We start from the raw sequence: 54,378 nt of genomic DNA on the forward strand, positions 1-54,378 counted from the left end.
CGCTGTAGGTGATTTCTTGTTGTTGGCGCAATGGGTTGCGCGTCAGTTCGCGTCAGGCGACGGCAGCGCAAGTTTCGATTTCAGCCATTCCAGCACGTAGACCCGTAGCGCCGAGGAAAGGTTGCTATCGGGCGTGCGCTGGTCGTCGATTTCGGCGATGAGTTGCGCGAGCGGCATCGCCCTTGTCTCGGCGATCGCCTTCAGTTCCTGCCAGAACGCGTCTTCGAGCGAGAAGCTGGTGCGGTGGCCGTGCAGGGTCGCGGAGTGCTTACGGATCATTGTCCGGTCTCTGGATCAAAATGACTTTGGGGCGGATCGCCCCGTAAACGGGATCGATTGTAATAAGTTGGAGCGTGCTGCGGCGGAAAGTTGCCGCACGCGGGCTGCGGGATCGATTCAACTGCTTGGCAATTCGATTCGAAAAGCGGTCGCAAGTCCTTGCTCCGGAAGCCTTTTCTTCGGGAAGGGCGGCTCAGTCCTTGCTGTCGCCGCCTTCGTCCTTGGCCGGCCGCTCGATGCGGCCCTGGTCAAGGCGGGTCTCCGCCTTGTCGTTCAGCGCCTTTGTCAGGGATTTTTCAGCCTTGGTGCGGCCGAAGGAGATGCGGTTCTGTTCGGCCTGTTTTTCCTTTTCCGTGCGCTGCTGGCGCTTGCGGAACTGGCGCAGATTGACGACGTCGCCGGTCATGATCCGATGCTCCTTCAGCGCTGCGCGTCCTCAACGCGCAAAGGTCGCTGTAGCACTTCGCGTGGCTGCATGATCCTGGCCGCCCAATCGGCTGCGACTGGAGGCGGCTTGCAGCCGGTGGTGATCAGTTCTTCTTGCGGAAGGAATCGAGCGAAACGACGGAGCCGCCGCCGTTCTTCGGTTCGGTAGGCTTGTCTTCCTTGGCCGTGGCTTCGCCGTTTTCTTCCGGGACCGGATAGGCGGTGATTTCGGCCGATTCCACTTCCTCTTCCTCGCCGGCGGCGACATCGAACTCCAGCTCGAAATTGACCGAGGGGTCGTAGAAGCCGCGGATGGCGTTGAACGGGATCACCAGGCGTTCCGGCGTGTCGGAGAAGGAAAGCCCGATCTCGAAGCCGACGTCAGTGACCTTCAGTTCCCAGAACTGGTGCTGGACGACGATGGTCATCTGCTCGGGATACTTCGCCTTGAGGTGCTGCGAGATGCGCACGCCCGGCGCGCCGGTCAGGAAGGTGATGAAAAAGTGGTGTTCGCCGGGAAGATGGCCTGTCGTGGCGACTTCGGTCAGGACCTTGCGGATGACGCTGCGGAGCGCGTCCTGTGCCAGAATGTCGTAGCGGATGTGGTCCTGGCCCATGAGTGTCCCGTCTTTCCTCGAACTCAATCTTACTGCTTGCTGCCGGCTAGCCGCCGTCACGCTTCATTGCCCATCCACAAGGGACGAGTCAATTATTTGAGCATCTATAGACCATTTCGAGGCGGGGGAGAAGGTGAAGGCTTCTGTTGCCAGGTGCCTTCGGACCCCGCCTTACGGTGCTACCCGGAAGGACTTGATTTGAAGTGTCGCACCGCGATTAAGCAGCGAGACGTGCTTCAGCATAGTTGTCGTTTGCAACTATAAGTTTAGCCCGATAACGGTGGTACAATGCCGAGCAAAAAGTCGATCTTTACGCCCTTGTCGATCCTATTTCGCCCCCATCAAAAGCCGACCCTCAGGAGATCGGTTTTTGGTGGAGGCGCCGGGTACCGCCCCCGGGTCCAATGGGTTTATTTCATCGCCCGTTTATTGCCATAGCCGCCCGAAGACGGCACCGTTCATATAGGTCTTTCCTGTCTCCAAGAAAAGGGGGATGTGTCGGATATATGACTTTGTCCCGGACTGTGCCGGCCCCGAACCGCCTTGACTTGACCGGCATCCATGAAAAACTCCCGCTGCTGCATGCGGCAGGCATTGTCCGGCCGCAGTTTCGAGAAACAAAGCAACCTGGAGGCCTCATGACGGACTACCTCGCAGATGTGCAGAAATACGACGGCGGCGCCGACGAGGCGATCGTGAACAAGATCGTGCGTCACCTTGGGATTGCGCTTCGCAACAAGGATTCTTCGCTCGTGTCGGCGACCGATCCGAAGGAGCTCGAGCGGGTCAAGGAGAAATGGTGCGAGAAGAAGCTCGGCATCAGCGGCGGCGATGCGGATACGGCGATCGCCGCCACGGTCAAGGAGATGTCTGCCGATCGCTCCAAGTCGCGCGTTACCTTCTATTACCTGGTGGCGAAGAACCTCGGGAAGCTGCAAGCGCTGTAGATCACGATGGTTTTGGGTCGATTGACCCAAAACCATAAACGTGATCGCCTCTCATAGTTAGAGCGGGATGAGGAAAAGCGCGTGCACTTTTCCTCATCCCGCTCTAGGGCAGCCGAATTATCCGGGATAATCGTCCCTTGGTCATTGGTTCGCCGCCGGCTTCGTCCTAAATTCAGGGCAATACGAATCGGCGGCGCCAGACCATGCAGCAATATCTCGACCTTCTCGACCATGTGATGACCAACGGAACCGATCGGGGCGACCGGACGGGTACGGGCACGCGCTCGGTCTTCGGCCACCAGATGCGCTTCGACCTCGCCGAAGGTTTCCCGGTTCTGACGACCAAGAAGCTGCACCTGCGCTCGATCATCCATGAACTGCTCTGGTTCCTGAAGGGCGATACCAACATTGCCTACCTCAAGGAAAACGGCGTCACCATCTGGGACGAATGGGCCGACGAAAACGGCGATCTCGGCCCGGTCTACGGCTATCAGTGGCGCTCCTGGCCGGCGCCGGATGGGCGTCACATCGACCAGATCGAAGGCCTCGTCGAAAGCCTCAAGACCAACCCGAATTCGCGCCGCCACATCGTTTCGGCCTGGAACCCGGCGCTGGTGGACGAAATGGCGCTACCGCCCTGCCACTGCCTGTTCCAGTTCTACGTGGCGGACGGCAAGCTCTCCTGCCAGCTCTATCAGCGCTCCGCCGACATCTTCCTCGGCGTGCCGTTCAACATCGCGTCCTACGCGCTTTTGACGATGATGGTGGCGCAGGTGACCGGCCTGAAGCTCGGCGATTTCGTGCACACGCTCGGCGATGCGCATATCTACCACAACCATTTCGAACAGGCCCGGCTGCAGCTGACCCGCACGCCGAAGGCGTTGCCGCGGATGGAAATCAATCCTGACGTGAAGGACCTGTTTTCTTTCTGCTTCGAAGACTTTACGCTCGTCGGCTACGAAGCTGATTCAACGATCAAGGCGCCGATCGCGGTCTAAGGCATCTGGGCGGGGCGGACCCGCCTGCGCGCCAGCGACGACCCGGCGTGTGCGGGTGGGCCTCGCTGCCATGCCTGACAATACGGGCGTGGCCATGGAGCCGATTGGCGAGGGCTGCAGCGGAGAGTGGCCGGGGAGGGCTGGCCCTCAAGGGAGGTATGATGCTCACACTGATCCATGCGCCCTTGTCGCGGTCGTCGCGCATCGTCTGGCTGCTTGAGGAACTGGGTGCCGAATACGAGATCCGCTACGTCTCGATCCGCCGCTGGGATGGCTCCGGCGCGCCGGACGATAACAATCCGCATCCGCACAAGCAGGTGCCGGCGCTCATTCACAACGGCGCAGTGATCTGGGAATCGGCGGCGGTCGTGCAATATCTGACCGACCTCCATCCCGATTGCAGCCTCGGTCGGCCGCCCGGTCACAAGGAGCGCGGCGCCTATCTCTCCTGGCTCGCCTATTATGCCGGGGTGATCGAGCCGACGGCGCTCGCCCATATCTCCGGTGCGACCATCAACAATCCGGCGCAGGCGCGGCTCTACAACGAAATGTGCGCTCATGTGATCGACGTGCTCACCCGCCGGACCTATCTGCTCGGCGAAACGATGAGTGCGGCCGACCTGCTGCTCGCAAGCGCGCTGCAATGGATGCGCAAGATCCTGCCGGAAAGCACGGTGGTCGACCGCTACATCCGCGTGGTGACGGACCGGGCGGCCTACGACCGGGCAAGGGAAATCGACAGCAAACCGAACGGGTTCCATGACTGAAACGAAGAGCATCCATCCGAAGATATCGATCGTCGTCGCCGTTGCCGCCAACGGCGTCATCGGGCGAGACGGCGATCTGCCCTGGCGGCTTTCGACTGACCTCAAGCGCTTCAAGGCGCTGACGATCGGCAAGCCGGTGATCATGGGGCGCAAGACCTGGGCTTCGCTGAACCGTCCGCTGCCTGGCCGAGCCAATATTGTCATCACCCGCAACACGGATTTTGTCGCCGAAGGCGCTGATGTCGTGCCATCGCTCGATGCCGCGATCGCGGTCGCGAACCGCGAGGCTCAGGCGGCGGGCGTCGATGAGATTTGCGTTATCGGCGGCGGCGAGATCTATCGCCAGTCGATCGGCATGGCGGATATCCTGCATGTGACCGAGGTCCAGGCCGAGGTCGACGGTGACACGCGCTTTCCTGATATCGACGCGCAAGTCTTCGAGAAGGTGTTCGAAGAGGACCTGCCGCAGGGCGAAAAGGACAGTCATGCCATGCATTTCGTTACCTGGAAGCGGCGTGCGACAGCCTGACGCGCCGGATCGTCAACTATTTTGAACCATTTACGGTGAACTCGGGCCTATCGCGTTGAAAGCGGTGCGGGTGATACCTATAACGGTTTCACATCGTAAACGACCGCGCGGTGGCGCGGCCGTTTGGCGTGGGAAGTGTCAATAGAGAGGTTTTGATGCCCTGGAGCAATCAGAATGGCGGCGGCGGCCCATGGGGCGGCGGCGGCGGCGGCAATCAGGGCCCATGGGGCCAGGGGCCCAATCGGCCGCGTGGCGGCAAGGGTGGCCCGCCGGATCTGGAAGAGATCATTCGCCGTGGTCAGGACCAGCTTAAGAATGTCGTTCCCGGCGGTTTCAACGGCGGTGTCTTCGCCATCGTCGGCCTGCTGATCGTCGGCTTCATCCTGATCAATTCGATCTACACGGTGCAGCCAGACGAGCGCGGCGTCGAAATGCGCTTCGGCAAGCCGAAGGAAGAAATTTCGATGCCGGGCCTGCACTATCACTTCTGGCCGCTCGAAACGGTCGAGATCGTCAAGGTGACGGAGCAGCAGCAAAACATTGGCGGGCGCACTGGTGGTCAGTCCAATTCGGGCCTGATGCTCTCCGGCGACCAGAACATCGTCAACGTGCAGTTCTCGGTGCTCTACTCGGTCACCGACCCGAAGGCCTATCTGTTCAACGTCGAGAACCCGTCCGACACGCTGCAGCGGGTCGCAGAAAGCGCCATGCGCGAAGTCGTCGGCCGCCGTCCGGCCCAGGACATCTTCCGCGACAACCGTCAGGCAATCGCCGCCGACGTGAAGAGCACGATCCAGGCGACGATGGACACCTATGGTGCCGGCGTCTCCGTCAACACCGTCGCGATCGAGGATGCGGCGCCGCCGCGCGAAGTGGCCGACGCCTTCGACGAAGTGCAGCGTGCCGAACAGGACGAAGACCGCTTCGTCGAAGAAGCCAACCAGTACGCCAACCAGGTGCTCGGCAAGGCCCGCGGTCAGGGCGCGCAGATCCGTGAAGAGGCGGCCGCCTACAAGGACCGCGTCGTCAAGGAATCACAGGGTGAGGCGCAACGCTTTATCTCGGTCTATGACGAATATTCCAAGGCGCCCGAAGTCACCCGCAAACGTCTCTATCTCGAAACGATGCAGGGCGTTCTCGGCAAGTCGAAGAAGGTCATCATCGACGAGAAGAACGGGCAGGGCGTTCTGCCCTATCTGCCGCTGAATGAAATTGGCCGGCCTGCCCAGTCGGGTGCAGCAGCAGCAGCGGGAGCAGCACAGTGATCAACAATCGTACCTCAGTCATCCTGATCCTGCTCGCCGTCGTCTTCGTCGGTCTCTATTCGTCGATCTTCGTGGTCAACGAACGCCAGCAGGCGATCGTCGTCCGCTTCGGTCAGATCCAGGACGTCAAGGCCGAGCCGGGCCTCTACTTCAAGCTGCCCTTCGCCTTCATGGATGCCGACCGCGTGCAATATGTCGAAGACCAGGCGCTGCGCTTCGACCTCGACAACATCCGCGTCCAGGTCTCGGGCGGCAAGTTCTATGAAGTCGATGCCTTCGTCGTCTACAAGATCGCCGATCCCCGCCGCTTCCGCGAAACCGTTTCGGGCGACCGCGATTCGGCCGAGGCACGTCTGCGCACCCGTCTCGACGCATCGCTGCGCCGCGTCTACGGTCTGCGTGGCTTCGAAGCGGCACTGTCGGACGAGCGTGCATCGATGATGCGCGAAGTTCGCGCCGACCTCAAAACCGATGCCGAATCGCTCGGCCTCAACATCGAGGACGTTCGCATCCGTCGCACCGACCTGACGCAGGAAGTCTCGCAGCAGACCTTCGACCGCATGAAGGCCGAGCGCCTGGCCGAAGCCGAACTGATCCGCGCCCGCGGTAACGAAGCCGGCCAGCGTCGTCGCGCCATCGCCGACCGTCAGGTCGTCGAGATCGTCGCCGAGGCGCAGCGCGATTCGGAAATTCTGCGCGGTGAGGGCGAAGCCGAACGGACGAGGACCTTTGCCGACGCCTTTGCGCGCGATCCGAAGTTCTTCGAATTCTACCGCTCGATGGCGGCCTATACCCAGTCGATCGGTAGCCCGGACACGACGCTTGTGCTTTCGCCGCATTCGGAATTCTTCCGTTACTTCAACGACTCCGAAGGCACTGCACCGGCTGCCGCGGCGCCGCCAGCAACCACCGGGAACTAGGCGGGCGATGTCAGATTTCCTGACGGGAATCGCTTTCTTCCTGATCATCGAGGGGCTGGTGTACGCACTGGCCCCTTTGGTTTTGGTGGAAATGGCGAAGCGTTTGCCGTATGTCCCCGAACATCAGCTTCGACTGGCGGGGCTCTTTTCCGTGGCTGCCGGGGTCGGACTTGTATGGTTGCTTCGAGGATAATGCGAAATGCCACATAAACTGCTGATCCGGCTGGTCGATGCCGAATACGCGATCACCCGCCTCACTATCGGCTCCAGCATACCGGAATGGTTGCCGGGGCCGGGCTTCTGGACGGTGTCGAGCTCCCGCGAGGAGATGACGCTGGTCTGCCGAGCCGCCCGCGTGCCTTCCAGCGTCCAGAGCTCGCTCGGCTGGCGCTGCTTCCGCGTCGAACAGCACTTTGCCTTTGACGTTCCCGGCGTGCTCTCGTCCGTGCTCAGGCCGCTTTCGGCCGCCGGCGTCGGCGTCTTCGCCAATTCGACCTTCAGCACCGACTATGTCTTCGTCGCCGGTTCCGATCTCGACAAGGCGGTGCAGGCCCTGAAAGACCACGGGCACGACCTGACGACCTGACACGTCGCGCCTCCTTCCAAGAAGACGCAGCCGGTACCCTCCAGCCTTTCGCAGTCCTCTGCGCGGGGATCAGGAAATCGTGTGTGGACGCTTCCGAATTCCGCCTTATCTTCAGGTGAAAATCGAAAGTCGCGCGGTTTGCGGATTGCGTCGACGGTTCCTACCGCATAGGCGCTCTTGCCGGTTCCGGTCGACACAAAATTGTGCGAAGAATCAAAGTGCTATGGCGCCCGGCGCCGTAGGCAGGAGAGGTGGCGGCCAAGAGAAGCGGTCGACCATCGAACAGCCAGAGGAGCTTAAGCGACTTGTCCACGCGAACGAAATTCCGAGCTCACTCGCTTGGCGCCACCTTGGGCGTTCTGGCGCTGACAAGCGCGCTTGCCTTCAGCAGCACGGCGCTCGCCCAGAACACGGCCATTCGCCCGCCGACCAACGGTCCCGCTTCCGTTGCCGATCTCGCCGCCGGGCTGCTGGACGCGGTCGTCAACATCGCGACCTCCCAGAAGGTCAAGAACGACGACGATGCGCCGGCACCGCAGGTGCCGGAGGGCTCGCCCTACCAGCCCTATTTCGACGAGTTCTTCAAAGGGCAGGGTGGCCAGGGCGGTAACCGCCAGCGCACCGTTGATTCGCTCGGCTCCGGCTTCGTCATTGATCCCACCGGCTTCATCGTCACCAACAACCACGTTATCGAAGGCGCCGACGATATCGAGATCAACTTTGCCAATGGCAGCAAGCTCAAGGCCAAGCTCGTCGGCAAGGACACCAAGACCGATCTCGCGGTCTTGAAGGTGGAGCCGAAGACGCCGCTGAAGGCGGTGCCTTTCGGTGATTCCCGCAAGATGCGCATCGGTGACTGGGTGATGGCGATCGGCAATCCGTTCGGCCTCGGCGGCTCGGTTTCCGTCGGCATCATCTCGGCGCGCGGCCGCAACATCAATGCCGGTCCCTACGACAACTTCATCCAGACGGACGCGGCGATCAACCGCGGCAACTCCGGCGGGCCGCTCTTCAACATGGCCGGCGAAGTGATCGGCATCAACACCGCGATCATCTCGCCGTCGGGTGGCTCGATCGGCATCGGCTTCTCGGTACCGACGGAGCTTGCCGCCAACGTCGTGCTGCAGCTCAAGGATTTCGGCGAGACCCGGCGCGGCTGGCTCGGCGTCCGTATCCAGCCGGTGACCGACGATATCGCCGAGAGCCTGAAGATGGCGACGCCGCATGGCGCGCTCGTCTCCGGCATCATCGAGGGCGGGCCGATTGCCCATGGCGAGATCAAGGCCGGCGACGTCATCGTCAAGTTCGACGGCCGTGACGTCACGGAGATGCGCGATCTGCCGCGTGCCGTTGCCGAAAGCCCTGTCGGCAAGGCGGTCGACGTGGTGGTCGTCCGTGACGGCAAGGAGCAGACGGTCAAGGTGACGCTCGGTCGCCTCGAAGATGGCGATGAGGTCGCTGCCGCGCCGGCGGCGACAACCAACGACGAGACGCAAAAGCCGGACAAGCCCGAAGCAGCCCCGCTGCCCGCGACCGATGTCGTGCTCGGCATGAAGCTTGCGACGCTGAACGAGGAGACGCGGAAGAAATACGGCATTGCCGAAGACGTGGACGGCGTTGTCATCACCGAGGTCTCGCCGAATTCGGCGGCGGCGGAACGCCGTGTCGAGCCAGGCGACGTGATCGTCGAGGTCGGCCAGGAGGCGATGGATACGCCCGGCGACGTTGCCGATCGCGTCGAGGAGCTGAAGTCGAACGGCCGCCGCAACGCGCTCTTGATGCTCTCCAGCAAGACCGGCGAACTGCGCTTCGTCACGGTGCGGGTGGAGTAAGGCGAGCCCGCCACGATGGCCAGCCGCCGCCGCGTGTTTTGCTGCAGTCCTGCCGCCGATTGTCGAGTCTTTTCAGTGCGATCGGCGGACAGGCTTGAGGATAGAATCCACCTGTTCAGTTTTTGATTCAGATCTCTTCCGGTCGTGGTTTGCGGGCGCCCCTCATCCTGCGTCCGCGACCAGAAAGGGGCGTACGGTTGTCCGCGTTTCCTTCAGAGTTGCATGCGATTATGGCGACGAAGCGGCTGGCGCGGGTAGGGCAGGTATTGATTTCCCCGCAAGGTTGTCCTTACACCTAGCGAACTGGGGTCGAACAGATCCCATTGCGCCGGGGGAATCTGATGACGGACAGCGTTGAGAATGTCGTATCGCGCGCAGGCTTCTGGCGACGAGCCATAGCATTCCTCATAGACTTTATGCTTGTCGCCCTGCCGATGCAGGCTGTGGTCGTCGTTCTGTTCATGCTAACCGGCGGAGCCGTGCAGGCCAGTTTTGGTTTCCATAGTACGGTTTGCGAAGATATCGGTGATCTTCTGATAGCGCCTACGCCACCGCCACCAGCCGATTACAATAGCGTCGTTGAATGCCGGGTTACGTTGGCTGGGTTCGACCTGAAAAGAACTTTGACGGTCAGCAAGATTACCGTTGAAGCTGGGACCACGACCCGGATTTCGCAAACCTATTATCTGGGACCAGACGGGAAACAACGCGACGTCTGGCCCGTCGATTTCTTCGGCTTTATTGTATTCCTGGCGTATCTCGTGGTGCTGGAAAGCCGCCGCGGCGCGACGCTCGGTAAGCAGTTGCTTTCCATCAGAACGGCGAGCCATCGGGATGCCTTCGCCGTTGGCGTACCTGTCCGTTCGGCTTTGCTGCGTTACGCCGTGATGTTTGCTGCGGTCGTTCCCGGCATGCTGGTGACGTTGGGATTTGAACTCGCTGTGGCACATGGGGCCTGGGACCCGTTTGTTCTGCTCACCCACCCTTTCTTCGTCGGCGCCAACATTCTCGCAGGGCTCATATTCGTCGGATGGTTTGCTTGGATTACCGTGAGTGTCATCCGAAAGCGGGACCCCGTTTACGATCGTGCTGCCGGAACCTCGGTCTGGGTGAGGCGTTGAGGCGCCGCAGACTAACAGTCGCCACTCTCTGCCGCTCGAGGGTGCATGCAGGACTTCCTGCGGGCCGGCTGGAAGGTCATCAGCCGCAGGGCTTCGAACAGGATGTCGATGATCGCGAGCATGACCGCACCTCCTTTCTGACCTTTATTTCACCGCACTTGCCCCTGTCCCTCAAACGAGTTTACTGTCGGCTTCGGATAACTTGAGGTTATGCATGAAGCGCGGACGATTGCCCCTGACGGCGCTGCGGAGTTTCGAGGCGGCGGGACGGCTGGAGAGCTTCACGCTGGCCGCCGCCGAGCTTTTCGTTTCGCAGGCCGCGATCAGCCGGCAGGTGCGCGAGCTCGAGGACCTGATCGACCGGCCGCTGTTCGAACGGGATCATCGCAGCGTCCGGCTGACGGCTGATGGCCGCGTGCTGCTTGGCGTGCTGACGTCGGCATTCGACATGGTCGGAGAGAGCCTGGATGTGCTTTCGGGGCGGCGGCTCTCGCAGACGCTGAAGGTCAGCGCCGAGCCTTCCTTTGCCGGGTGCTGGCTGGTGCCGCATCTGCAGGAGTTTCAGGAGGCGCACCCGGAGATTGACCTGGTGATCGATGCCGATCCGCGGCTTTCCGAGTTTCGCAGCGGCGAGGCCGACATCGCCATCCGCCACAGCTTGACCGCCGTTTCATGGCCGCGGGTGGAGGCGCGGCTGCTGGCGCGCGTGCAGATGATCCCGGTGATCGCACCGGCGCTGGCCGCCTCGGGGCGGCCGCTTGTTCACCCCGAGGACCTGATGCAGCACGCGCTTCTGCACGAGGATAACCGTGCGCTCTGGGAGCAATGGTTCGCGGCTGCGGGTGCCGCACCCGTCAAGCTGGAACGCGGCGCTATCTTCGCCGATGGCTCGATGGTGCTGCAGGCGACCGTGCGGGGCAGCGGCGTCGGTCTGATCGACCGTGACCATGCGCTCGATGACCTTGCGGCCGGACGGTTGATGCGGCCCTTCGATGTCTCGGTGCCCTATGGGGCGTTCTTCCTCGTGACGCGGCGTTTCGAGGCGCTTTCCAATGCCGCGCGGGCGTTTGTCGACTGGATCGAGCGGAGCTATCCGGGGTGTGTGCGGTAGCGGTGACGTGTGCTTTGCAAATTGCAGCGTGCCCCTCACTGTCCTGCCGGACATCTCTCCCCGCAAGCGGGGAGAGAGACGCCAGTCGCGAAATGGCTGCCTCAATCAATGTCGACGAATGCCGAGTTTGCCAATTCCATTCGCCTTGTCGAGGGAAACAGCAGAGCCCCTCGACATGCTCTAGCCTAGCAGTTGCGGGCTGCGTGCTGGCTACTAGCCACTCTCTCCCCGTCTCACGGGGAGAGATGTCCGGCAGGACAGTGAGGGGCTGCCTTCGATGGGGCTACTTCCTCGGCTTCAAACACTCTTCTCGCCATTCCCCAGCGCTGATGGCGTAGAGCACGTGGGGGACGAGCGCCGGCTGGTCGGCGGGGACGCGGGGGTGGTCGAAGTCGCGGGTGGCGTCGCGGTGCAAGCCGAGCCGTTGCATGACCGCCGTCGAGCGGCTGTTGGCGGCGATCGCGAAGGAGACCACCTCGTCGAGCCCCTTTTCCTCGAAGGCGTAGCGCAGGAGCTCTGAGGCGGCTTCCGTGACAAAGCCCTTGCCCCAATAGGATGGCGCCAGTCGCCAGCCGATCTCGACCGTTCCCTTGGGCAGGTGTGGCTCCAGGTCGGTCAAGGCGAGGCCGCAGAAGCCGATCGGCCGGTCGTCGGCCTTCAGCGCTATCGCGAAGAAACCCAGACCGGTCTCGGCAATGCCGCGGCCGACACGATCGAACAGCGCGTCGGCCTCCGCGCGGTTGCGGCGGAAGGGGAAGAACTCCATGACCTTCGGATCGCTGTTGATCGCGAAGAAGAGATCGCGGTCGCTTTCCTTCCAGGCGCGAATCCGCAGCCGCTCGGTCTCGGAGATGATCATCCGACGAAATCCGTCTTGCGATAGCCCTGCAGATAGAGAAGGGCGGTCAGGTCGCCGTGGTCGATGCGGACCTTGGCCTGTTCGGCGACCACAGGCTTGGCATGCAGCGCCACGCCGGTGCCCGCAAGCTGGATCATGCCGAGATCGTTGGCACCGTCACCAACGGCAAGGGCCTCGTCCGTCGAGATAGCGAGGCGGTCGGCGATGTCGATGAGGGCATCGACCTTGGCCTGCTTGCCGAGGATGGGATTGGCGACCTCGCCGGTGAGGAGGCCCTCTTCGGCGATCAGCGTGTTGGCGCGGTTCTCGTCGAAGCCGAGCATCTCGGCGATCGGTCCGGTGAAGACGGTGAAGCCGCCGGAGACGAGCGCGGTGTAATGCCCCTTGCTCTTCATCGTCGCGATCAGGGTGCGTCCGCCTGGCGTCAACGTAATGCGCTTGGCAATCACCTCGCCGACGACGCTGAGTGGCAGGCCCTTCAGAAGCGCGACGCGCTCGATCAGCGCCGGCTCGAAGGCGATCTCGCCGTTCATGGCGCGGGCGGTGATGGCCGCCACCTTGTCCTTGAGGCCGACTTCAGCGGCGAGCTCGTCGATACATTCCTGGCCGATCATGGTCGAATCCATGTCGGCGATCAAAAGCCGCTTGCGGCGGCTTTCGGCGTCCTGCACGGCGACGTCGATCGGCGCGCCGCCGATTGCACCGCGCAGCAGGGTTTCGGCCGCATCCGGATCGGTGCCGTCGGCAAGCGCGATATCGCAGGCGACGCCATCGGCCAGCCAATAGAGGCCGGACGCCTTGACGGCATCGGCGGCGGCTTCCGCGAGTGCTGGCGTCAGAACAGGATTTGACGGATTGGCGATAAGCGTGGCAACGAGAGCCATGGACAATAACCTTGAAACCGAGAGCGACGCGATCCTGATAACCGGGCCGACCGCCAGCGGCAAGTCTGCGCTTGCGGTCGAACTGGCGCGCCGGCATGGCGGCGTGGTCGTCAATGCCGACAGCATGCAGGTCTATGACACGCTGCGATTGTTGACGGCCCGGCCGGATGATCAGGATATGGGCGGCGTGGAGCACTGTCTCTATGGCCATGTACCGGCCGCCGCAGCCTATTCCACCGGCGCCTGGGTGCGCGAGGCGCAGGCGCTGGTCGCCAGGCTCAAGCAGGAGGGGCGGATGCCGGTCTTCGTCGGCGGCACCGGGCTCTATTTCAAGGCGCTGACCGGCGGTCTCTCGGACATGCCCGAGATCCCGACCGCGATCCGCGAGCGGCTGCGCGAACGGCTGAAGGCTGAAGGGCCCGAAGCCCTGCATCGCGTGCTCGAGGCCAAGGACCCGGAGACGGCGGCGACCTTGAACGTCGGCGACGGCCAGCGGATCGTCCGGGCGCTCGAAGTGGTGGAGGCGACCGGCAAACCGATCCGCTTCTTCCAAAAGCAGAACGGCCCGATGATCGTCGATCCGGACCGGGCGGAAAAATACGTGGTGCTGCCGGAGCGAAAGCTCCTGCACGACCGCATCAATCGCCGTTTCGAGCTGATGCTTTCGGGAGGCGCGATCGACGAAGTGCGGACGCTGCTTTCGCTCGACCTGCCGCCGGAAATGCCCCTCATGAAGGCGATCGGCGTCAGCCAGATTGCGGCACTCTTGAGGGGCGAACTCGACGAGGCCGAGGTGATCGAGATGGGGGCTGCGGCAACGCGGCAATATGCCAAGCGCCAGATGACCTGGTTCCGCAACCAGCTCGACGAGAGCTGGCGGCGCATCGAGCGCGCCGAGGCCGTGTTGTCGAGCGGAGGGGCCAACTCCCGACCATGAAAAACGAGCAGAAATCACTTCCCGACAGCGCGGAAATCCGCCTTTCTCCGGATGAAGCCCTCGTACTTTTCGACCTTCTTTCCCGTTGGTGCGAGGAGAATGATGCTCCCACGCCGGGCGCGGAATGCTTCGAAAGCACCGCTGAATGCGCTGTGCTGCACGGGCTGCTTGCGGATCTGGAAAAGCAACTGGTCGCACCTTTTCGGGCAGACTACGCCGACGTCGTCAATGAGGCCCGTCTCCGGCTTGAGGCATCGTGGGACTATGCCGATTTGAGGGGCTGACCGTCAGTCTCGCTCGGCAGAGTTGCGCTCAGGCCGCCAAATTCAGCTGCCAGGAAACGCCGAAGCGGTCGTTGATCCAGGTAAAGCGCTGGCTGAAACCGTAGTTGTCGAGCGGCATCAGCACGGCGCCGTCCTCGACCAGCATGGTCGCGAGCGTGATGATCTCGTCCTCGCTCTGGCATTCGACGAAGAAGGAGAAGGACGGGGTGAAATCGAAGGCGTGCTTGACCGGGCTGTCGATGCACTTGACCCTCTGTGCGCCGAGCCGGAAGAGCGCGACCTTGATGCTGCCTTCAGGACCCTGCTCGCCCGGGCCATAGTGTTCGATCTCCAGCACCTCGGCATTCGGGAAGAGCGAGATGTAGAAGGCCATGGCTGCCTCTGCCACGCCATCCTGGAACATCAAGAAAGGGGTTACGCTTGCGACCATGGCGGCCTCCTGACGTCGTTTTCGTTGAGTGCGTGAAGATCTGCCGGCCGTTCGCGCCACAGGATTGCGCAGACCAACGACGGCGCGCTGCAAAGGTTCCGTGGCATTCCAGAAGTCTTGCGGCCGCACCTTTGGATGAGCGCCCGGATCACGAGGCAATCATGACCCGTACTCTATCAGTGGCCCAATTTCCCTGGCAAGGCGGGGTGTCGCGCAAGGGGCGACAGGAATTTGCGCTAGGTCTTGCGGATGATGCTGCCGAGCGGCCGTTTCAGCAGGCTTTCCCGGAGCGACCCTGCGCGCGGTCGATCGCCCGCGGCGGGCGGCGAATCGTGTGCCGTCGGCGGCGGCGCCCCGAAGCGAGGCGCGGGCTGCTCGGCCGCGGGCTTTTCGTTCAGAAGCTGTTGGCGGATCTGGTTGAAGCGCTCCAGCTCGGGATTGGCGGAAATGGTGCTGCGTGGAAGCATGTCCGGGCGGTAGGGCTCGGCAGAGAGGGCCTCGTCGGCGAAGCCATGCTCCGCCTCGCTTGCGGATGTGGAGCCGAGTTCGCTGTCCCAGCGCTGCTCTTCGCTGCCGGTCGTTGCCGCAATGTAGCTCTGCTGGAAGCCGGAAATATCCGGCCCGTTGATCGCCCGCATGCGGCTGACGATCGAACGCAGGTCGACGGTTGGCGGTGCGTCCTCGTCGATCCGGTCGACGATGCCGTGGGCGCGCGGCAGGCGCTCTTCCGCGATACGGTTGAAACGCATGCGCATCGGCACCGCGACGGCCTCGCCGAAGGCGATCGCTTCGCCGTTGCCGATCGAGGAGATGAAACTGGTGGTCGAGGTCGAGGAGTTCGGAATGGCCGAACGGATGATCTCCTGGTCGCGGTCGTTGGCAAGCCGCATGGCAAAGACCGTCGAGCACTGAGAAAGGATCGTCGGGTCGAGCTCGCCGGGGCGCTGGGTAATGACGCCGAGCGAGACGCCGTATTTGCGGCCTTCCTTGGCGATGCGGGCAATCGCCTGGCGGGTCGGCAGGAAGCCGAGCGAGGGATCGGCCGGCACGTAGCGGTGCGCCTCTTCGCACACGACAAGCATGTGAATGCCGCCATTGCTCCACAGGCCGATTTCGAAGGCCATGCGGCAGAGCACCGAAGCGACGGAATTGACGACTTCCGAGGGAATGCCGGCAAGTTCGAAGGTGGCGATCGGCTTTCCATCGCCGGGAATGCGGAAGATCTTGGCGATCGTGTCCTGGATCGTGTCGGTGATGGTGTTCGAGGAGAACATGAAATGGTAGCGCGGATCGTTGATTGCCGAGACGATCTTGACCTTCAGCGAGCGCAGATGCGGCTTGTCGTTGCGCCCCTCGAGCCGGCCGATGCGCTCGTCGATCAGCGCCAAGAGGTCTGCGATGCGGTAGGGCACCGGCGTATCCGCGGTGATCGAGCTTTTCTCGGTCTGGCGCCGCATGAGGCCGGATTCGCCACCCCGGAAAGCCTTCTTCGCTTCGGGAATGATGTCGCGCAGCATGTCGAGCTCGTCCGGTGGCGCGGGGCGGCCGCGGAAGATCACCTCGGCGAATTCCTCGAGGCGGAAGAACCAGAAGGGCAGGTCGAGCGTGTCGGTGTCGATGACGACCGCAAGCTCCGGGAAGGCGGCGGCGAACTCGTTGTGCGGGTCGAGGATCAGCACGCGCAGCTTCGGATCCGAGGCGATCGCCTTGTTGAGCAGCAGCGTGACTGCGGTCGATTTACCGACGCCGGTCGTGCCGACGATGGCGAAGTGCTTGGCCAGCATCGAGGGAACGTGGATCGTCGCGTCGAGGCTTTCATCCTGGGTGAGCTTGCCGATGATGCAGCTGTCGCTGCGGCCGGAATCGTAGATGCGGGCAAGGTCGGCCGCGCGAATGCGGTGCACGATGGCGCCGAGATAGGGATATTGGCTGATGCCGGCGGAAAACGCCTCGCGCCCATCGGCCCCCCTGTGGACCTCGCCCATCAGTTCGACTTCGATGCGGAAGGTGTTGTTGGCTTCCTCGCCCCATTCGGCAGAGGCGGTCTGCATGGAATAGACCAGCGCCACGACACGGTTTCTGCCGACGGAGATCGAGATCAGCCGCCCGACCGACCAGAGTTCGGTCAGCGACGTTTCGCCGTTTTCGGCGACGGCAGCGATCGTGGCGCGCGCGCCGCTGCACGCGACGACACGCCCCAGGAACCGGTTGCCGGGCTTCAGGCCGTCACGGCGATCCTGCTCTCCTGCGCGGATTGAGGAATGAAGATCATTGTTCAGCAACGCAAAAACCCCGGCATCACGGTCGCTCATGTTAGCCGGGGGGATTTAACAAGTGGTTTCGCGGATTTGCGCGACGGTCAGCCCAGGACGTGGCGCAGGATGCCGGCCGAGGCGACACCGATCAGCACGGTCGGCAGCAGCGACAACCGGGTGGCGGCCACAAGCGTGACCGCCAGCGCGATCAGGCTTGCCGGTTTGTCGGAGACGAAGTCCGGAGCGATGACCGAGATCAGCACGCAGCCCGGTGCAGCCTCCATTACGGCGGTTGCCCGATAGCCGAGCGTGCGGCCGCGCAGCGCCAGATAGCCAAGCGCGCGGGTCATGTATGTGACCGACGCCATCAGCAGGATGGTGAGAAGAGTCGATGTGTCGATCATGGCTGCTTCGCAAGGAGATAGCTGGAGATGAGGCCGGAGAGCGCACCGGCTGCCACATCCAGGCGCCGGGGACAAACAGGTAGACGAGGGCGGCGGTCACGAGACTGACGAGCCAGGGGCGGGCGGTGCGCAGCCCGGTCCACATGCCCTTGAGCAGCACAAGGAACACCGCGGGGAAGGCCATGTCGAACCCATAGACCTCGACGTCGCCGATCATCGGGCCGATTGCCGCACCGACAGCGGTGAAGGCCATCCAGCAGGCCCAGAGCGCGATGCCGGCGCCGAGGAAGTAGGGCATGCTAAAGACAGACCGGGCACGCGCATCGGCAAGCCCCATCGCCCAGCTTTCATCACACATGAAAAACAGCGCCGGCAAAACCTTCCGTTTCGGTAAGGCGCCGAGAAAGGGTGCCAGCGCGGCCCCCATCAAAAGGTGCCGGCTGTTGATCAGGAAGGTGATGGCGACGATCAGCGCGATATGCGGCGGCGAGGTCCACAGATCGATGGCGGCGAATTCCGAGCCGCCGCCGAAATTGAAGCCGGTCATCAACGGGACCTCCGCCGGACTCAGGCCCTTCTGCGCGGCCTGTGCCCCAAGCACCAGCGCGAAGGGAACAAAGCCGATCTGGACCGGCACGGCTGCGGTCAGCCCCCGGAGGAATTCGCTGGCCCCGACAGGTTTTGCGACCTCGCCGAGGGTATCCAATTCTATGCTGCTCATGGCGTCTCCTTTGGTGGCGGAGACTAGCCATGCGGCCGCGCAATCGGGTTGCTTTTATGCTTCGCAATTGCGAAAATTTGGCATCTGTATGTAAAATGAGAGAGAAAAGAGGCATCCGATGCCAATCGAACTTGACGCCATCGATCGGCGGATTCTTGCCGCCCTGCAGCGAAACGGCCGCCTGCAGAACGTGGAGCTTGCCAGGGAGGTGGGGCTTTCGCCTTCACCCTGTCTCCGGCGCGTGAAGCTCCTGGAAGACGCCGGCGTAATCAGCCGTTACGTCGCGCTGCTCGACGCTTCCAAAGTCGGCATGGGCCTCACGGTCTTTGCCCGGGTGTGGCTGAAGGGGCAGGACGCCAAGTCGGTCGACGACTTCAACGAGGCGGTGAAGCGTCTGCCGGAGATCGTCGAATGCCACCTTATGGCCGGCGAATGCGACTTCCTGCTCCGGATCGTCGCCCGCGATCTCGACGACTACAGGCGCTTTCAGATCGAGCACCTGACCCGGATCAAGGGGGTGCAGAGCGTCAAGACGGATGTGCCCATGCAGAAGGTGAAGCTCTCGACGGAGCTGCCGCTGTGACCTGGAGCGTCTGCGCGGCGATCTCGTGGCGCGGCTGGTCAACGGTAGCGCGTGCGACTTGATAAAAGTCAATGCGCCTTTGCCGGAAGCGGAATAATCCTATGCCCTGACCAACAGCATCCAGCCGGACATGGCATCCGGTTTAGGCTTGCCGGTTGGCGGGGGGAGGCGGCCATGGGCAGTGCATTTGATTACGTGCGCCGGACACCCATTCTCTGGCTTCTCGTTTTCGTCCCCCTGGCGATCGCGGGCGAGCACATCTGGCCGGGGGCACACACTTTGCTGTTCCTCCTTTCGGTGGCTGCCATCGTGCCGCTTGCGGCCCTGCTCAGCCAGGCGACGGAGTCCGTCGCGGCACGAACCGGCGATACGATCGGCGCGTTGCTCAACGCGACGCTCGGCAACCTGACGGAACTCGTCATCGCGCTGATGGCGCTCGCCGCCGGTCAGTATCTGTTGGTCAAGGCCTCGATCGCCGGCGCCATCGTCACCAATACGCTCTTCATGCTCGGAGGCTCGTTCCTCTTCGGCGGACTGCGCTATCACCTGCAGGAGTTCAACCGGGTGAATGCGCGCTTCCTGGCGAGCCTTCTGTTCATGGCGACGGTCGCGGTTCTCGTGCCGTCGCTCATCGGCGCAGCCGACGGACAGCCGCAGACGCCCTTCACCCAGCAATTGAGCGCCGGCCTGTCTGTTGTCCTGATCGTCGTCTACGGGCTCTGGATGCTGTTTTCGCTCAGGACCCATCGCGAACTTTTCATCTCCGCCGGCTCCGGGCATGGCGGAGAGGAGGCGCATTGGCCGCTGGCGACCGGTATCGGCGTGCTTCTGGCGGTGACCGTGCTGGTGGCGCTCGTCAGCGAGGTTTTCGTCGGCTCGGTGCAGGTGGCGGCAGAAGAGCTTGGCATGACGCCGGCCTTCGTCGGCTTCGTCGTCGTCGCGCTCGTCGGGGCCGCCGCCGAGATGGCGACCGCCTTTTCCGCCGCGCGCAAGGACCGGCTCGACCTGAGCGTCGGCATCGCGCTCGGCAGCGCGGTGCAGATCGCTCTCTTTGTCGCGCCGCTGCTGGTGCTCTTGAGCTATGTGCTCGGGCCGCAGCCGATGGACCTGCAGTTCTGGCCGGGGGCCATCGTGATGATGCTGGTCGCGACCATGGCGGCGACGCTGCTGTCGAATGCCGGCCGTTCTGCCTGGTACATGGGCGTGCTGGCGCTGACGGTCTACGTGATCTTCGGCATGACCCTGTTCCTGCTGCCACCACAACAGCCGTGAGACGCGGCTTCCGTCTGGTCGACGATATCAAGGGATCTTCGGGCGGGATGGCGGGGATCGAGGTGGCGCGCGGCTGCCGGCTATTTGGGGGAGTTCATGTCGAATACGACCCAGCGGAAGAACAGGTAGATCGCAGCAAAGCTGATGACGAGCGGCATCAACACAGGGAGGTCAAGCATATCATTGCCCTTGGTTTGAAGCTGCATCATGCAGCAATGCGAATCTTCCACGGCAAGTGTTAATGCGGGGTGCACGAACAGCGTTCGCCCCTAAAACTTTGTCGTTTTATCAGGCTTGACCTCAACTATAGTTGAGCTCCTACAAACCCTTCCATGACGACGCGCGGAGCGTCATTCCCGGTTCTAGCCCGGCCCGGGGAGCCAGACGATAAGCGACATGGAGGACGGCATGACTGAGAAGCTGCTTTTTCGGAACCTGATGAGGATCACCCCCGGCCATCTCGATCCGTTCCGCGAGGCGGTGCTGAGCGCGATCGCCTTCGTTGAAACGCACGCACCGCAGCTGATGGCGCAGACCTTCATCGACGAGAAGGCGATGCAGGCGGTAAGTATCCAGCTCTATCGTAATTCGCAGGACGTGCTCCGACACTGGCAGATGTCCGACGCGCATATCCAGGATGTGTCTGCCCATTGCACGGTGGAGCGGCTCGAGGTCTACGGCAATCCGAGCGAGGCGGTGGCCAAGGGGCCTGCGCCCTTCATCGGTGACAGGCGCGGTTTCATCATGCCGCCGCTCACGGGCTTTTCGCGGTTCTGAAACCAATTCCGGTGTGAAACGGTTCCATGATCGGGCCAGCCGATTGCGTCACGCCGGCAGTCCTGCCTTCAGCAGGCCCTGGCGGAACAGGTCGCGGTGTTCGTCCAGCTCAAGCAGGAGGCCGCGCCGGATGAAGTCTTCCGTGGAGAAGTCCGGGCGCACCTGCAGAAGGCGGGCCTTCGTCTCCTCGGCGGCGGCGCTGCTGCCGGCCTGCGCATGGCAGGCGACAAGGCGCGCGAGCGTGAAGGGGCCGGGATTGGGCAACTCCTTGAGCGCCGCGGCCGCCTCTTCATAGCGGCCGAGGATATAAAGGGCGTTGCCGAGTGCAGCGCTATACCAGGGCGGCGGAAATGGGTTCAGCCGGAAGCCTTCGTTGATCCACTCCATTGCTTCATCAAGCTTGCCGCGTCGCGCAAAGAGGCCTCCCATCTGCACCAGCGTACTGGCATCATTGGGGTTCAGCAGATAGGCGCGCCGATAGTGCCGCTCGGCCAACTCGAATTCGCGGCGATTGACGTGAATGAGCGCCAGCAGCCGCTGGCAACCGCCTTCGGTCTCGTCGAGCGAGACCGCCTTGCGCGCCATGGCCAGGGCACAGTCGAGAACGTCCTGCGGGGCATTGGCGTAGCCTTGCGCGGCGGTGGTCGCGAGTGCCAGATGGGCGTAAGCCAAGGCAAAATGCGGGTCGCGGTCGACCGCCGCCTGGAACATGGCGCATGCCTGCCGGTTGTCTTCCGGCTCGTAGCCGCGAATATGCGCGAGCCCACGCAGGTAGAATTCATAGGCCGCAAGGCTCGTCGGCGGCTTGCGGAGCGCCTGCCGCATGCCGGCGCTCTCGATCTGCCCGACGAGGGTGGAGACGATCGTCCGGGTCACCTCATCCTGCACCGCGAAAATATCCGTCAGGCTTCGGTCGTAATGCTCCGACCAGAGGTGCGCGCCGCTCGCTGCCTCGACCAGCTGCGCGGTGACGCGGATCCGCTCGCCGGCGCGGCGGACGCTGCCCTCGACGAGGTAGGTGACGCCGAGCCGGCGGCCGATCTCCCTTCTATCGACACTTCGATCGCGGAAGCTGAAGGATGAACTGGCTGATGTGACGGAAAGCGAGCGGAACCGCGCGAGCCCGCCGATGACGTCCTCGCTGACGCCGTCGCTGAAGAAGGTCTGCTCCGTCGCGCCGCCGAGGTTCTCGAATGGCAGGACCGCGATCGACGTGTGCGCGCAGGCTTGCGAGGCCGCCGGCCCCATTGTCGGTGCGTCCGTCCAGTGCCAGACGCGGATGGGGCGCGTGATGTTCTTCAGCGCGATCTCGCCGCCGTCGAGGAAGGCCGATCGGTTCTTGGCGCTGAGTTGCCGATGGACGACATCGGCGATGCATATGCCACCGGGGGACGCCGAGGCCTGCAGGCGCGCGGCGACGTTGACGCCGTCGCCAAGGAGATCGTCTCCTTCAATGACGACGTCGGCGAGATTAATGCCGATCCTGACGAGGATGCGGTCGTCGGGAGGCTGCTCCAGCTGATCGGAAGCGAGCGCCTCCTGCAGCGACAGGGCGCAATCCACCGCGTTGACGGCGGAGTCGAAGACGACCAGCGCGCCGTCACCCATCAGCTTGACGATCCGCCCGCCGCAGGCGGCGATGCTGGGAGCAAGGATGGACGTCTGCAGCCGCTTCATAGTGCCGAGCGTGCGAATTTCGTCGGCCTCCGTCAGACGGGAGTAGCCGACAATGTCGGTGGCCATGATGACCGCAAGTCGCCGCTCGACGCGCCCGTTTGCCATCCTGCTCTCCGCATGCTGTCTATATTTTAGCGTGTTCTCACTAGGGCCGGAAGATGAAGGCGTTCGCGGTCCAAGCGCGTTTTTCAGATTCGCTCCTTGCGTCTTTTTCGATTTTTCGAATGTCGTTTCGTAAAACCGCTGCGTACTTCTGCGCGATTCACTCTAGCTGCGTCCCATCTGTTGCTGCAGAAATTCAATGAAGCGTTGGGTCTTGGCCGGCAGCAGCCGCGTTTCGGTGATGGCGTGGATTGCGACGGAGATGCCCTCCCAGGCGGGCAGCACACGCTTCAACCGGCCCTCGGCGAAATCGTCACCGGCGATGCGTTCGGCCAGCAAGGCGATGCCCTGACCGTTGACGGCAAGTGCGCTCATCATGCCGACATTGTTGACCGTGAAGCGGCCGCCGACCGAAACCTCGATCTTGTGGTTGCTGCCATCATGCAGCGTCCAGTCCGTTGCCCTCGGCATGGAGATGCAGTCGTGGCGGGCCAGATCCGCCGGATCCTGTGGCTCCCCAGACGCCGCCAGATAGGCAGGGGAAGCGTAGAGATAGCGTGCGTGGCGGCCGAGCAGCCGCGCAATCAGGCGTGAATCCTGCAGTTCGCCCGCACGGATCACCACGTCGAAGGGCTCCGCCACCAGATCGACGCGTCGCGGCGTCAGGTCGAAATCGAAGGTGATGCCGGGATAGCGCCGGGCGAATTCCGCGATCAGCGGCGTCATGTAGATGGTTGCGAAATCGACCGGCATCGAGACGCGCAGGAGGCCGCTCGGCTGCTCCAGCATGGCGCCAAGCTGCTCATGCGCCAGGCGCGCCTCGTCGACGATGCGTTTGCTGCGCTCGAAATAGAGCTGGCCCGCTTCGGTGAGTTCGATCTTTCGCGTCGTGCGGTTGAGCAGTCTCAACCCGATCGCCTTCTCCAATTCGCTGATCCGTCGCGACAGGGTGGAGTTGGGCATGCCGACAACCTCCGCCGCTTTGCGGAAGCTTCGGGCTTTCGCCACTTCGACGAACAGTGCCATGTCGTTCAGATGGGTCACCGTATTGCTCCATCAATGGAATAGTAATTTCAATCTTCCCAGATTTATCCCAGCGTCGGAATAGTGGACAAGGGCTGCAACACGATAAAGCGCCTCAACATGGAGAGCCCAATGAGCACGCTATTCAACCCTGTCCGTATCGGTCGCTACACGCTTGCCAACCGGCTGGCCATGGCGCCGATGACCCGCAGCCGCGCCGAATTCGATGGTACGCCCGGCACACTCGCCGCCGAATATTACGCCCAGCGCGCCAGCGTCGGCCTGATCGTGACCGAGGGCACCCAGCCTTCGGACGATGGCCAGGGCTATCTCACCACACCCGGCATCTACACCGATGCGCATGTCGCCGGCTGGAAGAAGATTACTGCTGCCGTGCACGAGAGGGGCGGTCATATCTTCGTCCAGCTCATGCATGCCGGACGCATGTCGCATCCGGACAACACGCCGCATCACCGCCAGGGCGTTGCGCCGTCGGCGATCGCGCCGGGGAGCGGCATGTTCACGGCGACGGGCATGCAGGACATCCCGACGCCGCGGGCGCTGACGTCAGAAGAGGTGCGCCAGACGGTCGCTGACTTCCGCCATGCGGCCCGTCGCGCAATCGAGGCCGGTGCCGATGGCGTCGAGATCCATGGCGCCAACGCCTATCTGGTTCATCAGTTCCTGGCGCCGAGCGCCAACACCCGCACCGACGAATATGGCGGATCGATCGAGAACCGCGCGAGCTTCGCGATCGAGGTGGCCGCGGCCATCGCCGAGGAGATCGGCGCGGACCGCACCGCCATTCGGCTTTCTCCCGGCCTTGCGATGTGGGGCATCGACGAGGGTGCCGAAGGGCCGGATCTCTATCGTTATCTGGTGGCCGAACTCGACAAGCTGGGCCTTGCCTATCTGCACATCATGCATGCGGGCGACGAGCCGCTGCTCGCCTCGCTTCGCAAATTGTGGATGCAGCCCTTGATCCTGAACAGGCCCGGCCGCGGACGCGACGAGATCGGTTCCGATCTCGCATCCGGGCTCGCCGATCTGGAAGCCTATGGCCAGATGGTGCTGGCCAATCCGGATTTCGTTCACCGGCTGAAAGCCGACGCGCCTATGAACGACGCCGACCGCATGACCTATTTCGGCGGCACCGCGAAGGGTTACGTCGACTATCCGGCGCTCGCCGCTACCGCCTGAAGCGGGAGCCTACTGCATGTTTTTGTCCTTTAACCGGCTACGATTAAAGAAACATGCAGTAGCTGCACGTCTTGATCACCCGACCATAGGAGCGCATTGAGCTTCTCGGCTGCGATTTAGCAGTAGTAGACGCCAACTGCGCAGCGGCGCACGGTGCGCCGCGCCACTCCGGCCACGCTGACCGGCGTAAGCGGACGCCCGACCCTGGCCTCGGCTGTCGAGACGAAACTGTACGAACTCGATGCTGGAATGCGCTCCGCCGCTTGCAGTGCTGGAAAGCCGACGATGCCGGCGAGCAGCACAATTCTCAATTTCTTTGACACGGTCATTGGCCGCCTCCTATGGCCAGATGGCCGGGCAGTTCATCAATATCGGTGAGTTCCTTCGGATCGACCTTCTTGGCGTTGGTCTCGTTCTTGAAGCCGAAATCGTCCGCAGCAACCTCACTGCCGGTCTTCCAGTCCCTGGTCTGGACGCTGTATTGCGGTGCCTGGTCAAGCTGATTGCTGGTGATGACATACCGGCAGGGATAGGGGCGCTCGCCCTGAGCGATCCAGATCTGCCAGTCACTCTCCTTGGTGCGAAATGCCAGATGATCGCATTCGGTGCCGCCGATTACGCCGCTGCCGAGGTCCTTTACGTCAACAACGTCGGTCATCAGCACATCGTAGACATTCGACAGAAGCAAATCGGCGCCAGGCATGGGCTTCTGGAGCTTTTCCCGCAACTCGTCGACGAGCTGGTCCAGCGTGCCGGTCTTCTCGACCTCGGTATAGAGATTGGCGTCCTTGCCGAGAATCGTGAGAGTCTTGCCGTCGAAGATCATCTCGACATTGGCGAAGCCGCCAGTGCGCGTCGCACGAATCTTGTCGGGCCGGGTGAGATCGATCGTTCCAGAACTCGCTAGTTGGAGCTTCTGGTGATCCTTGGTAACAACCTCGAGATTAGTATCATAACCAAAAGATATGGTCTTCTGCGCCGCCAAATAGTCGGACATGGCCTTGAGCAGGCTCTTGGCCTCAGCCTCCCCGGCCTTCGCGCCTGAAGGTGTTCCCATGCCAACGATTAATGCCAATACCGCAGCCGACACCGTCGCGGTGGAACGCACCACGGCTTTCTGCACAAGCTTCACCATCTGATTTTTCTCCCTCTATGCCGCACTCGGCTTACATGAGGTCGCCTCCCGGTAGCGATCGCTCCGAGGGTGGCGATAAGTGGCGTAAGAATAAATGGCAGACAAATGATCGCGCGGAGATTCACCTCGCGCGAGAGGTGAATCTCCGCGCCGAACCGTACGCTTGCAATCGTAAGTCACGGATACTAGCAGGTTAATCAAATAGTGTCGACGCGATTGCAAGGCCGCTGCGCCGGCGTTCTGATCGGCACCCGACAGGCTGACATGATCTGGTGCCGGAATGAGCCGCTTCGGCACCTTGCCGCCCGGTTTTCTCAACCGGCCACGGGCCGGGCGCCCCTGTTTGCGCAACAATGTTCCGCGCGGAAGCCCGATCGTGTAACTAAAAGCCGTTGACGCCTTCGGCATTTGTGGTTATCAACTCGGCCCATGAAAAATTTCGCGGTTATTCTTGTGGTGGGACGGCGCATGGGCAGGATGGTGTAACCATCCGGCGGTAGCCACCCATGCGCTGAACGAGGCTCCTGACGGGGCCTTTTTTTATGCCTTCAAACAAGCTAAGCACCCAACTGGGAAAAGGGACGGAAGCAAGTCAATGAGCGGTACAGAAAACCAGATGACAGGCGCGGAGATCGTTCTCCAGGCACTGAGAGACAACGGCGTCGAGCATATCTTCGGCTATCCGGGCGGCGCGGTGCTTCCGATCTACGACGAAATCCACCAGCAGGACGATATCCAGCACATCCTCGTTCGCCACGAGCAGGGCGCCGGCCACATGGCCGAAGGTTACGCCCGCTCCACCGGCAAGGTCGGCGTCATGCTGGTCACGTCAGGCCCCGGCGCCACCAATGCGGTGACGCCGCTGCAGGACGCGCTGATGGATTCGATCCCGCTCGTCTGCATCTCCGGCCAGGTTCCGACCTCGCTGATCGGCTCCGACGCCTTCCAGGAGTGCGACACGGTCGGCATCACCCGGCCGTGCACCAAGCACAACTGGCTGGTCAAGGACGTCAACGATCTCGCCCGCATCATCCATGAGGCTTTCCGCGTTGCCCAGTCGGGCCGCCCGGGTCCCGTCGTCGTCGATATCCCGAAGGACATCCAGTTTGCGACCGGCACCTACACGCCTCCATCAGCCGTTCCGACCCAGAAGAGCTACCAGCCGAAGAAGCAAGGCGATCTGAAGAAGATCGAGGAAGCGGTCGAACTGATGCGCAACGCGCGCCAGCCGATCATCTATTCCGGCGGCGGCGTCATCAATTCCGGTCCGGAAGCCTCGCATCTGCTGCGCGAACTGGTCGAACTAACCGGCTTCCCGATCACCTCGACGCTGATGGGCCTCGGCGCCTATCCGGCCTCCGGCAAGGCCTGGCTCGGTATGCTCGGCATGCACGGCACCTACGAAGCCAACATGGCGATGCATGACTGCGACGTCATGATCTGCATCGGCGCCCGCTTCGACGACCGCATCACCGGCCGCCTCAACGCGTTCTCGCCGAACTCCAAGAAGATCCACATCGACATCGACCCGTCGTCGATCAACAAGAACGTGCGCGTCGACGTGCCGATCCTCGGCGATGTCGGCACGGTTCTGGAAGACATGGTTCGCCTGTGGCGTGCTGCTTCCAAAAGCGCTGACAAGGCGCGTCTCTCGGACTGGTGGGAGATGATCACCAAGTGGCGCGCCCGCAATTCGCTCGCCTATGCGCCGAACGACGACGTCATCATGCCGCAGTATGCGATCCAGCGGCTCTTTGAGCTGAGCAAGGGCCGCGATACCTACATCACGACGGAAGTCGGCCAGCACCAGATGTGGGCGGCGCAGTTCTTCGGCTTCGAGCAGCCGAACCGCTGGATGACCTCGGGCGGTCTCGGCACCATGGGCTATGGCTTCCCCGCCGCCATCGGCGTCCAGGTCGCGCATCCGAACAGCCTCGTCGTCGACATCGCCGGCGACGCCTCGATCCAGATGTGCATCCAGGAAATGTCCTGTGCCGTTCAGTACGGCCTGCCGGTCAAGATCTTCATCCTCAACAACCAGTACATGGGCATGGTGCGGCAATGGCAGCAGCTCTTGCACGGCAACCGCCTGTCGCACTCCTACACCGAGGCGATGCCTGATTTCGTCAAGCTGGCGGAAGCCTATGGCGGCGTCGGCATCCGCTGCGACAAGCCGAGCGAGCTCGACGCTGCGATCCGCCAGATGATCGACACGCCGGCACCGGTCATCTTCGATTGCCGCGTTGCCAATCTCGCCAACTGCTTCCCGATGATCCCCTCGGGCAAGGCGCATAACGAGATGCTGTTGCCCGACGAAGCCACGGACGAAGCGGTCGCCAACGCGATCGACGCCAAGGGCCGTCAGCTCGTCTGAGTTAGGTAGAGGAACCAACCGAAATGAACGCACACCTTCAACCGACCGGCTCCGCCTACTTCATCGCCAAGGAGACCGAGCTCGCCGAAACCCACACGCTTTCGGTTCTCGTCGACAACGAGCCCGGCGTCCTTGCCCGCGTCATCGGCCTGTTCTCCGGCCGCGGCTACAACATCGAAAGCCTCACGGTTTCGGAAACGGAACACGAGGCGCACCTGTCGCGCATCACCATCGTGACGCGCGGCACGCCGCATGTGCTCGACCAGATCAAGAACCAGCTCGAACGGTTGGTTCCGGTCCACCGCGTCGTCGACCTGACGGTGCGCGCCGCAAGCCTAGGCCACGACCGGCCGATCGAGCGCGAACTGGCGCTCGTCAAGGTGCATGGCTCGGGCGACCACCGCGTCGAGGCCCTGCGTCTCGCCGACGCTTTCCGCGCCTCCGTCATCGACGCCAACATCGATCACTTCGTCTTCGAGATCACCGGCAAGCCGTCGAAGATCGAGCAGTTCATCGCCATCATGAAGCCACTCGGCCTCATCGAAGTCTGCCGCACGGGTATTGCGGCCATGAACCGCGGCCCGCAGGGCATGTGATTTTTGCGGCGGGTGAGGAGGGTCACGTGCGCTCCGCGTGCGAGGCTGCCCTAGGCTGGATTGCCCCTCACTCTTCAAACTGGGGTTGCCCCTCTCCCCGCAGGCGGGGAGAGGGGCGCTGGCGCTGAGCCAGCCCTATCTTTTTGGCCCGCTCGCGAAAAAATTCTTCAAAACCTGTGACGCAAGGTGCGCTGCGATCCGCCGTGACAGCCCGCGTGAACTCAGTCGCAAACGGTGCTTTTGCACTGGGCGGCTGCCACGCGTTTCCTTCTCCCCGCAGGCGGAGAGAAGATGGCCGGCAGGCCGGATGAGGGGCCCGCGGAAGCCCGGAGAAGCCGCCCGGACACCCGGCGCGCTGTTGACTTCACCGGCATTTCTCGCCGATGAATCCCGGATAGAAAATCCGACGATAGCAGGTGCCGGATGAGCTCGACGACAATGCAGGCATTCGTGCTGACACGATACGGCGGTCCTGATGCTGCTGAATTACGCGACGTGCCGCGTCCGCGGCCGGCGCACGGCGAGGTGCTTGTCCGAGTGCATGCCGCAGGACTTAATCCTGTCGACTACAAGACGCGCGAAGGGATGCTCAAGGTCGTCCAGCGATATCCCTTGCCTGTTGTCATGGGCAACGAACTTGCCGGCGTCGTCGAGGCGCTGGGAGAAGACGTCACGTCCTTCACGCCGGGAGATCGTGTCTTTGCGCGCATGCCCAAGGGGGCCATGGGCGGCCTCGCCGAATTTGCCGTCGTGCCGGAACAGTTTCTGGCGAAGATGCCCGCATCGATCGATTTCAACACGGCAGCCGGCGTTCCGCTCGTCGGCCTCACGGCCTTGCAGGCGCTGCGCGACGAACTTCATGTGGGCCGAGGCAGCAAGATCTTCATATCCGGCGGTGCTGGCGGCGTCGGCACCTTCGCCATCCAGCTGGCGAAATGGCTGGGGGCGGAGGTAACGACGACGGCGTCGCCCCGTGGCCGTGCGCTTGTCGAAGAGCTCGGCGCGGATGTGGTGATCGATTATACGACAGAAAGGTTCGAGGAACAGTTGCGCGGCATGGACGGCGCCTTCGATCTGCTTGGCGGCGAAACGCTCATGAAGTCATTCGGCGTGGTCAAGCGCGGCGGCAAAGTGGTCTCCATCGCCGGCATGCCCGAGCCGGAAACGGCGCGCAAGGACCTCGACCGTGGCCTGTTCCTGAGGTCGCTTTTCTGGCTTGCCTCCTACCGGATCCGTGCCGTCGCCAGGAAACATGGCGTCACCTACCGTTACCTGTTCATGCATCCTGATGGTGCCGAACTTGCCGAGCTCGCCGATCTCATCGAGGCCAAGGCGATCAGGCCCGTCATCGACCGCGTATTTCCGCTCAAGGATGTAGCGCAAGCCTTTGCCTATCTGGAATCCGGCCACGCCAAGGGCAAGGTGGTGGTGGAGATCGGGAGCCGCTCCGGCTGACCTAAGTCTGCCGCAACGGCATCGCCGCGGTGAACCGCGGCCCGTAGGGACTATGATTTCCAGCGTGGGTTACACGGGCTGTCCGCCCCCCGGACAGCCCCTCACCCTAGCCCTCTCCCCGCAGGCGGGGAGAGGGGACGCGGTTGTGCGCTGCTGCAGCCCTAGGTTCCTTTCAGGGACGAGCACGCTGCCAATGGATGCCGTTGAGGCGAGCGGGCGCGGCGCATCTCCTTCTCCCCGCAGGCGGGGAGAAGGTGGCCGGCAGGCCGGATGAGGGGCTGGTCTGGAGGGAAGGCAGAGGTCTCAGATCATCTCCAATGACCGCCTGCACCGAGGAAGCGGGAGGCACGGTCAGGCTCGGAGAGGTCTTCCGCCGAGAGGTGTCTGTTGATCACGTCGCGGTTCTCGCAGGTGTGGCGAATTTCGCTCTCCCGCAGGCGAAACGGTGGCCGTCAGGCCGGATGAGGGCTGTCCTACTTTGACTTCGCCTTCGCTTCGCTCTCCCGCTTGAGAGGACGGCTGACCGGACAGACCTCCTGGGCAAAACCGTTCAGCGTGTTGATCAGATTGTTGGTCACGATGGTGTAGTGAACGAACTGGCCGCGCTTTTCCTTGGCAATCAAGCCGGCGTTCTCCAGCACCGTCAGATGCTGCGACACCGAGGGCTTGCTCATGTTGAAGCGCTCGGCAATCTCGCCCGCCGTCAGGCTGGAGGCTGAGAGATAGGCCAGTATCTTGCGTCGATGCAGCGACGATAGTGCGTTGAACACACGTTGCGCCGAACCGCCTGCATCCTGGTTAAGCGTGTCGTCGTTCACAACATCTCCTTTGTCGCCGGCAGATCGATCAATAGGTAATTAGGATATTGCCTAAATACCTATTCGCGGGTAAATATGTAATTAGTTTATTTCCTAAATAACTTCTGCGCCGGTTGTTTTCAACCGGGTCCTTCAGTGTTGCCTGAAAACTGGTCTGGGTTTTGTTGTGGAGGGTGCCATGAATGTCGTGTCGACTGGCAGAATGATAGCGCTGCGCGATAGCGAACCGGTGAACGGCCGGGTCGTCTGGGTTCCGGGCAAGTCGCTCTGGATCTCCGGAATGACGCTCGTGGCCGTTATCGGTGCGCCAATGACGTTTTCGGTGGACGCCCTTGTGATCTTCATCGTTCTGACGGCCCTTACGATCTGCCTCGGCCATTCGGTTGGCATGCACCGGCTACTGATCCATCGCTCTTTTGAGGCGCCGCTCTGGCTCGAGCGCATCCTCGTCACCTTCGGTGTGCTTGTCGGCATGGCCGGGCCGTTCGGCATGATCTACGCCCATGACATTCGCGATTGGGCGCAGCGCCAGCAGGCCTGCCACGATCTTTTCGCGCACCGCCGACCTTTCCTTCAGGACGCCTTCTGGCAGATGCATTGCGTGGTCGCGCTCGATCATCCGCCGCGATTTATCATTGAAGACCGTGTCGCGCAGGATCGGTTCTATCGCTTCCTTGAAGTGACATGGATGCTGCAGCAGGCGCCGCTGGCGCTGGTGCTTTTCGTCTTCGGTGGCATTTCCTGGGTGATCTGGGGCGTGGCGGTCCGTGTTTCCGTCTCGCTCACCGGTCATTGGCTGGTCGGTCACTTCGCCCATCGCGGCGGCGAGCAGGGGTGGCGCGTCGATGGCGTCGCGGTGCAGGGCTACAACCTGCCGCGTTTCGGTCTGGTGACCTTCGGTGAAGCCTATCACGGCAACCACCACGCCTTTCCGGAATCCGCCAGGCTCGGGATCGAGGACGGGCAGATCGATCTGGGCTGGTGGTTCATCCGCCTGCTTTCGCGCCTGGGGCTGGCTTCGGCGATCAAGCTGCCGTCCAATACGCGAAAGCGCGCCGGTCTCAGACGTATCGCTGCAGGTCCGGAAGGACTGACCGGCCAGAGAAAGGCCTGTCCTGTCCTGCGCGGGTTGCTGCGGTAATGCTTAAGCTGGCGGCTGGTTAGATCATCTCCAATGATCGCTTGCGCTTCGGCGGCGGGAAGGCGCGGTCGAGGTCGCCGAGGTCTTCCGCCGTCAGGTGAATGTCCATCGCGTCGCGGTTTTCGCGGGCGCGGTCCGCCGAACCGGTCTTGGGGATCGAGATCACGCCGGGACGGGTTTTGAGGAAGGCAAGCGCGATCTGCGATGGCGTCGCCTGATGCGCCTTGGCGATGTGGATGAGATCCGGATGGCGCAGCAGCCGGCCTTCGTCGAGCGGCGAATAGGCCATGATTGCGATGCCGCGCTTTTGACACCAGGGCAAAAGGTCGAACTCGATGCCGCGGCGCGAGAGGTTGTAGAGCACCTGGTTGACCGCGACGTTCTTTCCGTCCGGCACCGCAAGCAATTCCTCCATGTCGTCGACGTCGAAATTCGACACGCCCCAGGCGCCGATCTTGCCGGCCTTTTTCAGCGCCTCGAAGGCGGCGACGGTTTCGGCAAGTGGATAGCCGCCGCGCCAGTGCAGGAGATAGAGGTCGATTTGGTCGATACCGAGATGCTTTAGGCTGCGTTCGCAGGCGGCTTCGGTGCCGGTTCGGCTGGCATTCGACGGTAGCACCTTGCTGACGATGAAGGCCTCGTCGCGCCGGCCGCTGACCGCTTCGCCGACGATGCGCTCCGAGGCGCCATTGCCGTACATCTCCGCGGTGTCGATCAGCGTCATGCCGAGATCGAGGCCAAGCTGCAGGCTCTTCACTTCATCGTTCTTGCGCGACGGCGCGTCGCCCATGCGCCACGTGCCTTGCCCGAGCACGGGCACGCGGCGGCCATCGGGTAGCGTGGTTGTCGGGATCGGATCATGCATCGGGCTCTCCTCGCAGGCGTATAGGTTGGACGGGCGGTTGGTCGGTCCGATCGGCAATCTAGCGCAAAGCATCGCGCTTTCGAGCCCACGCCGTCGGGCAAAGCAGTATCGCGCTGCGGCCGGCTAATTTCGCGTAAAGGTCGATGAGATGGCCGTCGTCAATTTGTCACGGTGACAAGTTCGCGACTGGTGCCGGTCAATAGGTCAATTATGTTGACCCAATTGAGCCGGAGGAAACCATGCAGGCCGATACGCTTCTGGCGTTGTTTTTGTTTGCGTTCACCACATCGATCACGCCGGGACCGAACAACATGATGCTGTTCGCATCGGGCGTGAACTTCGGCTTCGTGCGTACCGTTCCGCATATGCTGGGCATCGGTGCCGGCTTCTTCCTGCTCTTGATCGCCGTCGGCTTCGGTCTCGGCGCGCTGCTCCACTCCGTGCCGCTGCTCTACACGGCGTTGAAATTCGCAGGCGGCGCCTATCTCGTCTGGATCGCCTGGAAGATCGGCACCTCGCGTTCGCTCGGCGAAGGCAAGGCCGGCGCCAAGCCGATGACCTTCCTGCAGGCGGCCGCCTTCCAATGGGTCAACCCCAAGGCCTGGGTCATGGCGGTTTCGGCGATGGCGACCTATACCAGCAGCGACAGCTACCTCTTCAGCGTGCTGGTCGTCGGCTTGGTCTTCGCGCTGGTCAATGTGCCGAGCGTTTCCACCTGGGCAGGCTTCGGCTCGGCGCTCCGCCAATGGCTGTCGGAGCCGTCGCGGCTCAAGTGGTTCAACATCACCATGGCGGTACTGCTCGTCGTCAGCCTCTGGCCGATGCTAAAATAGTGCGAATTGCGGCTTGGTGAGCATCAGCCAGAAAATGCCGGTCACGGCCAGGAAGGCCGGGAAACCGCAGGCAAACCAGATGGCGTAGAGCCGGTCGAATTCCTGTGGCAGCGACGCACCGTTTGCCGTTGCAAGACGGGCAAGATCGCGCAGCCGCAACTGGATCCAGACGACCGGGAGCCAGAAGAGACCGGTGACCACATAGAGGATCAGCGACAACACGATCCAGCCTTCCGTCAGCGACCAGCCGACGCTCGTCGCCAGCAGATAGCCGGTGATCGGCTGGATCACCACGGCCGTGGCGGTGAAGACCGTATCGGCGATGACCACCGTTCCGGCGACATGGGCGAGCAATCGTGCATCGCGGGTGCGCCGGGCCATCAACATGAAGAAGGCGATGCCTGCGCCGGTGCCGAAGAGCACGGCGGCGCCGATCACATGGGCAAGGCGCAGCACATCTTCGAGCAGCATCAGCGTTCATCCAGAATGGCAAGCGTCGCAAGTGTGGCGAGGATCGAAGGCAGGACCTTGACGAGCGGTCCGAGCGGTTCGGCCCAGAGTGTGGGTTCGACGAGGCTTGCTGTGGCGAGATAACCGAAAGTCAGCGCGAGCATGCCCAGCAGCGCACGCTTCGCCAAGGGGCGGACGAGGACGGAAATGCCAAGGGCGATATCGGCAAGGCAGGTTGCAAGCGTCATCGCCGTGGCCGGGCCATCGGTGAGAAACCGCAGGAAATGCTGCCGAGCAGCGTCGAAGGCAAAAAGCGGTATCAGTCCGGACAGCAGCCAGAAGAGCGAAAGCCCGACGACCATCAGCGGCTTCAGCAGGTAGAGCCGGGCGAACCAGAGATCCTGAACGCCCGATGGATTGGCTGAAAGGCTCTGGCGGGCGGACAGGAACGGGCCAGGGGCTCGGGGCCAACCCGCGGCAGAAACGCCGCCTGCCATCACCGAAAGCGCGGTCGAGCGCAGCGGCGAACGCCAGCCAAGCCCGCCGGCGATATCGGCAAGGAAACCGACAGGTGCTGCAAGTGCTGCGGGCAACGAGACGGTTCTGGCGGCGGGCAGGCCAAGCCACTCACGGTGCAATGCCACGAGTTCGCCAAGCGTCGGCGGTGTCTCGTCGCCAAGCACGAGATCGCTTCCTTCGGGCATCAACCCGGCAACGGCCGCGCTGACGGCCTCCGCAACATCGCTTATGGCGACCGTTTCGACGCGTGACCCCACGTGCACGAGCGGGATGGCGAAGGGCAGGGCGGCAAGGGCACGCAGCAGCGCCGAACCGCCATGGGCGTTGCGGCCAAGCACCAGCGCCGGCCGAAGGATGACATGCGCCACGCCGCTTGCCGCAAGCGCCTTGTCGGCACGGAACTTGGTGGCGAGGAAGGCGCTGTCGCTGCCGGCGCCGCCCAATGACGCTGAGATCTGGGGTGCGGAGATCTGGACGATCCGCACCGGCGATGCCTTCGCCGCCGCATAAAGCGCCAGCATCGCCGTCTCCTGGGTCGCACCGACATCATCGGCCAAACCATCCTGCAGCGCGCCGGCGCAGTTGACGATGACGTCATGGGTCTCGACCAACCGTCGCCAGTCGCTGGCAGCGCGCATGTCGGCGAGGTCGGCGGCGAACCATTGTGCCTGAGGCCGTTTCAGCCGCGCGCGGGCGACATTGCGGCTAAGGCCGGTTACCATGTGTCCGTCGCTGACAAGACGATCGAGGAGGGCCGAGCCGATGAAGCCGGTGGCGCCGAGAATCAGAACCTTCATGCTGCCAGAATAGCGGAGGCGGTTGCGCGCGAAAGCATCATGTATCGTCAAAGTTTAGTCGCGGCCGGACTTGTTACGGTGACAATTCTGGTCGCCGGTCGCTGATGAAATCGATTTCGAATCCAGATTTCATCAGCTACCACTATCGCCCGAGTGAGGAGGCCGCGCCGTCTGCGCCCGAGGGGTGCGCCGGTGCCGAAAAGCACGGCGGCGCCGATCACATGGGCAAGGCGCAGCGGTGGTGTGAATTCTCGCGATCACGTCGCACCTCGCGGGAGGCTACTTCCGCCGCGATTTGTCAGCATTGCTCCCACATTCCCACCATCAGGGCACGAGTTCGATCTCGCTTAGCCGCCATTCCTTCGTGAAGAACGATTCCAGCGGACTGTAGAGACGCAGGAGCGCAAACCAGCCTTTGCCGGGCATGGTCTGGATCCAGTTGCCGCGTTTCACCCCCTCGGGTTGGGTTGGGCCGAAATAGATCGTCGTCGAGCCATCCGGTTCCGCTTCCGCGGCAGGCGATGGATAGCTCTGGCTGCCGGCGCGCGGGTAGCCTTGCGGCGTCTGTAGCATCGAGCGCGACTGGTTGTCGTAGAGCGTGAAGGACCAGAACGCTGCCGCCGGAATGTCCTTCGGCAGCGTGACCTTGTAGGTCTTGCCGCCGTCGAGGTCGTTCTTGTTGGCGTCCAGGAAACCCATGAGATATTGCGACCCGACCTTGGGGAGCCGCATGATCATGCCGGGCGAGTCGAGCGTGTAGCCGAAGTAGAAGGCCGTCTTGGAATCGAGGGTACGCGCGCCAGTCGGCGGTAGCGGGTCGAACAGGCCGTCCTTTGTGATCATCGGCGGCGGCGTTTCGAAATTTGCGCCACCCTGCCACAGCATGTTTCCCCACATTGAGTCTGGATAGTACGACCAATCAGGATGGGGCCCGCTGAAACGCCAGTTCAACACACGGCTGGCCGCGTTTCCCACCGCTGCTGCATCGGTCAGAATCTTCTTCATCCGGTCGTCCGGGTTGAATTCCTTGCCCTTGACGATACCGATGGCTGCCAACTGGCCTGCAAGTTCCGGATCGTAGGAATCGGCCGGCTCGGCCTGAACATTGGCGTTGATCATCTCGAAGAACGAATAGTCGCTTGGGGGGATCGTATTGAACGCCTTGCCGCTCGCCTCGAGGAACTTGGTTTCAGGAACCGGCGGATTCACTTCAAGCCTGACTTTGCCTTCGAGCGCCGTTGCGATGCTCGTGCCGACACCGCCCGGCGTGTAGGGATAGATCTTCATATTTTTCTTGATGTTCTCGACGGTCGGCTTCGGATCGTTGTCTACAAGGTAACCGCGAGATGCATAGATGACCCGGTTCGTCTTCGACCGCGCAACATAGAAACCACCTTCCGGAACCGGACCGTCATAACCGGGTGGCAGCAGCAGGTATCTTCCGCCTTCGCCGCGGTCGGGACCGGGGAACCCGACATCGATGATCCAGCCAAACCACATGTCGTTGATCGTGCCTACCCCCATAGGAGGCTGCTCGACCACGGTCGGCCCCTTCGTCAGATCCACGATGCTGAAATAGTAGACGGTATCGGCATTGGCCGTGAGGAACAGCGACTTCGAATCCATCAGTTCAGGGTAAAGGGTGACCGTGTTGTCCTCTGCGCCGATGCTGAGAAGACCCTTGCGGATCGCATAGGCCGATGCGCCGCCATAGCTGTTGAGGAACGCGTCAAGGGCGCGAGTGAAATCAAGCGTGTCATAAACCTTGTCGACGGTGTCTGCACTCGGCGCGCCATCCTTGAAATTGAGCGTACCGATGCGAGACTCTACTTTATCCTGGGTAACCAGAATCGGTGGGATTTCGGTCGCCGTCTGGCCAAAAGCTGGATTTCCGCCGTTGACGATGGTTGCGGCGACAAGAGCTGCAAATAGTGGAAGCTTGCTTCTAATAGGTTTCATGCTGCCCTCCATTTGTTGAGTAAGACTCTGGATTGGCGCGGACAACACCACGTTGCCGGATGTCTATGGCGCGATGCACGTTTCCCGACTCCCGAGCATGCTCCGCGAGTACCTTTTGGACAAGTTTGTCTTCATGAGAGTTTGAGTCAGCGGGTCTGCAAATCGGACAGCGTGAACCCTTTCACGAGGCCGTGAAATAGCAATTACGTTACTGCAACATACGTGGAAAACGGCGCTCTTGCTGGCTTTAGCCTCGCGCGTTGGTGGATCCTACATAATAGCGCATTTTTCAATGCTGCCGGTTCGCATGGAACCGGACTTGTTACGGTGACAATTCTGGTCGCCGGTCGCTGATGAATTCGATTTCGAATCCGGATTTCATCAGCTACCACTATCGCGCGAGTGAGGAGGCAGCGCCGTCTGCGCCCGAGGGGTGCGCCGTTGCGAGGAGCCAGGCAATGTCCGAACACCATCATGGTCACGATCACGACCATCATCACCATGACAACCATTTCACCGACATGGAAGCGCGGGTGAAGGCGCTGGAAACGGTGCTGACCGAGAAGGGGCTGATCGATCCGGCGGCGATCGACGCGATCGTCGAGACCTATGAAACGAAGATCGGCCCGCGCAACGGTGCCCGCGTGGTGGCCAAGGCCTGGGTCGATCCCGATTTTGCCGAGTGGCTGAAGCGCGATGCGACGGAAGCGATCGCCAGCCTCGGCTATACCGGCCGGCAGGGCGAGCACATGCGCGCCGTGTTCAATATGGCCGACACCCATAACCTCGTCGTCTGCACGCTCTGTTCCTGCTATCCCTGGTCCGTGCTCGGCCTGCCGCCGGTCTGGTACAAGGCGCCGCCCTATCGTTCGCGCGCCGTCATCGACCCACGCGGGGTGCTCGCCGAGTTCGGCCTGACCTTGCCGGAGACGACGCGAATCCGCGTCTGGGATTCGACCGCGGAACTGCGCTATCTCGTGGTGCCGGTACGGCCGGTAGGCACCGAAGGCTTCAGCGAGGACGAACTCGCGGAACTGGTGACGCGCGATTCCATGATCGGCACGGGCTTGGCACTTGCCGCGGAGGCGTTTCGATGAACGGTCCGCACGATCTCGGCGGCGCGCACGGCCTCGGCCCCGTGGCGCCGGAAAAGGACGAGCCCTATTTCCACGGCGAATGGGAGAAGCGGGCGCTGGGGGTCACGCTCTCCTGCGGCGCGTTCGGCGCCTGGACGATCGACGAAAGCCGGCATGCGCGCGAAAGCCTGCCGCCGGCGACCTATCTTTCGGCGAGCTACTACGAGATCTGGACCCGCGCGCTGGAGACGCTGCTGAAGCGCCACGGCTTCGTCACCCAAGCCGAGCTCGATGGCGGCCATATGCTGGAGCCGGGTGCGAGCCCGAAGCGGGTGCTGAAGGCCGACATGGTGGCCGGCGTGCTGGCGAAGGGCGCGCCTTGCGACCGCCCGGCCGAAGGATTGCCGCGCTTTGCTGCCGGCGACCGGGTGAAGACGAAGAATTTCAATCCGGAGACCCACACGCGGCTGCCGCGCTACGCCCGCGCCAAGCTCGGCCGGGTGGAGACGGTGCAGGGCTTCTTCGTTTTCCCTGATGACAACGCCCATGGTCGCGGCGAAAATCCGCAATGGGTCTATACCGTCGTCTTCGATGGGCCCGAGATCTGGGGCGAGGGCGCCGACCCGACGCTGACGGTCTCGATCGATGCCTGGGAGAGCTACCTTGAACACGTGTAAGGTGGTCTCGCCGCTCATAGCCTCGGCCGAACTGCCGAAATCGCCGGAGGGCGATCCGGTCTTCGCCGAGCCCTGGCAGGCGAACGCCTTCGCCATGACCGTACGCCTGCACGAAAGGGGCGTGTTCTCCTGGCCGGAATGGGCCGAGGCGCTTTCGGCCGAGCTCTACAAGCCTGGCCGCAAGGCGGATGCCAGCGACTACTACGATTGCTGGGTAGCCGCGCTCTCGCGCCTCGTCACCGAGCTCTCGATCGCGTCTGGCCGTGAGCTGGACCACCTGACGCTGAGCTGGCAGCGGGCGGCGGAAGCGACGCCGCACGGGCAGCCGATCCTGCTCGCCAACGATCCCGTGCGGCCCTGATTTCGAAGGCTCCGATCGGCAGGATTTTCGCAAGTTGATCGCAGACGGTTTTTCACGTAGAGGCTGCTAATCTAAACGATCTGGAGCTTGCCGTGGGCGAAACGCGATATCCTTTTTCCTCCATGGAGGCGGCGGCGGAGATGTTCAGAAGAACGCCGCTCGAACGCCTCAGCACATGGCTGGAAACGAAAAGGATGGCCCGGCGGGAGAGGAAAAAGAGACGCCGGCACGAGTTGACGTGCCTGAACGCGCGGGGGCCGGCGACCTTGTCGCCCGACGATATCCCGTTGATGTTCATCACCCACAACGACCTCAAGCTGATGCCGTCGTTCCTGGCGCATTACCGCAAGCTCGGGGTGACACGCTTCATCTGCATCGACGACGTCTCGTCCGACGGCACGCGCGAATATCTGGTGGCGCAGCCGGACGTCGACGTTTGGTCGTCCGTCGTCCGTTTCAAGGAGGCGCGGCGCGGGCGCGAATGGCGGGAAACGCTGTTCGAGCGCTATGGCACCGGCCGATGGTACGTCAATGTCGATTCCGACGAGTATCTCGTCTATGACGGCTATGAGGAACGCGGACTGAAGTGGCTCATTCCGGCGCTGGAACGCATGGGCGCCCGCCGCATGCTCGCCCCCATGCTCGACATGTATCCGGTGGATCTCGAGCGCGCCGACGTTGAAAAGCTGGAGCAACAGGCCCCCTGGGAGATTGCCGATCATTTCGATGCCACCGGCTACGCCATGCATGCGATGAAGCGGGCCTTCAGCGTCAAGGGTGGGCCGCGCTATCGCAAGTTCGGCACCGACCTGGAGATGGTCAAGTATCCGCTGCTGTTCTGGGACGGCGAGTGCTGCTTCGGGCCCAGCATCCATCAGCCCTTGCCCTATGACCGGAATTTTCCAGCCGCCATGGGCGTGCTGCTGCATTTCAAGTTCTTCGCCGACTATGCCGAGGTCGTCGATGCGGCGGCGGCAGGCGGACAGTATTTCGATGCCTCCGCCGTCTATGTGAAGATCAAGGAGAACATAGCAAACGCCGGCGGCCTGCAATTGACGTCGGATGTTTCGGTGCGCTTCACCGGATCGAGGCAATTGCTGGATCTCGGATTTATAACGCGGCTTGAGCGCGCCTGAAGCGCGGCTCGGCGAATGGTTTGGAGTGAGAATGGAGAAGGCGAAACTCGTCGTTCTGTTTCCGGTCTTCAATGGTGCGAAGACCTTGGAAAAGTGCCTGCAGTGCATCGCGGATCAGGATTTCAGGGATTTTCGCGCCATCATCGTCGAGAACAGGTCGACCGACGGTTCGCTGGAGATCGCCAAGGCTTTCGCGGCGAAGGATCCTCGTTTCGAGGTTCTCGAAAACGAGGTCCATCTCAAGGCTGACGAAAACTTCCTCAAGTGCTTCCACCTTGGCACTGAGCTCGGCGAATATTTTTGCCTCAGGGCCTGCGACGACTTTTCGACGCTCGACTACCTGTCGCGCCTCGTCGCCGCCCTGGACGCGGATAAGACCAAGCTGCTCGGGGTTTCGGACGTCAGGCGCTTCAACAACGGCAAGGGACGCCTTGCCAGCCCCAACCGCGACGTCTTCAATTTTGCCCAGCGCGTGCGCGACGGCAACATCCCGCGCAATCTGAGCTATCCGTCCGAATGGGTCTACGGCATCTATCGGTCGCAAGGCAGCCTGGAGATCCTGCTCCGGCGCTATGCCGAGTTCAGCTATCCCTGGACCGGCGCCTCCTACATCGTCACGGAGTTCGTGGTGCGCGATCTCGTCGCCTATGTGGAGGGGCCCGAGTTCCATTTCATCGAGGGTTCGGGATCGGTTCAGCGCTATGGCGCCAAGACCTTCCGGCAGAAGTTTGCCCAGCGCTGGGACTACACCGTCGGCTGCTATCGGCTGAAGGACAAGCTGCCGCCGATGTCACTGTGGACGAGTTTCCTGCTGTTCCGCATGTTCTGGAATGACGCGCGCCGCAAGACCCGCTACAAGCTGCTCGGCTTTTTCTGATTGGGCGGACACGCGCCGGACAGGGCGCGCCGCGATCTTAACTTCCCGTCGCCTCGCTCTTGTCGAACTGGCGGTAGCACTCGTCGGCCACCTGCTGCAGCAGGCTACGCGGCACCTCGCCGGTGACGGCATAGCCGATCGGCCCGTCGATCCAGTAGAAGGTCTCGACGCCGTCGACGCTGTCGATACGGAAACTGGTCTCGCGGTTGTCGTCGTTGCGGCCGAGAAGCACGGTGAGCCTGCGTCCGGTGCCATCCTCATACATGAACATAGCACCCGCCTTGCCATTGACCGGCAGCAGCCGGCCGCCGACCAGCGAGAAGCCGAGCGAGGAGAGATCGGGGATCGACAGCGGATGGTCGAGGCGCTTTCCGAGCCAGGTGGCAAGATGGTTCTGCTCGTTGGCGCCCACTTCGACGGCGTGGCGCACTTCGCTGGCATAGACCAGGAAGGCCGATTGCGCCTGCCGCGGCAAGCTGTCGGCGGTCTCGATCGATTGGTTGCCGCCATCGGCGGAAAACAGAGATGGCGCATAGAGGCCGGTCAGCGCGCCCGCGGCAAAGAGGGCGAGACCGGCGGCGATGGCGCGCAGATGGCCAGTGGCGGATCGCTTGCCCTTGTCCGGGTCCGATTGCGGAAGATCGTTGCGGCTTTTCGAGAGCAGGGCGCGGTCGTTTGTGTCGCTGCGGGCGTAGCCGGCGAAGAGCGCACGAAGGTCCACCGCCTGCGCCTGCCATTGCCTGACTTCTTCGGCGCGGGCGGGGTTGCTCTCCAGCCATTGCTCGATCCGTTCGCGTTCCCGTGGGGTCACGAAACCGTCGACATAGGCGTGCAGGTCGTCCTCGGAGACGGTGTTGAGATCTTCCGTCATTTCGGTCTCCGCATGCTGATCACATTGTCGTCCTTCATGGCTTCGGCAAGCTGGCGTCGGGCGCGTGAGAGCCGCGACATCACGGTGCCGATCGGAATGGCCATCATCTCGGCCACGTCCTGGTAGCGGTATCCCTCGATCACCACGAGCATCAGCACCGAGCGGTTCTCGGTCGAAAGGCCGTTCAGCGCCCGTTCGAGTTTGGAGCGTTCGAGCGGGTCGCCTTCGCGGTTCTCCGCCTCGAGCCCCAGGTCCTCATCCAGCGCCACCTGCGGGTGCATGGAGAGGTAGCGGTGCCGGTTGCGGCCGAGATTGGTCATGATGGTGAAGGCCCAGGCGCGCAGGTTGACGCCGCGCCATTGCGCGCGGCGCGCGAGCACCTTCTCCACGCAATCCTGCAACAGGTCCTCGCCATCCGGATCCGAGCGCACGAGGCTGCGCGCATAGCGCCTCAGGGCCGGCACCAGCGCCAGCACATCCTCTTCGAACCGGTCGGATGCGGGGTTTTCGGCCCCCGCATCCGCATTGCCGCCATTACGGCTTTGCGACATCCCATTCGCCCTTCACGCCATCACCGGTAATGTCACCCATCTTCTTGTCCTTGACGAAGAAATAGAGCGGCATGCCGTCCTTGGCCCACTGTTTCTTGCCGTCCTTGCGCTCGACCAGCGTATAGGCGCCTTCGGCCTTGGCGCTGGCTTCCGCCAGGAAGGGCGGCCAGTTCTTGGCGCAATTGTCGTAGCAGCTGGACACGCCGCCATGGTCGTCCCTGTAGGTATAGAGCGTCATACCGTTTTCCCCGGCCAGTACCTTGCCCTTGGCCGATTCGACTTCCTTGACCGGCGGCGCGGCGAAGGCCGTGGCGCTGGCGGCAAGGAGCATGGCGATCGTCAGTGGAAACGTTCTCATGGCAATTGTCCTTCCTCAAGATGATTTTCCTATCCGGAAACGGGCGAATGCCTCCTCGTCCCGTTCCGCAAGAGCCGCATGCTTGCAGATCCAACCGTGAGACACGGTGCGCGGGGGATTTATTCCCGGAAAACTGGTGGCTGTGTCGGTTCCGCCATTTCGCTGCCGGAACCGAAGCAAACGGAGCGACCGGCCGCGCGATTGGCAATCGCGCAGCCGGCAAAGGACGGTGATTTGCTGGAAGCAGCCCCTGTTCAGGGCAGCAGAACCACGGACCCGGTCGTGCGCCGGGCCTCCAGGTCCTCGTGCGCCTTGCGCGCTTCAGACAGCGGATAGGTGGTGATGGCGGAGGCGCGAACGATCCCTGCCTGGATCGCGCCAAACAGGTCTCGCGCCGCCGTCTCGTATTCCCTTCGGTCTGCGGTGTAATGCGCGATCGAGGGGCGGGTAACATAGAGCGAGCCCTTGGCCGCAAGTAAGGAGACGTCAAGCGGCGGCACCGGGCCGGAGGAGGCGCCGAACGAAACCAGCGTGCCGCGCGGGCGCAGGCAATCGAGCGATTTGGCGAAGGTTTCGGCGCCGACGGATTCATAAACGACATCGACACCCTGGCCGCCGGTGATCTCGGCAACACGCGCCTGAAAATCCTCCTCGGTATAGAGGATCACATGATCGCAGCCGTTGGCGCGGGCGATCTCGGCCTTTTCGGCGGAACTGACCGTGCCGATGGTGGTCGCCCCCAGGTGCTTCAGCCATTGGCAGGCGATCGAGCCGACGCCGCCGGCCGCCGCATGGAACAGCACCGTGTCGCCGCGTTTGACCGGAAAACAGCGGCGGATGAGATACTCGACCGTCAGCCCCTTGAAGACGAGTGCTGCGACCTCAAGGCTGTCGAGCGCGTCGGGCAGCGCCAGCGCCCGTGCGGCGGGCAGGTTGCGGTGGGTGGCATAGGCGCCGGGCGGACCGCCGACATAGGCGATGCGTTGGCCGACAGCAAAGCCCACCACCTCTTCACCAAGTGCCGTGACGATGCCGACGCCTTCGACGCCGAGGCCGCTCGGCAGCGTGAGGGGAGAGGTGCCGCGGCGATGATAGATGTCGATGTAATTGACGCCGATCGCGAGGTGGCGGATCTGGATCTCGCCGGGCGCGGGGTCGGCCAGCGTCTCGGCTTTGAAAGCGAGCACCTCTGGCGCGCCAAATTCGGAAAATTGGAAGGCTTCAGTCTCGATCGCCATGCTGCTCTCCAAGGGATTTCGCGGAATCTGCTTGATTTTTCAGCGTCGGTTGAGAAACCTTTGCGCAAACCGATTTTCCAAAAATGGAAAGCAAATGGACTGGAATGATCTGAAGTTCTTTCTGGCCGTCGCCAATGCGCGGTCGTTGAGTGCCGCGTCGGCCAGGCTCGGTGTGAGCGCATCGACCGTGTCGCGCCGGATCGAGGCACTGGAAGCGGCGTTGCAGGTTAAGCTCTTCCGGCCCCATCGCGACGGTTATGACCTGACGCCCGCCGGCGAAGACTTGGTGGCGCCGGCTGAGCGCGCCGAGGCGCAGATGCGCGTCTTCGAGCGCACGGCGCGCGAGAAGGACAGCGATCTCGCCGGGCCGGTCCGTATCGACGTGCCGGAACTGCTCGGGCAGGAGGTGTTGTTGCCCGAGCTGGCGGGGCTCTTGCAAAGCCATCCGGAAATCCGCCTTGAGATGCATTCGAGCGTCCGGCCGGTGCGCCTGATCGGAGAGGAGGCGGATATCGTGCTGCGCCTCGTCCGGCCGCAGCAGGGCAATTATCGTCAGCGCAAGATCGGCTCTCTCGCCTTCGGCCTCTATGCAGCACCCAGCTACCTTGAACGCCACGGTACGCCAGGTACGCCGGCTGACCTCTACCGCCACCGGGTGATCGGCTGGAGCGAGGAGTTGAGTTACCTGATCATGGTGGCCTGGGTCGAAAGGCTCTGCCCCGGTCTCCAGCCGTCGATGTGTCTCACCTCCCTCGGTGCGCAGATGGCGGCGGTGAAAAACGGGCTCGGGCTCGCCGTGTTGCCTGCCTTTGCGGTCCAGTCGGCAGGGTTCGTGCCTCTGCTGCCGGAGGTGCCGCCCTTGGCCCCGGATCTCTGGATGCTGGTCCATGAACAGGCGGCGGAACTGCCGCGCGTGCGGTTGGTGAAGGAAGCGGTCATCACAGCGCTGGCGCGCTTCAAGGTGCGGCCGGGCGTGTAGATCCCGAGTGGCTCAAGCCCGGTCGGCGACGAAGCGGGCGAGGGCTGGACCGATCATGGTGATGATCAGAAGGCGGGCGGTCTGCAGCGCCATGACGAAGGAAAGGTCGACATTGCTCGAGGCGGCAATGACCGCGATCGAATCGAGCCCGCCGGGGCTGGTGGCGAGATAGGCGGTCAGCGGATCGATGCCGACGACCTTGATCAGGAGCACCGCGAGCAGACCCGAGAAGGAGATCAGCACGATAATCGAGATGACCGTCGGCACCAGCGCGCGGCGCGCGTGGATGAGGATCTGGCGGGTGAAGCCCAGGCCGATGTTCCAGCCGAGAGCCGCAAAACAGAGCGCCAGCAGCCATTGCGGCAGCACCGTGGTCGTGACTCCGGTGACGTTCAGCACGGCCCCGACGAGGAAGGGCAGCAGGAAGGCGCCGGCGGGCACGCGCAGGAAGCGACCGGTAAGGGCTGCGGCAAGTCCGAAGGCGATCGTCTCCAGGAAGAGCAAGCCGTCGATCGGCGCGAACCAGTGCGTGGTCTGCTCGGCTTCGGCACCAGTAACCCACATATGCGCCACGACCGTTGCTGTGCTGGCGACGAAGATCACGCGCAGATATTGCATGAAGGCGACGAGGCGGGCATCGGCGCCATAGGCATCGGCCATCAAAAGCATAGTCGAGGCGGCACCGGCCGACGAGCCCCAGATTGCCGTCGTGCCCGGCAGGATGCGCATGCGGGTGATCACCCAGCCGCACAGCGTGCTGACGGCGATGACCGAAAGGATGACGGCGAGGAACAGCGGCCAGTTACCGGAGAAGGTCACGAGCATGCCCGGCGTCATGGCGCCGGCGATCATCATCGCCAGGATGAACTGCACGCAGAAGAAGAGCTGGCGGGGCAGGCGGATCGTCCCGCCGTTCATGCCGACGAGAACGGCGCCGAGCATCGGGCCCATCAGCAGGCCTGCCGGAAGGCCGATGAATTCGAAGAACGAGGCGAGCACGACCGAGATTGCCGAAAGCAGGCACCATTGCAGCCACGGCGCCAGCCGTCCGATGCCGACCTTTTCCGGAGAGGACGCGGCTTTGGGCTTGTGGGTCGTCACGGGCATTCTCCGGCATGACCCCGAAAAGGCGGAACAGCCGTTCGTGGCCTGCCTCGACGGGCTTCGAGCGATGGTCGTCACCAGCAGGATCGCGGCGCCATCAATGTCCCGCTCGTTAGCAACAATGCGGCGTTGCATTCAAGGGGCACGGCAAGAAAGTGCCACAGCTGCCGTCGGCCGGAAATAAGGGGAGCGATGTCGCCATACTTGCCGGGAAGGCTCGCAGCTGTGTGACGAACGCGCGTTGTGAGAAAAAAACGTGAACAAAAGATCCCTGGCCCGGGTAGCTCGACAGATGGGTTCAGCCGAAAAGATATTGATTTTGCATGGCAATTTCGTGAATTGTCGCGGAGTGCCCGCCAACCTTCCGTCACAGGGGCCGCGCAGCCCATAAATCCGGGCTTGCGTGTGCCGCCCGAATCCTGACACTCAGCCCCATGCAGTTCGCACCGCAACAGGATGAGGCCCTCAAGGCCGTTTCGCAGTGGCTGAAAGAGGGCCGCTCGCCGCTCTTCCGGCTGTTCGGCTATGCCGGCACCGGCAAGACGACGCTGGCCCGGCACTTTGCCGAACATGTCGATGGCGACGTGCTGTTTGCCGCCTTCACCGGCAAGGCCGCGCAGGTGCTGCGCTCCAAGGGTGCCAGCAACGCCAAGACCATCCACTCGCTGATATATCGTCCGCGCGGCGAGGAGGAGGTTTCCGATGAGGAAACCGGCAAGACCTCGATCGCGCCGATGTTTGCGATCAACCGCCAGAGCCCGGTCGCCAAGGCCGCGCTGATCATCGTCGACGAATGCTCGATGGTGGACGAGGCGCTCGGCAAGGACCTGATGAGCTTCGGCACGCCGATCCTCGTGCTCGGCGATCCCGGGCAGCTGCCGCCGGTATCCGGCGGCGGCTACTTCACCAACCAGGAGCCGGACTATCTGCTGACGGACATCCATCGTCAGGCGCGCGACAATCCGATCATCCAACTCGCGATGCAGGTGCGCGAAGGCAACGAGATCATGCATGGCGACTACGGCACCACGCAGGTGATCGGTCGCGGGCAGGTGAACCAGGAGCTGGTGCTGGAAGCGGATCAGGTGCTTGTCGGCACCAACAAGACCCGCCGGCGCTACAATCAGCGCCTGCGCGAACTCAAGGGCTTCACCAGCGACTATCCGCAGTCCGGCGACAAGCTCGTCTGCCTCAGGAACGATCCGGCCAAAGGCCTGCTCAACGGTTCGCTGTGGCAGGTGATGAGCTCGTCGAAGGAAACGGTGAAGCCGGGCATCAACCTGATGATCCGGCCCGAAGACGACGACATGGATCGCGGTGCCGCCAAGATCAAGCTGTTGAAGGCGGCCTTCGAGGATGTCGAGGGCGAGATCCCCTGGACGACGCGCAAGCGCTACGACGAGTTCGACTACGGCTATGCGCTGACGGTGCATAAGGCGCAGGGCTCGCAGTGGAACAACGTCGTTTTGTTCGACGAGAGCTGGGCCTTCCGCGATACGCGGGAACGCTGGCTCTACACCGCGATTACCCGCGCGGCGGAGCGACTGACGATCGTTCGCTAAGGGCGGCTACGGAAGGGGTGCGACGTTGCCGATCAACAGGATCATCGCGTCGAGGCCTTTTGTCAGCATAGTGGACGCGATTTCGGCTGGCGGATACAACCCGTTTCTCTGCCAAGCGACACGTGGATTCCGCACCGCCCTGTTTGCTGCTAATATCATAGCTTCACCACCGGTTGTGGAGGGCAAAATGTCTCGGGCTCGCTTCCTTTCCGTCGCCGCATTCTCAATAGGCTTTGCAACGACGATCCACGCAGCGCCTATCAACATGACAAACAGTCCGTCCTGGACCAGCCCCACCGCTGCAAATCCATCGGACCTGGTTCTGGTGGCAGAGACCAAGAAGCCGCTGGTGAAATCGCCGTCGGTCAAGGCTGGAGCAACCGGCCCACAGACCACGGTCGGCTCTGCTGAACTGACTGCCCAGGAATGTGAGCGCGTTGGCGGTGTCGTGACGGGCAACGGTGACCCTAACTGCAAATCGAACCAGCGGTGCAAGACGACGCTGAGCAACGGCGACATCCGCTCGGTATGTATCGACGAAGCAAATTAGGCTCACCAGTCCGGGCTTTTGACCTACTGCATGTCTTTGTCCTTAAATCGAGCTCGATTTAAGGACAAAGACATGCAGAAAATCAAAGTGCTACAGCGACCTTTGCGCGTCTGATAAGACGCGCGGCGCTGTAGGCGGCAAGCTGGATAAGGCCGGCCGCATAACGGGCGATTATCGCTTGGTCGCCATCCACAGCACGTGGCGCGCACCGCCACGCTTGCCATTGGCGCGCACATTGACCTCGTCGGTGGCAAAGCCGACCTCACGCAATCGCCGCGTAAAAGCGCTGTCCGGCGCCGAGGACCAGACGGCAAGCACGCCGCTGGGCCGCAGCGCAGCCTGGGCGGCGCGAAGGCCGGTATGGCTGTAAAGACTGTCGTTGGAGGGGCGCGTCAATCCGTCCGGGCCATTGTCGACATCGAGCAGGATGGCATCATAGGCGGCCTTCTTCGAGCGGATCAGCGCGCCGACATCGCCGACATGGATATCGACGCGGGGATCGTCGAGCGTGCCCTTGTGAAGATCAGCCATGGGGCCGCGCGCCCATTCGACGACGGCCGGCACGAGCTCTGCGACGACGACGTTGGCATCGTCCGGCAGCACGGCGAGGGCCGCCCGCAATGTGAACCCCATGCCGAGGCCGCCGATCAGCATGCTCATGTTTTTCCGGCCGGCGATCCGCTCGTGGGCGAGCGTCGCCAGCGCCTCTTCCGAGCCGCTCAGCCGGCTGTTCATCAGTTCGGTCGAGCCGAGCATGATGGAAAATTCCTGGCCACGCTGCTTCAGGCGCAACTCGTCACCGTCTCCGGGAATGGTGGCTCGGTCTAGCTGGATCCAGGGAAGCATCGGGATATCTCACTCATGTCGTTTCAGCGCCTCGTAACATGAGCGCGGCGTCGAAGACATCCCATTGTCGACGATCCCGGGAGAATCGCCGGCAAACCGGCGGTATGGCCGGCTACCGGACAGGCTTTGGCCGTGCCGCCTCCAGACGCGCTGACACGTCTCCAGGCGAAGACGAAAACCGCCGTAAGGTGCTTCGGTTACTCCGCCGAGATCATTCCGGCGAGTACGGCCTTGGCGATTGCCTGGAAGCGGTTGTTGGCGCCGAACTTGCGGATGATGCCGGCTTCGAGCGTGAGCGCCGCGGCGACGTCCATCTCCATCAGGCCGGCGATGCGCGGGGCCGGATAACCGTCGGCCATGAAGGTCAGACACTCGCTCTCGATCGGGGAAAGGTGGACATGGTCATCTTCATCGGTCGCGGTACCGCTGCCATCGCTGCTTTCGAGCAGCTCGGTGATGCGCTGCATCTGGCGGCGCAGGTTCGCCTGCTGGGCGGCAAGTTCCCGGCGCCGCGCCAGTAGCGCCTCGCGAAACAACTGGTCGGCGTCTGCCTGTTCTTCGGTGCCGGCAAGGCCGGTCAAAAGCTCCAGGATGGCGGCGATCGGCATGTCGATCTCGCGGCAGGCGTTGATGACAGCCATGCGGCGGATGTGTTCTTCGTTGTAAACCCGCATCGGCCCCATGCGCGCGGCGGTCAGAAGGCCTTTCTCCTCGTAGAAATGCAGGGTGCGGTGGGTGACGCCGAAGGCATCGGCCATGTCGGCGATCGCCAGCGGGGCCGTCGGATCATGATGGGGAAGGGGAAGGATGGGCAGGAAGCCGACGCGTTCGGGCGCGGCGAGCATGCCTTCGTATTTCCAGTGGTCTCGCGGCATATCGATTGTCCCCGGTCTACAGGCCGCGCCTATCCGGCGCGTTGTCTCTGTAACGTTTGATTTTCCGCATATTTGACCTGAATCGAGGCCGACCCAGGGTGTAACAGTCCGCGTCCGGAAGCGGCGGCGATCACCGGGTCTCATAGGTGCGGACCGCGTCCGCGTGCTGAGGCACTCGTTGATCGACAACGACAATGCCTGCTGCTCGGCTGGGGCATCCCGCGTGGACCACGCGGTTCTACTCAGGACTTCGATGCTTGCCTGACGAGCAACCAGGCATCCATTCCCAACGCATGCGTGCACCGTATACGCGAATCAAATATATGACCAGTCCTTAATATTGGTAGGCTGACGCCCGTTTTCCCCGACTGGAGGGGCCGCTGCCACTGCATGGTTTCCTACTGCCTGTCTCCTTGAATCGACCTCGATTTAAGGACCAAGACATGCAGAAAATCAAAGGGCTACAGCGACCTTTGCGCGTCTGATAAGACGCGCGGCGCTGTGGGCCGATCCAGGAAAACATGCAGTGATTCAAAGCGTTACGGTGAGCTTGCCGCGTCCTCGAAGATGCGGCGCACGCGGTCAGTGGCCGATGACCTTGAGCGGGCTGTTGGAGCTCAGGATGAACAGTGGTTCGTCCCCGCGCAACGGCGACAGCTTCTGCTGGCAGGACCAGGCTTCCTCGAAGGCACCCCGGGTCAGGTGCTTGCGATAGCGCTGGGTAGCGGCCATGCAGCCCATGAGGGGGCTTTCGATCTGCTCCTGGCGGGCGTGCTCGTAGATCTCGCCGTCGAGCGAAAACAGTTCCGACGCCAGCGACATGCTCTCGTAAAGCAGGTCCGGCTCGGACGCGAGCCGCTTCCAGGTAATGAAGTCCTGGCGCAGCGGCACGTTCTCGCCATCATGCGAGAGGGTGACGCGGATGCCCTGCGCCGGCGCATCGTACCAGGTCACCTGCACGGTGAACGACAGGGCGGAATTGCGCGAAACGGGTCGACCGGTGTCGCCGTCGGTGGCGCGGGCCAGCGTCTTGTGGCGCTGGGCCGCAAGGCGAAGCGCCGTGGCAAACGCTTTTGCATCTTCGTTTTCGGCGCCCGCCATCTTCACCTGAACCGAGGGCAGTACCCGTTCGGTCGCGTGGCGCGCGTTGAAGAGTTTTGCCTGCGCGTCGATGTCCAGCGTCATTTCCTGCGAGGGCATCGGCGCGAAAAGGAGCAGCGGCAGCACGGTCAGCACCGAGAGTGGCGACGAGAAGGGCGCCGGCGGCCAGGCGGGCCGGTGCCCGGCAAAGCGCCGCTTCGTCAGTTTCGGCTGGCGGGGCGAGCTTGCGGCCTGATGCTCTTCCTCGTTGCGGGCGCGCTGGTACTCCGGAACATAGGTTCCCTTGGGAATGGCGATCCGCCATTCCTCGTCGGCACCGTCGCCCTCGTAGAAAGCCTTGAGCAGCTTGCGCAATTTGCCGGCGTGCACCCGCACGAGCGGGTCGCTGTCGGCGTTGAAAGCCTGGGGCCGGTCGAAGACGTCGATCGCGATCGAGTAGCCCTTGAGCTGATGGCCTTCGCCGGCCATCTCCTTCTCGACCACATAGGTGAGGAAGGCCCTGAGGCGCTCTGAACGCGCGAAAGCCTTGCTTTCGAGGATACGACGGAGGGCCCGTCGAATCGTCTCGTCGCAGGGTCTTTCGACCGTCGTCATCCGTTCTTGCTCCAGTGTCATGTGAACTAAAATCTATGAAATGCGATCGCGGCGCGGGCTGGGCCATTCGATCTGATTCGGAAAGTTAAGCCCTAAAAAGGTGGTTGTCAGGGTAGTAGACGCCAAATTTGAGTTTTTTCTGAAATAAACGTAAAAATTGCGCCGGTTCTCCCTGTGGCGGATGGTAGCGGAAGTCCAGTCGGCCATTTTCGCCGTTCGTGATTGAGTCTTCCCGCATATTAGAGACGCCGATTGTCAAGACTTGGTCAAGACAAGGCGGGCAAACGAACCGCGCGCAAACGTCGCATCGCTCCCCTGCGACCTCCTTGGAATTGCTGCATAATCGGACCTCAAACTGTTTTCGGTTTCAGCAATTATGCAGTAGAACATTGCAACCACATTGCCTGCGTCTGGGCCCGCCTTGGGCCCGCTTTCTGGAAAGTTCAGACATGCCTGCAAAACTGTCCGTGAATCTGAATGCCGTCGCAATGCTCCGCAACCGGCGCGATCTGCCGTGGCCCTCCGTCACCGCGCTTGGCCGCATCGCGCTCGAAACGGGGGCTGCCGGTCTCACCGTGCATCCGCGACCCGACCAGCGCCACGTCCGCTTCAGCGATCTGCAGCCGATCCGCGACCTGATCGACCAGGCGTTTCCGGAGACGGAATTCAACATGGAAGGCTATCCGAACGAGGAATTCCTCGGCCTCGTGGAGATGCATCGGCCGGAGCAGGTGACACTGGTGCCCGACGATCCGGCGCAGGCGACCTCGGACCACGGCTGGGATTTCCGCAAGAACCACAACCTGCTCGGCAATGTCGTCGGCCGGCTGAAGAAGAAGGGTTTTCGCGTTTCGCTGTTTGCCGATGGCGACGAGGATACGGAGGCCTTGCGGATTGCCAAGGAAACCGGCGCCGATCGCATCGAACTCTACACCGGCCCCTATGGCGGTTGCTATGACGACCCGGACAAGGCCGAGAAGATCGCCGCCGAACTTGGCCGCACGGCTGCGATTGCCGCAAGCCTCGGGCTCGACGTCAATGCCGGGCACGACCTGACGGTGGCCAACCTGCCGCTGCTCGCAAGGCACATCCCCAACCTTGCCGAAGTCTCGATCGGTCACGGCCTGACGGCCGATGCGCTGGAATACGGTATGGCCGAAACGGTGCGCCGCTTCCGCCGCGCCTGCGGGCAGGAGGTCTGAGGCGACATCTGCGCCTTAGTTCTTGCGCGGCAGGAGCGTCTTGCGAAACCCGAGCGATGCCATGAAGGATCTCTTCGTCGTCACCCACACGGAATCCGTCCATCACCTGGAAGGCAAGGTGGGTGGCTGGTACGACACGGATCTGACCACCCGCGGCAGAGAGGATGCGGAGTTAACGGCCGAACGGCTGGTGGCCTTGGTTGGCGGAAGGGACGTGGAAATCCATAGCTCCGATCTGCGCCGCGCCTCCCAGACGGCCGATGCGATAGCAAGGCGCTTCCAACGGCCGGTGATGGAAACTGCCGATCTCAGGGAAATCAGCTATGGCGTTGCGGGTGGCAGGCCCCAGGCGTGGCTCGATGCGCGCTATAGCCCGGCACCGGATGACAATCGGCTCGACCATGATTGCGGCATCGAGGGCACGGAAACCCGTCGCGACGTGGCGCTGCGCGTCGTCCCTTGCGTAAACGCCATCGTGGCGCGGCCCTGCCAAACGCAGATCATCGTCACCCATGGCTTCACGCTGACGCTGGTGCTTGCCGCCTGGATGAAGATCCCGATCGACGCCACGGGCTTCCTGAGTTTTCCGGCAAAATCCGGCAGCATCACGCATCTGCGCCAGGACGATTTCTTTCGAAACCGCGCGGTTGTCAGCCTGGCGGATGCGTCACA

Annotated in this window: 57 protein-coding genes, 1 other RNA gene and 1 pseudogene (1 of these 59 running past the window's edge); 32 read left to right on the forward strand and 27 right to left on the reverse strand. The window is 62.7% G+C overall.

The annotated features are described in order from the left end of the window. Positions 1–42 precede the first annotated feature (42 nt). The 4 genes from ACTJKE_RS11860 to ssrA all read right to left on the reverse strand — a co-directional run bounded on the left by ACTJKE_RS11860 (position 43) and on the right by ssrA (position 1,814). On the reverse strand, positions 43–279 hold the full coding sequence (locus tag ACTJKE_RS11860; RefSeq protein WP_057253558.1) for a ribbon-helix-helix domain-containing protein: 237 nt from the start codon (positions 277–279) through the stop codon (positions 43–45). Positions 280–472: 193 nt separating this feature from the next. Next, positions 473–685 carry a DUF4169 family protein gene (locus ACTJKE_RS11865; protein WP_057253560.1) on the reverse strand — a complete coding sequence of 71 codons (213 nt, stop codon included), beginning with the start codon at positions 683–685 and terminating at the stop codon, positions 473–475. A gap of 124 nt (positions 686–809) precedes the next feature. Continuing rightward, complete coding sequence (locus tag ACTJKE_RS11870) at positions 810–1,322, reverse strand: SspB family protein (protein ID WP_057253562.1); 513 nt, start codon at positions 1,320–1,322, stop codon at positions 810–812. 132 nt (positions 1,323–1,454) lie between these two features. Beyond that, positions 1,455–1,814: a transfer-messenger RNA gene (ssrA, locus tag ACTJKE_RS11875) on the reverse strand. 146 nt (positions 1,815–1,960) lie between these two features. Here ssrA and ACTJKE_RS11880 point away from each other — a divergent pair. From ACTJKE_RS11880 to ACTJKE_RS11930, 11 genes are all read left to right on the forward strand, one after another. After that, complete coding sequence (locus tag ACTJKE_RS11880) at positions 1,961–2,269, forward strand: DUF2853 family protein (RefSeq protein ID WP_440691847.1); 309 nt, start codon at positions 1,961–1,963, stop codon at positions 2,267–2,269. Positions 2,270–2,472: 203 nt separating this feature from the next. Beyond that, positions 2,473–3,267, forward strand: a complete 795-nt coding sequence (locus ACTJKE_RS11885) for a thymidylate synthase (RefSeq protein ID WP_113514380.1) — start codon at positions 2,473–2,475, stop codon at positions 3,265–3,267. A 161-nt stretch (positions 3,268–3,428) separates the two neighbouring features. Next, entirely contained in the window at positions 3,429–4,034 is a 606-nt protein-coding gene (locus ACTJKE_RS11890; RefSeq protein ID WP_057254388.1) for a glutathione S-transferase, read from the forward strand. Continuing rightward, positions 4,027–4,563 carry a dihydrofolate reductase gene (locus ACTJKE_RS11895; RefSeq protein WP_057253568.1) on the forward strand — a complete coding sequence of 179 codons (537 nt, stop codon included), beginning with the start codon at positions 4,027–4,029 and terminating at the stop codon, positions 4,561–4,563. Before ACTJKE_RS11890 ends, ACTJKE_RS11895 begins: the two co-directional genes overlap by 8 nt. A 155-nt stretch (positions 4,564–4,718) precedes the next feature. Beyond that, positions 4,719–5,828, forward strand: a complete 1,110-nt coding sequence (hflK, locus tag ACTJKE_RS11900; protein WP_058321274.1) for an FtsH protease activity modulator HflK — start codon at positions 4,719–4,721, stop codon at positions 5,826–5,828. After that, the gene (gene hflC, locus ACTJKE_RS11905; protein ID WP_057253572.1) at positions 5,825–6,748 is read left to right on the forward strand and encodes a protease modulator HflC; all 924 of its coding nucleotides are present in this window, start codon (positions 5,825–5,827) and stop codon (positions 6,746–6,748) included. The genes hflK and hflC overlap by 4 nt, the downstream gene beginning before the upstream one ends. Positions 6,749–6,755: 7 nt before the next feature. After that, positions 6,756–6,941 carry a DUF2065 domain-containing protein gene (locus ACTJKE_RS11910; protein ID WP_057253574.1) on the forward strand — a complete coding sequence of 62 codons (186 nt, stop codon included), beginning with the start codon at positions 6,756–6,758 and terminating at the stop codon, positions 6,939–6,941. 6 nt (positions 6,942–6,947) lie between these two features. After that, on the forward strand, positions 6,948–7,334 hold the full coding sequence (locus ACTJKE_RS11915) for an ACT domain-containing protein (RefSeq protein WP_057253576.1): 387 nt from the start codon (positions 6,948–6,950) through the stop codon (positions 7,332–7,334). Positions 7,335–7,684: 350 nt separating this feature from the next. Then, a complete protein-coding gene (locus ACTJKE_RS11920) occupies positions 7,685–9,166 on the forward strand; it encodes a DegQ family serine endoprotease (protein WP_057253578.1) in 1,482 nt (493 codons plus the stop codon). A 341-nt stretch (positions 9,167–9,507) separates the two neighbouring features. Further along, positions 9,508–10,287: an RDD family protein gene (locus ACTJKE_RS11925; protein ID WP_440691848.1), complete on the forward strand. Its 780-nt coding sequence runs from the start codon at positions 9,508–9,510 to the stop codon at positions 10,285–10,287. A 214-nt stretch (positions 10,288–10,501) separates the two neighbouring features. Then, positions 10,502–11,398: a LysR substrate-binding domain-containing protein gene (locus ACTJKE_RS11930; protein WP_440691849.1), complete on the forward strand. Its 897-nt coding sequence runs from the start codon at positions 10,502–10,504 to the stop codon at positions 11,396–11,398. A gap of 283 nt (positions 11,399–11,681) precedes the next feature. Here the strand turns inward: ACTJKE_RS11930 and ACTJKE_RS11935 are convergent, their stop codons facing one another. Then, positions 11,682–12,257 (reverse strand): GNAT family N-acetyltransferase, encoded by a 576-nt coding sequence (locus ACTJKE_RS11935; protein WP_440691850.1) that lies wholly within the window; start codon positions 12,255–12,257, stop codon positions 11,682–11,684. Continuing rightward, complete coding sequence (serB, locus tag ACTJKE_RS11940; RefSeq protein ID WP_440691851.1) at positions 12,254–13,141, reverse strand: phosphoserine phosphatase SerB; 888 nt, start codon at positions 13,139–13,141, stop codon at positions 12,254–12,256. The genes ACTJKE_RS11935 and serB overlap by 4 nt, the downstream gene beginning before the upstream one ends. Between serB and miaA the strand changes: the two genes are divergently transcribed. Both miaA and ACTJKE_RS11950 read left to right on the forward strand, forming a co-directional pair. Next, positions 13,140–14,078, forward strand: a complete 939-nt coding sequence (gene miaA, locus ACTJKE_RS11945) for a tRNA (adenosine(37)-N6)-dimethylallyltransferase MiaA (protein WP_440691852.1) — start codon at positions 13,140–13,142, stop codon at positions 14,076–14,078. The two genes, serB and miaA, sit on opposite strands and share 2 nt — an antisense overlap. Beyond that, positions 14,075–14,362, forward strand: a complete 288-nt coding sequence (locus tag ACTJKE_RS11950; RefSeq protein ID WP_440691853.1) for a hypothetical protein — start codon at positions 14,075–14,077, stop codon at positions 14,360–14,362. The genes miaA and ACTJKE_RS11950 overlap by 4 nt, the downstream gene beginning before the upstream one ends. A gap of 28 nt (positions 14,363–14,390) precedes the next feature. On the opposite strand, the gene ACTJKE_RS11955 is transcribed toward ACTJKE_RS11950, so the two are convergent. The 4 genes and pseudogenes from ACTJKE_RS11955 to ACTJKE_RS11970 all read right to left on the reverse strand — a co-directional run bounded on the left by ACTJKE_RS11955 (position 14,391) and on the right by ACTJKE_RS11970 (position 18,172). Next, on the reverse strand, positions 14,391–14,792 hold the full coding sequence (locus tag ACTJKE_RS11955) for a VOC family protein (RefSeq protein WP_440691854.1): 402 nt from the start codon (positions 14,790–14,792) through the stop codon (positions 14,391–14,393). A gap of 236 nt (positions 14,793–15,028) precedes the next feature. Then, positions 15,029–17,104 carry an ATP-binding protein gene (locus ACTJKE_RS11960; RefSeq protein ID WP_440691855.1) on the reverse strand — a complete coding sequence of 692 codons (2,076 nt, stop codon included), beginning with the start codon at positions 17,102–17,104 and terminating at the stop codon, positions 15,029–15,031. A gap of 47 nt (positions 17,105–17,151) precedes the next feature. Further along, a complete protein-coding gene (locus ACTJKE_RS11965; protein ID WP_065374924.1) occupies positions 17,152–17,451 on the reverse strand; it encodes an AzlD family protein in 300 nt (99 codons plus the stop codon). Next, positions 17,448–18,172: pseudogene (locus tag ACTJKE_RS11970) on the reverse strand (AzlC family ABC transporter permease). The gene ACTJKE_RS11965 and the pseudogene ACTJKE_RS11970 overlap by 4 nt, the downstream one beginning before the upstream one ends. A 118-nt stretch (positions 18,173–18,290) precedes the next feature. Here ACTJKE_RS11970 and ACTJKE_RS11975 point away from each other — a divergent pair. The 3 genes from ACTJKE_RS11975 (at position 18,291) to ACTJKE_RS11985 (ending at position 20,804) form a co-directional block, all read left to right on the forward strand. Further along, positions 18,291–18,755 (forward strand): Lrp/AsnC family transcriptional regulator, encoded by a 465-nt coding sequence (locus ACTJKE_RS11975; protein ID WP_141679430.1) that lies wholly within the window; start codon positions 18,291–18,293, stop codon positions 18,753–18,755. 174 nt (positions 18,756–18,929) lie between these two features. Beyond that, positions 18,930–20,027 carry a calcium/proton exchanger gene (gene cax, locus ACTJKE_RS11980; RefSeq protein ID WP_057253595.1) on the forward strand — a complete coding sequence of 366 codons (1,098 nt, stop codon included), beginning with the start codon at positions 18,930–18,932 and terminating at the stop codon, positions 20,025–20,027. 408 nt (positions 20,028–20,435) lie between these two features. Then, on the forward strand, positions 20,436–20,804 hold the full coding sequence (locus ACTJKE_RS11985) for a hypothetical protein (protein ID WP_440691856.1): 369 nt from the start codon (positions 20,436–20,438) through the stop codon (positions 20,802–20,804). Between the two features lie 48 nt (positions 20,805–20,852). Here ACTJKE_RS11985 and ACTJKE_RS11990 read toward each other — a convergent pair whose 3' ends face one another. Both ACTJKE_RS11990 and ACTJKE_RS11995 read right to left on the reverse strand, forming a co-directional pair. Beyond that, complete coding sequence (locus ACTJKE_RS11990; RefSeq protein ID WP_440691857.1) at positions 20,853–22,586, reverse strand: adenylate/guanylate cyclase domain-containing protein; 1,734 nt, start codon at positions 22,584–22,586, stop codon at positions 20,853–20,855. 162 nt (positions 22,587–22,748) lie between these two features. Continuing rightward, complete coding sequence (locus ACTJKE_RS11995; protein WP_440691858.1) at positions 22,749–23,627, reverse strand: LysR substrate-binding domain-containing protein; 879 nt, start codon at positions 23,625–23,627, stop codon at positions 22,749–22,751. Positions 23,628–23,726: 99 nt separating this feature from the next. Here ACTJKE_RS11995 and ACTJKE_RS12000 point away from each other — a divergent pair, with 99 nt between their 5' ends. Next, complete coding sequence (locus ACTJKE_RS12000) at positions 23,727–24,806, forward strand: alkene reductase (RefSeq protein ID WP_440691859.1); 1,080 nt, start codon at positions 23,727–23,729, stop codon at positions 24,804–24,806. A gap of 116 nt (positions 24,807–24,922) precedes the next feature. Here ACTJKE_RS12000 and ACTJKE_RS12005 read toward each other — a convergent pair whose 3' ends face one another. Together ACTJKE_RS12005 and ACTJKE_RS12010 are read right to left on the reverse strand one after the other, a co-directional pair. Continuing rightward, a complete protein-coding gene (locus ACTJKE_RS12005) occupies positions 24,923–25,135 on the reverse strand; it encodes a hypothetical protein (protein ID WP_065374917.1) in 213 nt (70 codons plus the stop codon). Then, positions 25,132–25,941, reverse strand: a complete 810-nt coding sequence (locus ACTJKE_RS12010) for a DUF2092 domain-containing protein (protein WP_440691860.1) — start codon at positions 25,939–25,941, stop codon at positions 25,132–25,134. The genes ACTJKE_RS12005 and ACTJKE_RS12010 overlap by 4 nt, the downstream gene beginning before the upstream one ends. 595 nt (positions 25,942–26,536) lie before the next feature. On the opposite strand from ACTJKE_RS12010, the gene ACTJKE_RS12015 reads away from it, so the two are divergent. The 3 genes from ACTJKE_RS12015 (at position 26,537) to ACTJKE_RS12025 (ending at position 30,366) form a co-directional block, all read left to right on the forward strand. After that, positions 26,537–28,315, forward strand: coding sequence for an acetolactate synthase 3 large subunit (locus ACTJKE_RS12015; RefSeq protein WP_065374915.1), 1,779 nt, complete (start codon positions 26,537–26,539; stop codon positions 28,313–28,315). A 23-nt stretch (positions 28,316–28,338) separates the two neighbouring features. Continuing rightward, a complete protein-coding gene (gene ilvN, locus ACTJKE_RS12020) occupies positions 28,339–28,911 on the forward strand; it encodes an acetolactate synthase small subunit (RefSeq protein ID WP_065374914.1) in 573 nt (190 codons plus the stop codon). Positions 28,912–29,334: 423 nt separating this feature from the next. Further along, positions 29,335–30,366, forward strand: coding sequence for an NADP-dependent oxidoreductase (locus tag ACTJKE_RS12025; protein WP_440691861.1), 1,032 nt, complete (start codon positions 29,335–29,337; stop codon positions 30,364–30,366). 473 nt (positions 30,367–30,839) lie between these two features. Here ACTJKE_RS12025 and ACTJKE_RS12030 read toward each other — a convergent pair whose 3' ends face one another. After that, positions 30,840–31,184, reverse strand: a complete 345-nt coding sequence (locus tag ACTJKE_RS12030) for a metalloregulator ArsR/SmtB family transcription factor (RefSeq protein WP_065374913.1) — start codon at positions 31,182–31,184, stop codon at positions 30,840–30,842. A 178-nt stretch (positions 31,185–31,362) separates the two neighbouring features. Here ACTJKE_RS12030 and ACTJKE_RS12035 point away from each other — a divergent pair, with 178 nt between their 5' ends. Next, entirely contained in the window at positions 31,363–32,325 is a 963-nt protein-coding gene (locus ACTJKE_RS12035) for an acyl-CoA desaturase (RefSeq protein WP_440691862.1), read from the forward strand. A gap of 19 nt (positions 32,326–32,344) precedes the next feature. Here the strand turns inward: ACTJKE_RS12035 and ACTJKE_RS12040 are convergent, their stop codons facing one another. After that, on the reverse strand, positions 32,345–33,190 hold the full coding sequence (locus ACTJKE_RS12040) for an aldo/keto reductase (protein ID WP_440691863.1): 846 nt from the start codon (positions 33,188–33,190) through the stop codon (positions 32,345–32,347). A 239-nt stretch (positions 33,191–33,429) separates the two neighbouring features. On the opposite strand from ACTJKE_RS12040, the gene ACTJKE_RS12045 reads away from it, so the two are divergent. Then, on the forward strand, positions 33,430–34,023 hold the full coding sequence (locus ACTJKE_RS12045) for a LysE family translocator (RefSeq protein ID WP_440691864.1): 594 nt from the start codon (positions 33,430–33,432) through the stop codon (positions 34,021–34,023). Here the strand turns inward: ACTJKE_RS12045 and ACTJKE_RS12050 are convergent. The 3 genes from ACTJKE_RS12050 to ACTJKE_RS12060 all read right to left on the reverse strand — a co-directional run bounded on the left by ACTJKE_RS12050 (position 34,015) and on the right by ACTJKE_RS12060 (position 37,748). Beyond that, on the reverse strand, positions 34,015–34,491 hold the full coding sequence (locus tag ACTJKE_RS12050) for a DUF2269 family protein (RefSeq protein ID WP_440691912.1): 477 nt from the start codon (positions 34,489–34,491) through the stop codon (positions 34,015–34,017). The genes ACTJKE_RS12045 and ACTJKE_RS12050 overlap by 9 nt on opposite strands. A gap of 2 nt (positions 34,492–34,493) precedes the next feature. After that, positions 34,494–35,789: an SDR family oxidoreductase gene (locus ACTJKE_RS12055; protein ID WP_440691865.1), complete on the reverse strand. Its 1,296-nt coding sequence runs from the start codon at positions 35,787–35,789 to the stop codon at positions 34,494–34,496. A gap of 324 nt (positions 35,790–36,113) precedes the next feature. Beyond that, positions 36,114–37,748, reverse strand: a complete 1,635-nt coding sequence (locus ACTJKE_RS12060) for a DUF1254 domain-containing protein (protein ID WP_440691866.1) — start codon at positions 37,746–37,748, stop codon at positions 36,114–36,116. 458 nt (positions 37,749–38,206) lie between these two features. Between ACTJKE_RS12060 and nthA the strand changes: the two genes are divergently transcribed. The 5 genes from nthA (at position 38,207) to ACTJKE_RS12085 (ending at position 41,875) form a co-directional block, all read left to right on the forward strand. Then, entirely contained in the window at positions 38,207–38,845 is a 639-nt protein-coding gene (gene nthA, locus ACTJKE_RS12065) for a nitrile hydratase subunit alpha (protein ID WP_058321287.1), read from the forward strand. Beyond that, positions 38,842–39,501, forward strand: coding sequence for a nitrile hydratase subunit beta (gene nthB, locus ACTJKE_RS12070; protein ID WP_058326720.1), 660 nt, complete (start codon positions 38,842–38,844; stop codon positions 39,499–39,501). The genes nthA and nthB overlap by 4 nt, the downstream gene beginning before the upstream one ends. Continuing rightward, positions 39,488–39,862, forward strand: a complete 375-nt coding sequence (locus ACTJKE_RS12075; RefSeq protein ID WP_058326719.1) for a nitrile hydratase accessory protein — start codon at positions 39,488–39,490, stop codon at positions 39,860–39,862. Before nthB ends, ACTJKE_RS12075 begins: the two co-directional genes overlap by 14 nt. Positions 39,863–40,056: 194 nt before the next feature. Next, positions 40,057–40,998, forward strand: coding sequence for a glycosyltransferase family 2 protein (locus ACTJKE_RS12080; protein WP_440691913.1), 942 nt, complete (start codon positions 40,057–40,059; stop codon positions 40,996–40,998). Positions 40,999–41,029: 31 nt separating this feature from the next. Further along, complete coding sequence (locus tag ACTJKE_RS12085; protein ID WP_440691867.1) at positions 41,030–41,875, forward strand: glycosyltransferase family 2 protein; 846 nt, start codon at positions 41,030–41,032, stop codon at positions 41,873–41,875. Positions 41,876–41,912: 37 nt separating this feature from the next. On the opposite strand, the gene ACTJKE_RS12090 is transcribed toward ACTJKE_RS12085, so the two are convergent. From ACTJKE_RS12090 to ACTJKE_RS12105, 4 genes are all read right to left on the reverse strand, one after another. After that, positions 41,913–42,746, reverse strand: coding sequence for an anti-sigma factor family protein (locus ACTJKE_RS12090; protein WP_440691868.1), 834 nt, complete (start codon positions 42,744–42,746; stop codon positions 41,913–41,915). Continuing rightward, positions 42,743–43,297, reverse strand: coding sequence for an RNA polymerase sigma factor (locus ACTJKE_RS12095; RefSeq protein WP_440691869.1), 555 nt, complete (start codon positions 43,295–43,297; stop codon positions 42,743–42,745). The genes ACTJKE_RS12090 and ACTJKE_RS12095 overlap by 4 nt, the downstream gene beginning before the upstream one ends. Next, a complete protein-coding gene (locus tag ACTJKE_RS12100) occupies positions 43,281–43,655 on the reverse strand; it encodes a COG4315 family predicted lipoprotein (RefSeq protein WP_440691870.1) in 375 nt (124 codons plus the stop codon). Before ACTJKE_RS12100 ends, ACTJKE_RS12095 begins: the two co-directional genes overlap by 17 nt. Positions 43,656–43,909: 254 nt before the next feature. Further along, positions 43,910–44,893 (reverse strand): quinone oxidoreductase family protein, encoded by a 984-nt coding sequence (locus ACTJKE_RS12105; protein WP_440691871.1) that lies wholly within the window; start codon positions 44,891–44,893, stop codon positions 43,910–43,912. Between the two features lie 94 nt (positions 44,894–44,987). Between ACTJKE_RS12105 and ACTJKE_RS12110 the strand changes: the two genes are divergently transcribed. Beyond that, positions 44,988–45,872 carry a LysR family transcriptional regulator gene (locus ACTJKE_RS12110; RefSeq protein ID WP_110878486.1) on the forward strand — a complete coding sequence of 295 codons (885 nt, stop codon included), beginning with the start codon at positions 44,988–44,990 and terminating at the stop codon, positions 45,870–45,872. Positions 45,873–45,884: 12 nt separating this feature from the next. Here the strand turns inward: ACTJKE_RS12110 and ACTJKE_RS12115 are convergent, their stop codons facing one another. Then, positions 45,885–46,973, reverse strand: coding sequence for an AbrB family transcriptional regulator (locus ACTJKE_RS12115; RefSeq protein WP_440691872.1), 1,089 nt, complete (start codon positions 46,971–46,973; stop codon positions 45,885–45,887). Positions 46,974–47,410: 437 nt separating this feature from the next. Between ACTJKE_RS12115 and ACTJKE_RS12120 the strand changes: the two genes are divergently transcribed. Both ACTJKE_RS12120 and ACTJKE_RS12125 read left to right on the forward strand, forming a co-directional pair. Further along, positions 47,411–48,538 carry an ATP-dependent DNA helicase gene (locus ACTJKE_RS12120; RefSeq protein ID WP_057253637.1) on the forward strand — a complete coding sequence of 376 codons (1,128 nt, stop codon included), beginning with the start codon at positions 47,411–47,413 and terminating at the stop codon, positions 48,536–48,538. Positions 48,539–48,563: 25 nt separating this feature from the next. After that, complete coding sequence (locus ACTJKE_RS12125) at positions 48,564–49,088, forward strand: hypothetical protein (RefSeq protein ID WP_156414709.1); 525 nt, start codon at positions 48,564–48,566, stop codon at positions 49,086–49,088. A gap of 171 nt (positions 49,089–49,259) precedes the next feature. Here the strand turns inward: ACTJKE_RS12125 and ACTJKE_RS12130 are convergent, their stop codons facing one another. The 3 genes from ACTJKE_RS12130 to ACTJKE_RS12140 form a co-directional block, all read right to left on the reverse strand. Then, positions 49,260–49,934 (reverse strand): MnmC family methyltransferase, encoded by a 675-nt coding sequence (locus ACTJKE_RS12130; RefSeq protein WP_058326714.1) that lies wholly within the window; start codon positions 49,932–49,934, stop codon positions 49,260–49,262. Positions 49,935–50,131: 197 nt separating this feature from the next. After that, complete coding sequence (locus ACTJKE_RS12135; RefSeq protein WP_057253643.1) at positions 50,132–50,809, reverse strand: MerR family transcriptional regulator; 678 nt, start codon at positions 50,807–50,809, stop codon at positions 50,132–50,134. A gap of 582 nt (positions 50,810–51,391) precedes the next feature. Then, on the reverse strand, positions 51,392–52,504 hold the full coding sequence (locus ACTJKE_RS12140; protein WP_440691873.1) for a hypothetical protein: 1,113 nt from the start codon (positions 52,502–52,504) through the stop codon (positions 51,392–51,394). A 449-nt stretch (positions 52,505–52,953) separates the two neighbouring features. Between ACTJKE_RS12140 and ACTJKE_RS12145 the strand changes: the two genes are divergently transcribed. Further along, entirely contained in the window at positions 52,954–53,706 is a 753-nt protein-coding gene (locus tag ACTJKE_RS12145; RefSeq protein ID WP_113514324.1) for a pyridoxine 5'-phosphate synthase, read from the forward strand. Positions 53,707–53,767: 61 nt separating this feature from the next. After that, positions 53,768–54,378, forward strand: partial view of a histidine phosphatase family protein gene (locus tag ACTJKE_RS12150; protein WP_113514322.1) — the 5' portion only. Its footprint extends 13 nt past the window's final position; only the first 611 of its 624 coding nucleotides appear in the window; its start codon is at positions 53,768–53,770; its stop codon lies off the right edge, out of view.

This window comes from Ensifer sp. 22521 (assembly GCF_052044795.1).
In the GTDB taxonomy this organism is placed as follows: Bacteria; Pseudomonadota; Alphaproteobacteria; order Rhizobiales; family Rhizobiaceae; genus Ensifer.

Excerpts from the sequence above, each read along its gene's own strand:
- ACTJKE_RS11930 (WP_440691849.1), top strand. The coding sequence starts at position 10,502 with ATGAAGCGCGGACGATTGCCCCTGACGGCGCTGCGGAGTTTCGAGGCG.
- ACTJKE_RS11895 (WP_057253568.1), top strand. The coding sequence starts at position 4,027 with ATGACTGAAACGAAGAGCATCCATCCGAAGATATCGATCGTCGTCGCC.
- ACTJKE_RS11860 (WP_057253558.1), bottom strand. The coding sequence starts at position 279 with ATGATCCGTAAGCACTCCGCGACCCTGCACGGCCACCGCACCAGCTTC.
- ACTJKE_RS12035 (WP_440691862.1), top strand. The coding sequence starts at position 31,363 with ATGAATGTCGTGTCGACTGGCAGAATGATAGCGCTGCGCGATAGCGAA.
- ACTJKE_RS11950 (WP_440691853.1), top strand. The coding sequence starts at position 14,075 with ATGAAAAACGAGCAGAAATCACTTCCCGACAGCGCGGAAATCCGCCTT.
- ACTJKE_RS12105 (WP_440691871.1), bottom strand. The coding sequence starts at position 44,893 with ATGGCGATCGAGACTGAAGCCTTCCAATTTTCCGAATTTGGCGCGCCA.
- serB (WP_440691851.1), bottom strand. The coding sequence starts at position 13,141 with ATGGCTCTCGTTGCCACGCTTATCGCCAATCCGTCAAATCCTGTTCTG.
- hflK (WP_058321274.1), top strand. The coding sequence starts at position 4,719 with ATGCCCTGGAGCAATCAGAATGGCGGCGGCGGCCCATGGGGCGGCGGC.
- ACTJKE_RS11865 (WP_057253560.1), bottom strand. The coding sequence starts at position 685 with ATGACCGGCGACGTCGTCAATCTGCGCCAGTTCCGCAAGCGCCAGCAG.
- ACTJKE_RS12060 (WP_440691866.1), bottom strand. The coding sequence starts at position 37,748 with ATGAAACCTATTAGAAGCAAGCTTCCACTATTTGCAGCTCTTGTCGCC.
- ACTJKE_RS11965 (WP_065374924.1), bottom strand. The coding sequence starts at position 17,451 with ATGATCGACACATCGACTCTTCTCACCATCCTGCTGATGGCGTCGGTC.
- ACTJKE_RS11990 (WP_440691857.1), bottom strand. The coding sequence starts at position 22,586 with ATGGCAAACGGGCGCGTCGAGCGGCGACTTGCGGTCATCATGGCCACC.
- ACTJKE_RS12120 (WP_057253637.1), top strand. The coding sequence starts at position 47,411 with ATGCAGTTCGCACCGCAACAGGATGAGGCCCTCAAGGCCGTTTCGCAG.
- ACTJKE_RS11935 (WP_440691850.1), bottom strand. The coding sequence starts at position 12,257 with ATGATCATCTCCGAGACCGAGCGGCTGCGGATTCGCGCCTGGAAGGAA.
- ACTJKE_RS11880 (WP_440691847.1), top strand. The coding sequence starts at position 1,961 with ATGACGGACTACCTCGCAGATGTGCAGAAATACGACGGCGGCGCCGAC.
- ACTJKE_RS12055 (WP_440691865.1), bottom strand. The coding sequence starts at position 35,789 with ATGAAGGTTCTGATTCTCGGCGCCACCGGCTTCATCGGCTCGGCCCTC.
- ACTJKE_RS12015 (WP_065374915.1), top strand. The coding sequence starts at position 26,537 with ATGAGCGGTACAGAAAACCAGATGACAGGCGCGGAGATCGTTCTCCAG.
- ACTJKE_RS11960 (WP_440691855.1), bottom strand. The coding sequence starts at position 17,104 with ATGAGCGACCGTGATGCCGGGGTTTTTGCGTTGCTGAACAATGATCTT.
- ACTJKE_RS11870 (WP_057253562.1), bottom strand. The coding sequence starts at position 1,322 with ATGGGCCAGGACCACATCCGCTACGACATTCTGGCACAGGACGCGCTC.
- ACTJKE_RS12025 (WP_440691861.1), top strand. The coding sequence starts at position 29,335 with ATGAGCTCGACGACAATGCAGGCATTCGTGCTGACACGATACGGCGGT.
- ACTJKE_RS11925 (WP_440691848.1), top strand. The coding sequence starts at position 9,508 with ATGACGGACAGCGTTGAGAATGTCGTATCGCGCGCAGGCTTCTGGCGA.
- ACTJKE_RS11915 (WP_057253576.1), top strand. The coding sequence starts at position 6,948 with ATGCCACATAAACTGCTGATCCGGCTGGTCGATGCCGAATACGCGATC.
- ACTJKE_RS12080 (WP_440691913.1), top strand. The coding sequence starts at position 40,057 with ATGGCCCGGCGGGAGAGGAAAAAGAGACGCCGGCACGAGTTGACGTGC.
- ACTJKE_RS12040 (WP_440691863.1), bottom strand. The coding sequence starts at position 33,190 with ATGCATGATCCGATCCCGACAACCACGCTACCCGATGGCCGCCGCGTG.
- ilvN (WP_065374914.1), top strand. The coding sequence starts at position 28,339 with ATGAACGCACACCTTCAACCGACCGGCTCCGCCTACTTCATCGCCAAG.
- ACTJKE_RS12000 (WP_440691859.1), top strand. The coding sequence starts at position 23,727 with ATGGAGAGCCCAATGAGCACGCTATTCAACCCTGTCCGTATCGGTCGC.
- ACTJKE_RS12010 (WP_440691860.1), bottom strand. The coding sequence starts at position 25,941 with ATGGTGAAGCTTGTGCAGAAAGCCGTGGTGCGTTCCACCGCGACGGTG.
- miaA (WP_440691852.1), top strand. The coding sequence starts at position 13,140 with ATGGACAATAACCTTGAAACCGAGAGCGACGCGATCCTGATAACCGGG.
- ACTJKE_RS12045 (WP_440691864.1), top strand. The coding sequence starts at position 33,430 with ATGCAGGCCGATACGCTTCTGGCGTTGTTTTTGTTTGCGTTCACCACA.
- ACTJKE_RS11885 (WP_113514380.1), top strand. The coding sequence starts at position 2,473 with ATGCAGCAATATCTCGACCTTCTCGACCATGTGATGACCAACGGAACC.
- cax (WP_057253595.1), top strand. The coding sequence starts at position 18,930 with ATGGGCAGTGCATTTGATTACGTGCGCCGGACACCCATTCTCTGGCTT.
- ACTJKE_RS11955 (WP_440691854.1), bottom strand. The coding sequence starts at position 14,792 with ATGGTCGCAAGCGTAACCCCTTTCTTGATGTTCCAGGATGGCGTGGCA.
- ACTJKE_RS12090 (WP_440691868.1), bottom strand. The coding sequence starts at position 42,746 with ATGACGGAAGATCTCAACACCGTCTCCGAGGACGACCTGCACGCCTAT.
- ACTJKE_RS12145 (WP_113514324.1), top strand. The coding sequence starts at position 52,954 with ATGCCTGCAAAACTGTCCGTGAATCTGAATGCCGTCGCAATGCTCCGC.
- ACTJKE_RS12135 (WP_057253643.1), bottom strand. The coding sequence starts at position 50,809 with ATGCCGCGAGACCACTGGAAATACGAAGGCATGCTCGCCGCGCCCGAA.
- ACTJKE_RS12005 (WP_065374917.1), bottom strand. The coding sequence starts at position 25,135 with ATGACCGTGTCAAAGAAATTGAGAATTGTGCTGCTCGCCGGCATCGTC.
- nthB (WP_058326720.1), top strand. The coding sequence starts at position 38,842 with ATGAACGGTCCGCACGATCTCGGCGGCGCGCACGGCCTCGGCCCCGTG.
- ACTJKE_RS11910 (WP_057253574.1), top strand. The coding sequence starts at position 6,756 with ATGTCAGATTTCCTGACGGGAATCGCTTTCTTCCTGATCATCGAGGGG.
- ACTJKE_RS12085 (WP_440691867.1), top strand. The coding sequence starts at position 41,030 with ATGGAGAAGGCGAAACTCGTCGTTCTGTTTCCGGTCTTCAATGGTGCG.
- ACTJKE_RS12095 (WP_440691869.1), bottom strand. The coding sequence starts at position 43,297 with ATGTCGCAAAGCCGTAATGGCGGCAATGCGGATGCGGGGGCCGAAAAC.
- ACTJKE_RS12140 (WP_440691873.1), bottom strand. The coding sequence starts at position 52,504 with ATGACGACGGTCGAAAGACCCTGCGACGAGACGATTCGACGGGCCCTC.
- ACTJKE_RS11985 (WP_440691856.1), top strand. The coding sequence starts at position 20,436 with ATGACTGAGAAGCTGCTTTTTCGGAACCTGATGAGGATCACCCCCGGC.
- ACTJKE_RS12130 (WP_058326714.1), bottom strand. The coding sequence starts at position 49,934 with ATGCTTCCCTGGATCCAGCTAGACCGAGCCACCATTCCCGGAGACGGT.
- nthA (WP_058321287.1), top strand. The coding sequence starts at position 38,207 with ATGTCCGAACACCATCATGGTCACGATCACGACCATCATCACCATGAC.
- ACTJKE_RS12110 (WP_110878486.1), top strand. The coding sequence starts at position 44,988 with ATGGACTGGAATGATCTGAAGTTCTTTCTGGCCGTCGCCAATGCGCGG.
- ACTJKE_RS12100 (WP_440691870.1), bottom strand. The coding sequence starts at position 43,655 with ATGAGAACGTTTCCACTGACGATCGCCATGCTCCTTGCCGCCAGCGCC.
- ACTJKE_RS11890 (WP_057254388.1), top strand. The coding sequence starts at position 3,429 with ATGCTCACACTGATCCATGCGCCCTTGTCGCGGTCGTCGCGCATCGTC.
- ACTJKE_RS11975 (WP_141679430.1), top strand. The coding sequence starts at position 18,291 with ATGCCAATCGAACTTGACGCCATCGATCGGCGGATTCTTGCCGCCCTG.